The following is a 57,671-nucleotide window of genomic DNA, read 5'->3' as shown; positions in this document are numbered from 1 at the left end:
CGTTATTAACAACGAGAACGATATGAAGGCCAGAGTGTTCACCAATGATAGAGAGCTTATCTTGATATGGTTTTAATAATTCTACAACTTTTTCGAGTTTACGACGATAAATCTTTCTCATTCTATTTAAATGTCTTTCAAAATCTCCCTCCTTCAAGAACTGAGCTAGAATATGCTGGTCAATTCTTGAGACGGAACATGAATGGTAGAACGGCAATTTCTCTTTATATTGCTGTAAAAGAGGCTTTGGCAGCACCATATAACTAATTCTGATTGATGGCATTAATGATTTTGAAAATGCACCTAAATAAATCACTTTTTCATGAATGTCCATGCTTTGTAAGGAGGGAATTGACTTTCCGCTATAGCGAAATTCACTATCATAGTCATCTTCGATAATATAACGATCTTTCTCAGCTGCAGCCCACTTTAACAGCTTAGTTCGACGGTTTACCGATAATACAGTTCCATATGGAAAGTGGTGGGAAGGAGCTACATAGACAACATTGATGTTTTTATGATTTATTGTTTCTACTTTTGCTCCTTCCTCATCTACTTCAAGAGAATGCACTTCATTTGGAAAGCCCTTTAGTATCTGCAAAATCAAATGGTAACCTGGATCCTCCACACCATAAACCATTTTTTTATCAAATAGAAGAAAGAGCTGTTGCAATAAAATTTCGATACCTGCCCCAACAATTATTTGTTCTGGTGAACATTGTACCCCCCTGGCTTGATACAAATAGTGAGCGATTTCTTGCCGCAATTCCATCTCCCCTTGTAACTCGCCGAGCAGTAGCAAAGAATGATTTTCTTTGGTGATTGTATTTTTTGCGTATTTTCTCCATACGGAAAATGGGAAATTTTCAGTGTCAATTATGCTTGGATGGAAATTGTATTTTATATATTCCTGACTTATTTTTGTATTTTCCTGTAAGGAATGGTTTGTTTGCATATATTCTAAGTCTTCATGCGTCATGACAAAATATCCTTTACGCGGGTAAGCCTCGACATATCCTTCTGCCGTCAATTGCTGATAGGCTGTTTCTACCGTATTTTGACTAATTTTTAAAAAATCAGCTAATTTCCGCTTTGATGGCAGTTTTGTTCCGTATTGTATGCGTCCTTCTATTATTTCTTTTTTAATATATAGATATAATTGGTCATACAATGGTATTTCAATAGATCTATTTAAGTGACATGATAACATTTCCATTTTTATCAAACCTCCGTAATGCTGGGCTGGTTATATTTTATAAAACTGACACTTTCAATACGGTCAATTGCTCTTTATACTAATCAATAGATTCAAAAAATTCAATAGTTTATGAAACGGAATGAGACAGATAACATTTCTAATTATAACTGACCCTATTAAAACATATTAAACTGACACTTTCCAGAAGGTCAATAAATTTTTATACTAATCAATAGATTCATGAAATACAATAGTTAAATGAGATGGAGTGTGAAATATGGAAAAATTATTAGGAACTGAAACTGTAAAAAGAGGCATGGCTCAAATGCAAAAAGGCGGCGTTATTATGGACGTTGTCAATGCAGAGCAAGCAAGAGTAGCAGAAGCGGCAGGTGCCGTTGCTGTAATGGCATTAGAAAGAGTGCCTTCTGATATCCGCGCTGCCGGCGGGGTTGCAAGAATGGCGGACCCTCGTATTGTTGAAGAAGTAATGAATGCAGTATCAATCCCAGTAATGGCTAAAGCTCGTATTGGTCATATTGTGGAGGCAAGAGTATTAGAGGCTATGGGTGTAGACTACATTGACGAAAGTGAAGTATTAACGCCTGCAGACGAAGAGTTCCATTTATTGAAGAGTGATTTCACTGTACCGTTTGTTTGTGGCTGCCGTGATCTTGGAGAAGCTGCACGCCGTATTGGCGAGGGTGCAGCAATGCTGCGTACTAAAGGTGAGCCTGGTACAGGTAATATTGTGGAAGCGGTTCGACATATGCGTAAAGTAAATGCGCAGGTTCGCAAAATTTCTGTGATGAGTAATGATGAATTAATGACAGAAGCAAAAGTTCTTGGTGCGTCTTTTGAAATTTTAAAGCAAATTAAAGAACTAGGAAAGCTGCCAGTTGTTAACTTTGCTGCTGGCGGTATTGCTACTCCTGCTGATGCTGCATTAATGATGGAGCTTGGTGCTGATGGAGTGTTTGTTGGTTCAGGTATCTTTAAATCCGAAAATCCTGAAAAATTTGCAAGTGCAATTGTTCAAGCTACAACTTATTACACTGATTACGATTTAATTGGGAAGCTTTCTAAAGAGCTAGGAGCTGCAATGAAAGGAATTGATATTTCCAAGCTGTCTCTTGAAGACAGAATGCAGGAGCGTGGCTGGTAATATGACAACAATCGGGGTTTTAGGACTGCAGGGTGCCGTTGCCGAGCATGTAAAACAAATTGAAACCTTGGGATTAAAGGCTGTTGTCGTAAAGAAACCAGAGCAGCTTGAACAAATTAATGGACTAATTCTCCCTGGCGGTGAGAGCACAGCTATGCGAAATCTTATCGACCGTTACAATTTTTTCGATCCATTAAAAGAATTCTATACGGCCGGAAAACCCATTTTTGGAACTTGTGCTGGAATGGTATTAGTTGCGAAGAAACTTGTTGGTTCAGAGGAATCCCACCTGCAAATCATGGATATTACTGTAAAAAGAAATGCGTTTGGCCGGCAAGTTGCTAGCTTTGAAGCAAATCTTAATATAGCTGGTATTGACGATCCTTATAAGGCTGTTTTTATTCGTGCACCATTTATTGAAAGTACCGGTGAAAATGTAGAGGTTTTAGCAAAATATGATGAGAGAATTGTTGCGGCAAGAGAAGGGAATGTTCTTGCTTGTGCTTTCCATCCAGAGTTAACTTCTGATACTCGTTTTCTTCAAATATTCGTTAATATGGTAGAGAGTCAGAAGCAAAAAGAAGTACAAATTGGATAAATTAAAGAGGACTCATTTCTTGAAAAACCGCTGACAGAGCGGGAACGTGAAATGTGTTAAGAATGGTAAAAAAAAAGACATTGCCAAGATGGCATTGTCTTTTTTTACGATTATTTTTTCAAATCTTCAATAGAATCGATTTCCATATAAGCGGGAACGACTAGCCCAATTTTTGTCCCTTCCATATTCGGACCTAAGTCTTCGAATTTGCCATCGAATTTTTCATTGTAATCAGCATGTGTGACAGGCAGCCAGGCAGCGACACTTGCGTCTAGGCTTCCGTCAGCAACACCAGCCCATAGTGGGCCTGCTTCGATTTGTCGAAGTGTGACTTCGTATCCGAGGTCTGTTAACACGGTTGAGATTACGTTAGTACTAGCAATTTCACTGTCCCAAGCTACATAACCAAGTGTAATTTTGTCACCATCTACCTTATCTACGCCTTCAGTCCATTCGCTCACTTTATCAGCATTTGCTTCAACCCAAGCTTTAGCAGCCTTTTCCGGATCTTCACCATCTGTTACTTTTACCATTACGTCAGCCATTTCTTCTGAAGTCCAATTGAATTGGTCAAGAAACTTGTAGGCTGCTGGGTGATCATCAGCAAGCCCTAGACGTGCAATTGTATGAATATTCTCTTCGCCACCGTAAACACCTTTAGGATCCTCTAAATATTTTAAATCAAATTTAGAGAATTTCCAATGTGGAGTCCAGCCAGTGATAACGATTGGCTCTTCCTTGGCATAGGCTTTTTTTAATGCAGCAGTCATTGCGGCACCTGAACCTTCAACGACATCCCAGTCATTTAGCTCATATTCCTTAACAGCAGCTTCTGTTGCTTTCATGATTCCAGCACCTGGATCAATCCCTATGATCTTGTAATCAACGCTGTCACCTACAGATTGATTAGAAGCTCCTTTTTCCGCCTTATCTCCGTTATTACCTGCCTCATCTGAACTGCAAGCCGCAAGTCCTAAAGCAAGGACTGGAATCATTAGTGCAGACATCCATTTTTTCTTCATTATAAATTTCCCCCTTGTTTTTTAATTCCTATATTTTGGGTAATCCGATCAAGGATTATGGCAATAACCACAATCGCTAGACCAGCCTCAAAACCTTTACCGATTTGAATTTGTGTAACAGCACGATACACATCAGCACCTAGTCCAGGTGCACCTACCATCGATGAGATGACTACCATTGATAACGCAAGCATAATGCTTTGGTTAATCCCTGCCATAATCGTAGGCATGGCAAGCGGGAGCTGAACTTTGATGAGGCGCTGACTTGTCGTAGAGCCGAAGCTTTCAGTTGCTTCAATAATATCAGCAGGGACTTGTTGAATGCCGAGTATCGTTAATCTTATCGTTGGCGGCATTGCGAATATAACGGATGCAACAACACCTGGAACGACACCAATATTAAAGAAGAAAATAGCCGGAATTAAATAGACGAAAGCAGGCATTGTTTGCATAAAATCTAAAATGGGCGTAACAATCTTTTTCACCCGTTTACTCTGAGAAGCCCATATTCCCGCAGGAACCCCTATTAGAACGGATAGAAACACGGCTGCCAATACTAACGCAAGTGTTTCAAGCATCGGTTCCCAGTAGCCTAAATTATAGATGAGGAACAAGCCAATAATAGTAAACAGTGCCATTCCTTTTGATGATAGCTTCCAGGCAATTAATGCTAATAGAATCATAAATAGATAGAATGGAATAAAACTTAAGCCTGCAACTAGGCCGTCAACAACACTTTCAAGGACTGTAGAAATACTATCGAAAGCAACTTCAAAGGTAATTGTCAGCCAATCAACAAATTGATCCATCCATTTTGCAATCGGCAGTTTTGGCATTACGCTTTCCATTTGATCACCCCTTTATCAGTTTGACTTACAGCCGCTTCCTCTTTTGCTTTTTCAAAATCATTGATTACGTCATTATTTCCCGCTAGGGCGCCAATTACTGCACCACGGACAAGTATTCCTTGAAGCCGGTCATTTTCATCTACAACAGCAACTGGAATCGATGCAGTCGATACTTTATCAAACAAGTTTGTTAACAATGTGTCTCCTGCAACCTTCTGCACCTTTTTATCGAGGATGTTAAACAAGGTTTTTCCATGCTCGGCAGCTGATTTTGCATCGGCTGCATGAATCACTCCAAGGAGAGATTTTTTCTTATCTACTGCGTATATACTAGAAATGCCAAGCTCCCTCATCATTTGCAAGGCAACTCGAGGGCCTTTGTCGATTTGTACGGTTTCCGCTCTTTTCATAACATGGTTTGCAGTCAATACTTTAGACAAGTCAACATCTTCGACAAATCGTTCAACATACTTGTTTGAAGGATTCATTAATATTTCTTCAGGGGTGCCAATTTGAACAATTTCCCCGTCTTTCATTAACGCAATGCGATCGCCGATTCTAAGGGCCTCATCTAAATCATGGGTAATAAATACAATCGTTTTTTCCATTTTTGATTGAAGCTCTGTTAATTCATCTTGCATGTCCTTTCGAATTAATGGATCCAATGCGCTAAAGGCTTCGTCCATTAATAAAATATCCGGATCGTTTGCGAGCGCTCTTGCTAACCCGACCCGCTGCTGCATTCCCCCACTTAACTGATCAGGAAATTGGTTTTCATATCCTTCAAGATTTACAAGTTTTAAGGCATTTAATGCCTTTTGTTTCCTTTGCTCCTTATTTACCCCTTGAATTTCTAAACCGTACTCCGTATTTTCGAGCACAGTCCGATGGGGTAATAAGGCAAATTTCTGAAAAACCATACTGATTTTTTTTCGGCGAACTTCCCTTAGCTCGTCTTTTTTCATTTTCGTTATATCTTTTCCGTCAATCAATACTTCGCCAACAGATGGTTCAATAAGCCGGTTAAGCATACGAACTAATGTAGATTTACCGCTTCCTGAAAGTCCCATAATGACAAAGATTTCTCCGGTATACACATGAAAACTTGCCTTGTTTACACCTACTGTTGCACCGGTCTTTTTTAGAATTTCACCTTTGCTGTTTCCTTCATTTAGAAGCTGTAATGCTTTTTTTCCATTCCTTCCGAATATTTTTGTTACATTTCTCACGCTTAATTTTGCGTTATTATCACTCAAAACCATTCACCTCGTTTATATTCACGCCGAGCATTAAGACTTTTTAATTGTATAAGTTTTAGAAACTAAAGGGCAAAGCCGGTATTCTTTCATATTCATCCGTAAAGTTTGTACAGTAAAAACTGAACGTACTGTACTTAACGTTTCCTTACAATCCCTTTCATTTACTGCCATTTCCATAATCAAAAGCAGCTTTACTTTCAAAAAAAACATGTTAATCTATAAAATGATCAGCCAATTTTCAAAAATAAGGTTTTTCAAATACAGATTAAATAAATTTACATTTATGGATGTGAATGTTTACATGAATGGAAAAGAACAGCTTGAGCATGCGCGTGAGCGTGTTATTGAAACGATTGCTATGAATATGAACTTATACGGTGTTACCGATTCGGTTGGACGATTATATGGAATGTTGTATTTTCACGATCAGCCATTGACTCTAGATGAAATGAAAGAAGAACTCGGAATGAGCAAAACAAGTATGAGTACTTCTGTAAGAACGCTGCTTGAGCTTAAGATGGTAGAAAAGATTTGGAAAAAGGGAATTAGAAAGGATCTATATCAAGCGGAGGAAGATTGGTATCAAACCTTCACCGACTTTTTTACGATTAAATGGAGGGCAGGAATTTCAATGAATGTGTCAGCCATGAAAAAATCATTAAGAGAGCTTGAGTCATTAGTTAACTCTGAGGAAACAGATGAGGAAATTCGTATGGCTGCCAGAATTGATATGGAGAAATTGAAGGATGCACTTCGCTATTATGAATGGCTAAATCGACTAGTTGACAGTTTTGATTCCGGGAAGATTTTTGATTTTATTCCTAAGGATGAAGAGAAATAAACAGAGAATGCAGAGGGTGACTCTTTAACTTTGAGTCATCCTTGTTTTTGTGGAGATAACCAATTGTAGTGATTTGCTCAGGACATGCTTTTTTTTGTGCAGAATAAATGCAAGCCGCGAAATATATTAAATTTTGTCTAAATCTGTCTATTAACTAGGATTATCTTTTATTTTCTCCCGATTCTAGTTTTTTTTGATTTTGACAAAAAAAAATAAACGTGAATCAAACACAATATGTAGTAGTGCAAGAAATATTTTTACTACTATATATAGATTTATTTATTGATTTTAGATTTTTGATATGATACCTTAAGTGTATTAATAAAAACAACTAGAATCTGCCAAATCCTAGTTTCATATTAAAAAATTGAATATCATATTTTGAAGGAGTTGTAAAAATGTCTGTAGCATTAGGACAAAAAATGAGTTTAAATATTGATCGTTTAAACCAGGACATTCGATTATTTCCTCAAGTTCATCCTATCACCTCTGATATGAAAATGACCCACAAAGGGGTCTCCCGTTTAGTTATGCTTGATAGGTATACATTTAAGGATACGGAAAAAATCACCTTAACTAATGGGGACTTTGTCGTACTCACCATCAAAGAAGATCCAAAATTCCCTGCCAGAGGGCTCGGTTACATTGTAGATATTGATTGGGAAAACAAAGCTGCAACAGTTCTAGTGGAAGAAGACTATCGAGGGGTGCTTGATGACCCAGAAGAAGTAAAAACAGGACTCATCAAGAAATCTCTAGATGTCATTGAAAAACCGCTAGAGCTTTTTTATGAGCAAATTGCGAAACGTAACGCAACTGGCTTAGCTTCTGTTGAGGCAACAGAAGAAAAAAGGCAAGAATGGTTCGAAAAGTTCTATCAAGAGCTTTCTAGCTTGAATTTTATTCCAGCTGGCCGTGTTCTTTACGGAGCGGGAGCGGATACGGATGTAACGTATTTTAACTGTTACGTTATGCCGTTTGTCGCTGATTCCCGTGAAGGCATTTCCGAGCACCGCAAGCAGGTGATGGAAATCATGAGCCGAGGAGGCGGGGTTGGAACGAATGGTTCAACATTAAGACCACGCAATACACTGGCAAAGGGCGTGAATGGTAAATCATCTGGGTCAGTATCTTGGCTGGATGATATTGCTAAACTGACGCATCTTGTAGAGCAAGGTGGGTCGCGACGCGGTGCGCAAATGATTATGCTGGCGGATTGGCATCCTGACATTATTGAATTTATCATTTCAAAAATGCAAAACCCAAGAATCTTAAGATTCCTTCTTGAAACGACAAATGATGAAATGATCAAAAAATATGCGAAAGAAAAACTGAAATTTACTCCTTTCACTGAGCAAGAGATTGCTATGTACCAAGGAATAATTAATTATAAAAATATTCCTGGATATGGTGGATTCAGCGAGAAAATTATTCATGATGCAGAAGATAAGCTTGAAATGGGCGGTAATTATTCTGTTCATAATTCTGAATTCCTTACAGGAGCCAACATTTCTGTATGTTTAACAAAGGAATTCATGGATGCGGTTGAGAATGATGCTGAATATGAACTTCGCTTCCCAGATGTAGAAGCTTATGATAAAGAGGAAATGAGCATTTATAATGAAGAATGGCATAAAGTTGGAGATGTTCGTGAATGGGAAAAGCTTGGTCATAAGGTACGAGTTTACCGCAAAATCAAAGCGAAAGAGCTTTGGAACTTAATTAATATTTGCGCTACTTACTCAGCAGAGCCAGGAATTTTCTTCATCGACAATGCTAACGACATGACGAATGCTAAAGCGTATGGGCAGAAGGTAGTAGCAACAAACCCATGCGGAGAGCAGCCTCTCGCACCGTATAGTGTTTGTAATTTAGCCGCTGTCAATTTAGCTGAAATGGCGGATAAAGACAATAAAACAGTTAATTTTGAAAAGTTAAAGCGAACAGTCGAAGTTGGAGTCAGAATGCAGGATAATGTCATTAATGCCACGCCATACTTCTTAGAAGACAATAAAAAGCAAGCCCTTGGCGAGCGCCGTGTTGGTCTTGGTGTAATGGGTCTTCATGACTTATTAATTTATTGTGAGACTGAATATGGTTCTGAAAAAGGCAATGAGCTTGTCGATAAAGTATTCGAAACAATTGCGACAACAGCATACCGTGCTTCTGTAGATCTCGCAAAAGAAAAGGGAAGCTTCCCATTCTTAACTGCTGAAACAGAAAATGAAACAAATAGATTGCGAAAAGCCTTTACTGAGACAGGATTCATGCAGAAAATGCCTGAGGATATCCGAGAAGCTATCCTTGAAAATGGTATTCGTAATTCTCATTTGCTAACCGTTGCTCCTACGGGTAAAAATGTTGCCCCCTACATTTGTAAAAACGTAGCGTAAACTTGGCTATATGCGGGAAACCCTGGCGTATCTTTTGCTACCTCGCCTTGCCAGCGAACAATTAGGTAAAAATGCAAAAGTGTTGACTCAATTGTCTACCAGGCAATCCGCAGGGAAGTCGTGGCTGACCCCTCAACGACTACATGCCGAGCAACCATTTCAAATGGTTGATGATATAGTCTGACCCATATGGCGACATATGGAGCAGGTAATAATAATCCTGCCCTCTAGAAATAGAGAGTAACAATTGTGAGCACAGGAACAATGGTTGGTGTATCAACAGGACTTGAACCTTACTTCTCATTCTCTTACTTCAGAAGCGGTCGTCTCGGAAAATTCATTGAAGTAAAAGCTGATATCGTTCAAGAGTATTTAGATAAAAACAGTCAAGCAGATCCAAATAATCTGCCAGATTGGTTTATAGCAGCGATGGATTTAGCACCTGAAGCACATGCGGATGTGCAATGTATTATCCAACGCTGGATTGATAGCTCTATTAGTAAAACCGTTAATGCACCAAAAGGCTACAGCGTAGAGCAGGTTGAAAAAGTGTATGAGCGCCTGTATCGCGGTGGAGCAAAAGGTGGAACTGTATACGTTGATGGTTCTCGTGATTCACAGGTTCTAACGTTGAAGGCTGAAGAAAACAGCTTTGAAGAAACGAGCTTCGGGAAAAAAGAAAAAACGAAGCAGCATGTTGTGCTTGTTGACACCATCAATGATCTTCGTTCAACAAACGTCATTGGCTCAGAAGTAGGAAACACTTGCCCAGTATGCCGTAAAGGTAATGTAGAAGAAATCGGTGGATGTAATACTTGTACGAACTGCAATGCCCAATTAAAGTGCGGTTTATAATAATAAATTAATGCAAAAAAAGGATAAAAACTTATCTTAATGGGTTCCGGCCCAAAGGGGATAAGCCTTATATGGAATCAATTTCGGGGGTACAAATCGCATCAGATTTAGTACCTCCTTTTTTATGTCCTTTTTCAATTAACAGTGGCAATTGAAGAAATTAATGCGGACAATAAATCCGTTATTTTCATGAATAACGGCACGGGTGTCCTTTCATTTTTGATAGACAACTTGGTAGGCATTGTTTTATTATTTTCTCAACTGTCTGAAGCTTAATCCAATTTTTGCTTATTAATTGCTGGTATTTGAAAAATACATTTTGTCCCCCGTACTAATTTCATAAGCCATCGATTAAAAATGTATTAATACATCGACAGGGGTGGCTGCCATGTATATAGATGGTGTTTTTTCAGGAGGAGGCATTAAAGGTTTTGCGCTAATCGGTGCCTATGAAGAAATCGAAAAGAGGGGTTTCCGTTATAAAAGATTGGCAGGTACAAGTGCCGGATCTATCATAGCGTCTTTAATTGCGGCTAATTATTCAAGTAAAGAGATTTACGAAATGCTTGATGAATTACAACTGGAAAAATTTCTTGATCCACGAAAGACGTATCTTCCTTTTGCCGTTACAAAATGGATTTTTCTTTTTTGGCGTCTAGGCTTATATAAAGGCGATGAGCTTGAGAAATGGTTAGCTGAAAAGCTTGCGGCCAAGGGAGTAAGGAAGTTTTCGGATCTTCCTCCACAAGCGTTGCGTGTCATAGCGTCAGATTTAACGAATGGTCAACTTATCGTATTGCCTGATGACTTAATTAAGTATGAGATTGACCCGGGGTCATTTTCTGTTGCAAAAGCGATCCGCATGAGCTGCAGCCTTCCATATTTTTTCGAACCAGTAAAGCTATATGCTAAACGTAACGCAAATATCATCGTGGATGGCGGCGTATTAAGCAATTTTCCAATGTGGTTATTTGATAAAGATAATGTCAGAAAAGTTCGGCCAGTGTTAGGTGTGCAATTAAGCCATAGTATTAGTGAACATCCCCAGCATAAAATCCGAAATGCGATTCAAATGTTTGAAGCTTTATTTGAGACAATGAAAGAGGCTCATGACTCTCGATATATTTCTAGAAAACATGCTAGTAATATTATTTTTATCCCGACAGAAGGAGTATTAACGACTGAATTTCATTTAACCTCTGAGAAAAAGCAACAACTTGTTGATTTAGGTAAAAAATGTACAAAGCAATTCTTCTCACAATGGAGTTATTAGAAAAAAAAAGATCGAGCCAGTTAAAGCGAAGCTCGATCTTTCTTTTTGCCTTTTTTTCCTTCAATAACAGTTAAATGTGTTGAAGATTTTTTTCTAGTCCTTTTAATGGAAGTTAAAGAACCGGAGTTTGCCTTGCGGCTGCTAACCTTTCCAGCATCGGGCTTATGAAAACGTTTCTTTGATTTCTTTGCTGCTCGAACAAATGCTCGCTGCTCTTGTTTCTTAGGGCTAGCTCTATTAAAACGTTGAAAGATGTAATACACGATAGCACCAACTAATAAAATGACAGCTATTCTCCGCAAAAAACCGGCAGGATTTGTAATCATGCTGGATGTTATTCCTAAAACAGCTAGGAGAACGAGACCAGAGATAACCAATAGTGTAATCCGATTTTTCAAGAAAGCCACCTCCCTATGAGCATGATGAGCATTTTTCCATTCTTTTAAACTTACGAAAATTAAAAAATTAAACGATTTCTTCTGTTTTTAATTGTGCTTCTGAAGCCTTTTCTTTTTCTAATAATTTTTCAAACGATAAAATCGCTACCTCTACTTGATCGTCTTTTGGCTCCTTTGTTGTGAGAAGCTGCAGCCAAAGACCTGGAATTCCCAAATATTTCAATACTGGGACATTTCTGACTTTGTTCGTCAATTGCAGAACCTCGAATGAAATGCCGAGTACTACAGGAATAAGAGCAAGACGGTTGAGGACACGTACATATAATGGTTCAGTTGGTACGAGTAAATATACAAAAACCCCAATAATAACTGTGAATAATATGAAGCTGCTTCCACAGCGGTAATGCAGTCTTGATTGGGCTTGAACATTTTCAACTGTTAGCTCTTTTCCGTTTTCAAAAGCATTAATTACTTTATGCTCTGCACCATGGTATTGAAACACCCTTTTGATGATAGGGGTTAATGACACAAAGTATATATAGGCAAGCAGTAACAGCAGTTTAAAAAAGCCTTCTACTAGGATTTGGGCAAAATGTCCGGGGAAAATAGGCTTAGTCAACTCTGCTAAGAAAACAGGAACAAGAGTAAAGATAAACTTTCCGAAAAGAAAGGAAAGAACACCAACCGCGGCTACACCTAGCCACATAGTTAATTTAGAGCCTTCTTGTTCATTCAATTTTTCATCATCGCTTGGATCCAAATCATATCTTTCAGTTGAAAAGTTTAAATGCTTGGAGCCATTTGCGCTTGCCTCAATAATGGCAACAATCCCTCGAAGAAATGGGATTTTTTTGATTAATTGTAAGGAAGAATTCGATTTGCGGGGAAGCTCGAAATATTCTATAGAGTCGTCTTTGCGACGGACAGCAGTGACATAATGATGCTTTCCACCAAACATGACTCCTTCTACAACTGCTTGACCTCCGTATACAGGCTTTTGATTTTTTGACATGTGTAATTGCACCAACCTAATTTGGACTCGGAATTTAACAGCTAAATAAACAAGGGTGCATTTCAAAATCACCTTATTAGTTCAAAACATAAAGTATGCTTGAAAAACCTTGTTCAAAATGTGAATACGTCTAAAGCTGTATGTACCTATCTTTATTCTACTAGAAATCCAAAAAAACCTCTAGGAATGACTAAATATTTGATCTTAAATAATTTAACTTTTTTAGGAAGATATATTTAATTAAGCAGGGAGCCTTAATTCATTTTGACATGCAAGTGAATAATGGCATAGGGACATAATATAAATGGAGGTGGAAAATATGGCAGAAGATAAACAAACTGATCAAAATCAAAGTGAAAAGCCGATGTCTTTCTTGACGATGGTTATATTAACAGGACTAATTGGAGGGATACTTTGGAGCGGGATTGGTTATTTTGTTCACTTTATTAATTTAACAGAAATACACCCGAAGGTCATATTAGATCCATGGACAATTGGAGATTGGAAGGATAGCTGGCTCGGAACAGTCATTTCCCTTCTGATAATAGGTGTGATCTCTATTGTAGCAGCACTTATCTATTATGCCCTGCTAAGAAGGATGCCTAGTATTTGGGTAGGGGTTTTTTATGGAATTGTTCTTTTTCTGCTAGTTTTTTTTGTGCTAAATCCTATTTTTCCTGGGATAAGCCCTTTCCATGAACTTAAGAGGAATACGATTATTACATCTATATGTTTATATGTATTATATGGTGTATTTGTCGGATATTCGATATCTTATGAAGAGGGCGAAGTGAAATATAAAGAAAGCAGGGAAAATGAGGCGAAATCCTAATGGCTATCATCCTATATGAAAAGGTGAATGATTAAACGAATTTGGTTTTTCATGGTAGTTAAAATAAATTCAATTGTGATAGAATGTTCTTGGTGAATTATTCAGCTGTACATTTACTATTAGAAAATAGGGATATTCAGCTTACTTAGGGGGAGAAGAAAAAATGGAAAAGCTTCAGAAACTTCGATCGGTTCTCGAACGATTAGGCATTGATGGTATGCTGATCACAAGTGAGTATAATCGCCGATATATGACAAACTTTACCGGTTCTGCAGGTGTAGTCCTGATCAGTGGGGAAAATGCACAATTCATTACTGATTTCCGTTATATTGAGCAGGCTTCTGCGGAATGTGAAGGCTATGAAATTGTAAAACATGCAGGCTCCATCCCTGATGAGGTAGCTGAACAAGCAAAGAAACTAGGCATTAAAAAGCTTGGCTTTGAACAGGACCATTTAACTTTTTCTGCTTACAAAGCATATGAAAAGGCAGTAGATGCAGAATTAGTACCTGTATCTGGCGAAATTGAAAAGTTACGCTTGATTAAGAGTGAGGCAGAGATTAAGATATTAAAGGCAGCAGCTGATATAGCGGATGCTGCATATAAACATATTCTTGAATTCATTCGTCCCGGTATAACGGAGCTTGATGTGTCGAATGAATTAGAGTTCTTTATGAGAAAAGCTGGCGCTGCTTCATCTTCTTTTGATATTATCGTTGCTTCCGGCTACCGATCTGCACTTCCGCATGGACGAGCTAGTGACAAAGTAATTGAAAAAGGCGATTTCGTTACATTAGATTTTGGTGCTTATTATAATGGATATATTTCAGATATCACTCGAACTCTAGCAGTTGGAGAGCCTGAGGCCAAGCTTAAAGAGATTTATGATATTGTTCTTCAAGCACAATTACGAGGTATGAATGGCATTAAGCCTGGAATGAGCGGAAAAGAAGCTGATGCTCTTACACGCGATTATATTACTGAAAAGGGTTACGGGGAAAACTTCGGTCACTCCACTGGCCATGGGATTGGACTGGAAGTTCATGAAGGACCAACACTTTCCTTTAAATCAGATGTTATTCTAGAACCTGGTATGGTCGTAACTGTGGAGCCGGGCATATATATCCCTGGACTTGGCGGAGTTCGGATTGAAGACGATACGGTTATTACAAAAGACCATAATGAATCGCTCACTCATTCAACAAAAGAACTAATCATTTTATAATGTAAATAGCTTTAAAGTACGCCCTTTTTGGCGAATGAGCTAGCAAAGACATGTTAGACAATTAGGAGGATTTTTTAATGATTTCTGTTAATGATTTTCGTACAGGCTTAACGATCGAGGTAGATAACGGAATTTGGCGTGTAATGGATTTCCAACACGTAAAACCAGGGAAAGGTGCAGCTTTCGTACGTTCAAAACTGCGTAATCTTCGTAATGGAAATGTTCAGGAAAAAACGTTCCGTGCGGGTGAAAAAGTTGCAAAAGCACAAATTGATAATAGAAAAATGCAATACCTATATGCTAATGGGGACCAGCATGTTTTTATGGACAATGAATCATATGATCAAATTGAATTACCGGCATCTGCCATTGAGTATGAATTGAAATTTCTTAAAGAAAACATGGAAGTTCATATTTTGATGTATAATACTGAAACTTTAGGAGTGGAGCTTCCAAATACAGTTGAGTTGGAAGTAATCGAGACAGAGCCAGGTATTAAAGGGGATACAGCTTCTGGCGGTTCTAAGCCGGCGAAGCTTGAAACGGGCCTTATCGTTCAAGTGCCTTTCTTCATCAACCAGGGTGATAAATTAATTATCAATACTGATGAAGGCTCATACGTATCTAGGGCGTAAATAAATGAATCTGAAAGGGGTCATTCCTATTAATGGCCCTATGCTGTAAATGATTTCCACTTGAAGTTTTCGTCCATATTACGTATTATAAGTATATAGAAGCTGCGTTGTACGCTTGTATATGAAGTTTCAACCTTTATATTTTTTAAGGGAGTTCAATACCATTACTTGAAAAACATGCCTCCAATGAGAGGACGTTTGGGCAGTAATTGCGGACACCCACCTGGAGGAGCAGGTATGAAACTCCATATAAATCGGCGGCAAAGGCGGCTATACATATGGATACTTAAGCAATAACCACTCGGTTATTGCTTTTTTATGTTTATGGAAGGTAAGAATATTCAGCTAAAATCTCACTGCTCATTTCTAATGTGCCTGGCTGAATTGCCGTGGCAACTTCACTTTTAACGAAAGCGGCTGTATGAATCGGAAAAGGTTCTCCGCGCTGCAGCCCCATTTCCGTTATTAAAATAGGGGTATTATTCAGTTGAACTCCTAAGGTTTTTGCAATCGCTTCAGCCTTTTGAAAAGAATTGATAACAGCAATAGCTAATGCCTGTTGTTCATATTGGATTGGATTACTTACAGAAAATTTAATGCCTGTGATAATATTGGCTCCATTTTTTACTGCCGTATCAACGACTAATCCCGCCTTCTCTATATCACCAATCGTAATAAGCAGGAGATGTTCTACTCTGTAACCCCTGAAGGTTTGTTTACCTTCTATATAATCATATTGTGGAAAAATGGAATAATTCACCGTTCGTATTTGCTCATCGTGAATGCCTATTGAATTTATGGCGGTTTTTATGTTACCTATTGTGGCAGCATTATCGTTTTGAGCTTTCTCTAATTGAACATCTTCTGTCGAAACACCTAATGTGATTTCTGCTCGATTTGGCGCCGCAGTTACCTTTCCTATGCCGGAAACTCTGATGATATTTTTCTTTCTTCCACCGGCAGGAGGTGTTCTAAAGGATGGCTGTTGATAATACATCATTTTCCCTCGCTTTCCGTATATTGGGATTTGTAAATGTATACGGCTATAGGAAATAGAACATTCGAACAATATTTTTTACTCACCATTCATATCCCATTAATTCAGCAATTTTCTTAGGGATATCCGTATTATCTAGCACACCATTAAAAACCTCTGCACCCTTTCCAAATGCAAATAGCGGGACTGGATTGGCGGTATGACCTCCTGTGGAACTTATGGACCGTATGGATGAGTCAACGATTCCCGCATGGTAATGTTTAGCTATTATACTTCCTAATACCCAAGCTGCCTGATGCTGAGGGTAAACAACTCCTTGTACATTCCTTACCCTATCATTCAACTGAGTAATTTCATTAGCAGTTAATTCGATATTTGCATATTTTTTTACCGTGTTTTGAACACTATTCGGTTCAAACTCCAATGAATTAGTTTTTCTGATAAACTTACTAACCATATATTCAGGTGTGGCCTTCACTTCTTTAAGCCCTTCAATGTTTAGCGGTTCTGTCGCAGAAATTCCCATTGTTTCATGGTCAGCAACAACGAGGACGAGTGTGTTTCCTTCCTTTCTTGCCCAATTCACGGCATATTTCACAGCATCGTCAAATTCAATGACTTCCTTCCAGACACTTGTTAAATCTGCTGCATGTGAGGCATGATCAATGCGTGCTCCTTCAGACATTAGAAAAAAACCCTTTTCTTCTTTAGCTAAAAATTCAATCGCTTTTTCAGTCATTTCTTTTAAGCTTGGTTCTTGGCTGGTTAAAAATTTTCGATCTAATTTAAAACTCATATAAGAAGGATTGAATAAACCAAGCATTCTCATGCCTTTCGCTGCTAATAATTCATCACGATTAGAAACAAAAGTATACCCTTCATGAATAGCCTCTTTTATCAAATCCCTTCCATTTTGGTGGTCTGCCCGAAAGAAATCAGCCCCTCCACCTAACAAAACATCTACTTCATTTTTAAGCTGCTGGTGAGCAATCTCATCTTGGCCAGTCCAACGGTTTTTGACACTGGCAGTAAACGCTGCTGGTGTTGCATCTGTAACTGTATTAGTAGAGATCACACCTGTTTTCTTTCCATGATTCTTAAATACATCAAGAATACTGTCAGATTCATGCCCATTTGCTGTTACACCGATCATTCCATTATTTGTCTTTTTCCCAATAGCTAAAGCGGTTCCCCCGGCAGCCGAATCAGTAACGGCATTATTATATGAAGACGTATGGACAAGAGAAACAAATGGAAGGGATTCAAGAAAAAGCCGACCCTCTTTCCCATATTCCATTTGTCTGGCAACCTCAATTTGCCCTATCCCCATCCCATCCCCAATTAAGAAAATGACATTTTTGGGGGCGGAATCTATTTCCCTGACTATAGGATGCTCACTTCTTCCTGCATAACTATTAGAGTGAAAACTCAGTCCGATCACGATAATAGTTAGAAAAAGGCTAAATATATTTTTTCTCATTATTCTTTTGTCTCCTTTTGGATCATTTCTTTTATTTTTTGTGAAATCAGCACTTAATACTCAGATAAAAAGATTAAATAAAGTACAACACATTAAATCAAAGTCATAATGTTTCAACGCAGGCATACATTTTAAATAGAAACATGCTAGTCCAAATAGAAAAGCGGAGAGCACCCGCTAAGTAGGAACACAGACTAAAAACGCCACGTCCTGTGGCAACGTCTGCATGACCCGTATCCTGCGGGCCTCAAGCATAAGACAAGCCAGCGAGAAGGTTGTCCTTTAACCTTCTTGATGGATTGGCTTATGACTTCGAGCCGATGGTGCTCGAAGCTAGACAGGAAAAGTGGAGAGCACCCGACTAGGAAAAGCCATATAGGAGGATCAACGCATTGGAAACGATTCTAGCTTTTTTACCGAAAAATATTTCAGAAAAAATGATGCATATTTCCCCTCCACAATTAAATGAATTGGAAGAGATACGTGTACGAATTAATCGCCCGCTTGAATTAACGATTAAAGGAAAACCACAATTTCTACCCTATGTTGTAAAGCAAGAGGATGCTCTGAATTTGTTAAACAAGATTAGCCATTTTTCTATTTATACCCTTGAGGAAGAATTACGCAGGGGTTATATCACGATTGAGGGCGGACATCGTGTCGGTTTAGCAGGAAAAGTCATCCTAGAGAATGGAAGTGTAAAGGCTATAAGAGATATTTCTTCCTTTAATATCCGTATTGCCAGAGAACAAATTGGGATAGCAGATAAATTGATTACGAACTTGCTAGAAAATGGCTCTTGGCTTCATACGATGATCATTGGACCGCCGCAAACGGGAAAAACAACATTGCTTCGTGATATTGCAAGAATCATTTCAAGCGGCGACAAAAATAATCGGTTTGCAGCCTACAAGGTTGGAATTATTGATGAGCGATCTGAAATTGCAGGAAGCGTGAATGGCATTCCTCAAATGACATTCGGTCCGCGAATTGACGTTTTGGATGCTTGCCCAAAAGTGGAGGGCATGATGATGATGATTCGTTCAATGAGTCCTGAAGTACTCATTGTTGATGAAATCGGGAGAAAAGAAGATGCAGAAGCGATCATGGAGGCTGTGAATGCAGGAATTAAACTCATCATGACAACACACGGAAACTCCTTAGAAGAAATACGAAAGAGGCCCACGATGAAGCCTGTCCTAGAAATGGGAATATTTCAGCGGTTTATTGAGTTAAATAGGAAAAATGGCCCTGGAACTGTAGCTGGCTTAAGGGATGGGAATGGAAAAGGGATTATAAATGAAGTGAGAGTGACCTAAATGATGAAATTAATTGGTGCCGTCTTTATTATCGTTGCCACGACATGGGCTGGTTTTGAAGCATCTAGGCATCTGCATGAACGGCCTCGCCAGCTTAGGCAGTTGAAATCAGCCTTACAGTCATTAGAAGCTGAAATTATGTATGGGCATACTCCATTGCATGAAGCGGCAAGGAGGCTCTCGGTTCAATCGGCAAAGCCATTATCCTGGTTCTTTGAAAATTTCGCAATAAAACTAACAAATACTGAAACAACGGTAAGGGATGCATGGGAGCAAAGCCTAAAGGAAATTTGGAAGATGACCGCTTTGAAACAAGGCGAGTTTGAAATAATGAAACAATTTGGAGAAACATTAGGCCGCCATGATCGAAAGTCGCAGCAAAAGCAAATCATGCTGACATTATCTCACTTAGAACGAGAAGAGAACGATGCCTACGACAAACAAGCCAAATATGAAAAGATGGTGAAAAGTCTAGGATTTCTATCAGGATTGTTATTAATCATTTTATTAATGTAAATGACGGAAACACTTACTTGGAGCGAAGCATGCTGCTTGATTTTCATAGGAGGGAAAAGGATGGGCCTTGAGGTTGATATTATTTTCAAAATTGCGGGTGTCGGAATTGTTGTCGCTTTTCTGCATACCATTCTCGATCAAGTTGGAAAAAAGGAATATGCCCAGTGGGTGACACTGTTTGGATTTATTTATATTTTGTTCATGGTTGCCTCCATTGTAGATGACCTATTTCAGAAAATTAAATCGGTGTTTTTATTTCAGGGCTAAGGGAGGTCTTTGCCATTGAAATTATGCAAATAGTCGGAGTCGCACTTGTAGCAACCTTTCTTGCATTAATTGTAAAGGAACAAAAGCCAAACTTTGCTTTTTTGCTCATTGTATTTGTTGGCTGTGCGATTTTTCTTTTTTTAGTCGATCAAATTTATGCCATTATTCACATGATTGAAAGAATTGCAGTCAATGCAAAAGTGAACATGATCTATATTGAAACGATCTTAAAAATTATTGGCATCGCTTATATTGCTGAATTTGCGGCTCAAATTACGAAGGATGCAGGACAAGGAGCAATTGCTTCAAAAATTGAACTAGGGGGAAAAATTCTTATCCTGGCAATGGCAATTCCGATATTAACTGTCATGATTGAAACGATTATTAAAATGATACCTAGCTAAATAGATGTGCGGCATTTTTCTTAAATGAGGTGTAACGGATGGAGCAACGGCTGCAGAAAATATTATTTCTCAATCTACTATTCTTCTTTTTACTAATACCAAGTGTACAAGCCTCTCCGCAAACAGAAGAAGTAAATAAAACAGTAAGTCCGCAAGCGCTTGTTAATGCTCAGTTGGATTCTCTCAATATAGATGAATTAAAAAGCTTTTGGGAAAAAATCAGCAGTGAGTATGGAGGTTTTTTGCCTGAAAGCCAAAAAGGAAGTCTATATGAATTTCTAAAAGGAGAGAAGAAATTTTCCTTTAAAGACTGGTCATCAGGGTTCTTGAAATTTATCTTCCATGAATTTATTGTCAATGGAAAACTATTAGGATCACTAATATTACTAACAATATTCAGTATGTTTCTGCAATCTCTGCAAAACTCCTTTGAAAAGAGCACAGTCAGCAAGGCTGCTTATGCAATCGTATTTATGGTTCTAATCATCTTGGCATTAAACAGTTTCCATATAGCCATTAGCTATACTCAGGAAGCAATTGATACGATGATTTCCTTTATACTTGCGCTTATTCCTTTATTGCTCGCTTTAATCGCCTCGTCAGGGGGGCTTGTATCCGCTGCATTTTTCCATCCAGTCATTCTATTTTTAATGAATATGAGCGGTTTATTAATTCAATATGTTGTATTGCCTTTAATGTTTCTATCGGCATTGCTCAGTATTGTCAGTGTCATGTCTGATCACTACAAGGTGACTCAGCTCGCAAATTTATTGCGAAATTGGAGTATTGCCCTGCTTGGTCTGTTTTTAACAGTATTCTTAGGAGTTATTTCGGTTCAAGGAGCTTCTGCTGCTGTAACAGATGGTGTGGCAATTAGGACGGCTAAATTTATTACCGGCAATTTCATACCGGTGATCGGCAGAATGTTTACAGATGCTACAGATACTGTCATTAGTGCCTCTGTCTTACTAAAAAATACAGTAGGAATTGCTGGAGTAGCCATCCTAATTCTAATTGCGGCATTTCCCGCAATCAAAATTCTCATGATTGCGTTTATATATAAATTTGCGGCTGCTATTTTACAGCCTTTAGGCGGCGGGCCTATTATCTCCTGCCTTGACATTATTAGTAAAAGTGTCATCTATGTTTTTGCTGCACTAGCTGTTGTTTCCCTCATGTTCTTTTTAAGTATCACTGTAATCATTGCAGCTGGAAACTTGACGATGATGGTCAGGTAGGGGGTAAGCGAAATGGATTTTATTAAAGAATGGATTACAAATATTATTTTATTTGTCCTATTAGCCACAGTGATCGATATGCTGCTTCCAAATTCAAATCTGCAAAAGTATACAAAAATGGTGACAGGGCTTTTACTGATTGCCGTTATATTAACACCAGTATTAAAGCTCATTTCAAATGATTTCGAAAAAGTGCTTGCTTCTGTACCAGCAATAGAAGGTCCGGGAGAAAAAAACTTAGAAAATTCAATTGAAATGAAGAAAAGAGAAATACAAGCCTGGCAAGATGCATATATTCTAGAAGACATGGCTGTCCAATTAGAAAAGCTAGTGGAAGAGGAGCTGATGGCACAGTATCAATTAGAAATTTCAAGAATTGATGTTGAAGTTAATGAAAAAGCCGATAACACTTTCCCGGAAAACCTTCAAAAAGTAACAGTGCGTTTGAAGGCTAAAGACGAAAAAAAGGAAGCTGTTGAAGTTGTTAAAAAAGTCGAAATCAATGCGCGGGAATCTCTTCCTTCGAACAGTCCAAACAGCGGAACTGAAAAAATCACCTCTCTATTAGCGGAAAAATGGAATGTGAATGAAGAAAAAATTGAAGTTCGGGTAGAAGGAGGGAAGTTAAAAAAGGATGGATAAAGATAAAGGGCCTTTTACATTATTGAAAAAATGGCTTTCTAAAGACGATCAGCCTGATAAAAAGCCTGGGAAGTATCAATATTTGCTTCTTGTCCTCCTCTTTGGGGCAGCCATTATGCTAATTAGCAATATGTTCTTTAATGATAAGTCTTCAAATGCAAACATACCTGTCATGAATAATCAGCAGGAAGCGAATGAGGAAGAGGATGTACCAGCATTTGGCCAAAAGAAGAAGGCAGGCAATGACACGATTGCTGCTTATGAAAGGGCATATGAAGCCCAGTTGAAGGAAGCACTCGATGCCATCATTGGTGTAGAGGATGCGACAGTAGTTGTTAACGTTGATGCGACTGAAGCGAAGATCCTCGAGAAGAACAGAACTAGCAAGACTCAAGTTACAGACGAAACCGATCGTGAAGGCGGAAAGAGAAATGTCGAGGATATTTCAAATGAAGAGCAGCTAGTCATTACAAGAAGAGGAGAAGAAGAGGTTCCAATTGTAATAGAAACAAAGAAACCTAAAATTAGAGGGGTTCTGGTCGTTGCAAAAGGGGCTGATAATATACAAGTAAAAAAATGGATTATAGAAGCAGTAACGCGTGTCTTGGATGTACCTAGCCACAGGGTTGCGGTAATGCCAAAAAAAACTAAGGGGGATTCATGATGTTATTAAAAAAACAAACAGTCTGGTTATTAACGATGCTGAGCTTAGTCGTAGTCTTGTCGGTGTATTATATTACCTCACCTGAGCAAAATGGTCAGAATTTGGCCAATTCGCCTGAAAAAGCTGAGCAGTCAAATGAACCAGCAGCAACAGAGAATTTAGACGATAGCGAAGTCATTACCTATGCATCTGGTGATGAAATGTTTGAAGCTTTACGCCTAAAGCTTAATGATGAGCGCAGTAAAATGATTGAAGAGTTATCAGCTAAGATGGCCAATACCCAGCTTCCTGCTGAGGAAATCAGCGCCGCAAAAGATCAGATTGACCAGCTGGATGCCCTTGCTAAAAAAGAAGAAATGCTTGAAATGTTAATTCGCTCAATGGATTACGAAGATGTACTAGTGCGTGCAGAGGGGAAAAATGTCCGTGTGACTGTAAAAGCGAAAGAACTTTCCCGTTCAGCTGCAAACGACATTATTCGTGAAGTAAATAACGAAATTGGCGGTCTTCAAGCAGTTACAGTTGAGTTTAAAGCTCCAAAGTAAATAAATTTGATAGATTCAAAAATAGCGGAACCCATGGGGCGCCGCTATTTTTCCTGTAGCTTAATTAACTCTTCCATTGATTTATTTGCATTTGCTGCAGCATGAACCAAATGCTCATGGTGTTGTGTCTGTAAACCGACTGTTGCGGAAAGCTCTTGTAAAGCTGAACAAGTTTGTTCAATCACAGAACTAAATTCGTTAACAGACTTACTGATGGACTTAGAAGATTCATTAATATCTTTCGTAAGGGAATCATAATTTGAAATATCATCTTTTAGATGACTAAACTTTTGATATACATCTAGAAATGCGACATGTGTTTCATCTGAAAGTGTAAGATTACTGCTGACTTTATTTCCTGCTAATTGAACATTATTTTTCGCTTCATCTGTATTCATCATAATTCTATTAAGATTGTCTGTTATTTGTTTTGCTGTTTTTCCAGTTATATCTGCTAGTTTCCTTACTTCCTCAGCTACGACAGCGAAGCCCTTTCCACTTTCCCCAGCCCTTGCAGCTTCTATCGATGCATTGAGTGCCAATAGATTCGTTTGCTCTGCTATTGCACGAATGCTGGCTGAAAAATGGGAAGTTTCATTCACAAGGTTTGCTAGTGAAGAAATTTCATTATACACTTTATGCATCTCATTATAGGAGTGCTCTAAATCTTTTCTTAGATGATGAACGAGAGAACGTCCCTTTTCTGTGATCTGCTCAGCTTCAATAGAATCATTATGGAGTTTTTCTATAAGCATACTTGCACGATCTGTTAGACCATTAGCACGCTCAAGAGAATGGGTAATGTCAAGGACAGTATCAGTTTGGAATTGAATGCCAGAGGAAATTTCTGCAATAGAATGGCTCATCTCTACTGCTGCCTCATAATTTTCCCGACTCATTTGTTTCACATTTTCAATCATGGAAAAGAGGTCTGTTGAACTGTTTTGAACTGTCTTTTTTATTTTAAAATTATTTTCTAATAATAATTGGGTCTCAATTTGTGCCGAAACTATATGTTCCGATAGTTTATTAGATAAGGTTAGTTGGAAAAAAAGCAGAATAGTTACAAGAAAATAGAGTAAATAAATGGTTACATAATTTTTCATTTCAAGTAGCAGTTGACCGTGATGTAAAAAAGTGAAAACCGTTATCACCGCCAAGCCTAGAACAAAAGCAAGCAAAAGGATAGTTCGCTGCATATAAATAGCGGCCGTGGCAACAACTAAATAAATTAAAAAATAGGCTGTCGGGGATACACTATTTTCCATTATGACAAATATTACGATTGAAACTATTAGAATAGCTAAATATGGAATGAGGGATATTCCTTTTTTAAAATAATGCATGATAGAAACGATTCCGACTCCTGCTCCACCTGCAATAATAATGGAAAGAATGACTGCCAAATCCTTCTTCATCACAATATCGACAATGGCAGCAAGAACGACACATACTAAGGCTGCTTTGATAATTAAGGAATTTTTTCGAATCAAATCTTCTCTTTTTATCTCATGTATCGAACTCATTTTCTAATCTACCCCTCTATTCCTAGTTCATTTGAATTATTATTTCGCTATTTTATTTGAAATTCCTCTGAGGAAATTCACGAATTTTTAACATATCGCTAGAAAATGTGGAAAAAATTCGTTGAGAAAAGGGTAATTGGGCATAATTATTATTCATAGTCGTAATACATTATTGAATTTGAATAAGATTTTATCGTATGATATTAGTAGTTAGTCATAAATTATTCTACGGGTTCATTATTCATCAGGTGAATTAGCCAGGAATATATGAACTCAAGTGAAAACAAGGGGTGCCCAATATGTTAAAAGTACAAGAAATTCGTGAGCTTATTAAGCTTGTCGATCAGTCAAATATTGATGAATTTGTATATGAGCATGAAGGATCGAAAATAAAAATGAAAAAGAATACGGCTGAAGCAGTTGTTGTTCAGCCAGCGAAGATTGCAGTTCAGGAAGTTCAAGTTCCACAGCCAGTACAAACTGCTGCTGTTCAACAGGTTCCAGTTGAAACTGCTGTTCAAGAACCTTTTAAGGAAGCAGAGGCTAATACGAAGAACCTACATAAAATTGTTTCTCCAATGGTTGGAACATTCTATCAATCCTCATCACCAGATTCAGATCCATATGTAAAGGCGGGTTCTAAGGTTTCTAGTGACTCGATTGTTTGTATCGTAGAAGCAATGAAGCTATTCAATGAAATCGAAGCTGAAGTCAATGGGGAAATTGTTGAAGTTCTAGTGAAAGATGGCCAATTAGTAGAATACGGCCAGCCATTATTTTTAGTAAAAGCAGAATAAGGAGCGGTAACAGGATGATTAAAAAACTGCTAATTGCAAACAGAGGAGAAATCGCTGTTCGAATCATTCGTGCATGCCGCGAAATGGAGATTGAAACGGTCGCCGTTTTTTCTGAGGCTGACAAGGATGCGCTTCATGTCCAGCTTGCTGATGAAGCCTATTGCATTGGGCCGACAGCGTCTAAAGATAGCTATTTAAATTTCACCAATATCATTAGTGTCGCAAAGTTAACAGATTGTGATGCAATTCATCCAGGGTATGGTTTCCTAGCGGAAAACGCAGATTTTGCTGAGCTATGCCGTGAATGCAATATTATTTTCGTAGGTCCAACGCCTGAGGCCATTACGAAAATGGGAACGAAGGATATTGCAAGAGAGACAATGAAGGAAGCAGGTGTTCCAATTGTCCCAGGTTCGAATGGAATTATTAAGGATATTGAGGAAGCTAGAGAGCTTGCTAACAAGATTGAATATCCGGTTATTATTAAAGCAACAGCAGGCGGCGGCGGAAAAGGAATACGTGTAGCCCGTAATGAGCAAGAGCTTGTAAAAGGAATTACTATAACCCAGCAGGAAGCTTTAACGGCTTTCGGCAATCCAGGCGTGTATTTAGAGAAGTACATTGAGGATTTCCGCCATGTTGAAATTCAAGTTCTAGCTGATACATTCGGAAATACAGTTCATCTTGGAGAAAGAGATTGCTCGATTCAAAGACGACTGCAAAAGCTATTAGAAGAAACACCTTCCCCAGCATTAGATGGGGAAACACGTGAAGAAATGGGAAATGCTGCAGTAAAAGCAGCAAAAGCAGTTGATTATACAGGCGCTGGCACGATAGAATTTATTTATGATTACCGAAATCGTAAATTTTACTTTATGGAAATGAATACTCGGATTCAGGTTGAGCATCCAGTTACTGAAATGGTAACTGGGGTTGACTTGATTAAGGAACAGATTAAAGTTGCGTCAGGTGAAAAGCTGAATTTTACGCAACAAGATGTTACTTTTAGCGGGTGGTCAATTGAATGCCGAATTAATGCTGAAAATCCAGAGAAGAACTTTATGCCATCAGCAGGGAGAATTAATATGTATCTTCCTCCAGGCGGTTTAGGAGTTCGTGTTGATTCCGCTGCATATCCGGGGTATATGATTCCTCCTTATTATGACTCTATGATTGCAAAGGTAATCACCTATGGGGCAACAAGGGACGAAGCCATTGCCCGAATGAAAAGAGCGTTAAGCGAATTTGTTATTGAAGGTGTGCACACGACTATTCCGTTCCATTTAAAGCTTCTTAGTCATGAAAAATTTGTGGATGGTCAATTTAACACTAAATTCTTAGAAATGTATAATGTTATGCAGAAAGAAGACTAATTGGAGGTGCTGAGGTGAACGAGAATATTCTGGAAATGAGTCATGAGAATAGTGGATTAGGCAAAATTGAAATTGCTCCGGAAGTAATTGAAGTCATTGCTGGTATCGCTGCGTCAGAAGTAGAAGGAGTGGCGCAAATGCGCGGCAACTTCGCTACAGGCGTTGTAGAACGATTAGGAAAGAAAAATCATGGCAAAGGTGTAAAGGTTGAGCTTTCTGAGGACGGTATTAAGGTAGATGTATATTGTTCTATGGTATTCGGCATCTCTATTCCAAATGTTGCCCAGAAAATTCAAGACAATATTCGGCAGGCATTATTGAATATGACTGCACTAGAAGCACAAGAAGTAAATGTCCATGTTGTTGGAATCGTTTTTGAAAATCAAAAACAAGCAGTGGAATATGAGCAGGAAATGTAATTGAATATGAAAAGGCCAAAGACGCCAAATTTGTCTTTGGCTTTTTTACTTGAATCTTCTTTACATAGTTTAAATTTATTCTGTTTTCTGCTAGAGTAATGGTGGGTATAGGTATTGGCTTAACGGGGGAAAAATTTTTTCTTACTCAGTGCTTATTGGACATACTTGTGCTATGATTTAAAATGTATTTTTTAGAGAAGTAAATGGCATAAATGATAATAGCCCATGTAAGTATAAGAAAATTGAGCGTTAACTGAATCTTTCCCTGTTAAAGGAGTTAATAATAGATGAAACGAAGAACAGCAAGAGAAAAAGCATTACAAGCCATTTTTCAAATTGATGTAAGCGAAGTAGATCCAGCCTTAGCCATTGAACACGTTTTAGAGGATTCACCAAGCAATGAATTTCTCAATCAGCTTGTCAATGGAGTTGTAGAAAACAAAGTAACAATTGATGAAACAATTAAGAAAAATTTAGAAAATTGGACATTAGAAAGATTGGGAACTGTAGATCGAAATCTTTTAAGACTATCCGTTTATGAGCTATTATTTTGCACAGATACACCACAAAATGTCGTTATTGACGAGGGAATTGAAATTGCAAAATTATATGGGGATGACCAGTCGAGCAAGTTTATAAATGGAGTTCTTTCCAAGATTAAACAGCAGCTTTGATGATTCAGCAGGTTCCTTTATTAATGATTAGGGGGAAGATGACATGACTGTGAATTTGATTGATGGAAAAGAAATAGCTAGACAAAAAAAATCCTTTATTGCTGAAGAAGTAGAAAAATTAAAAAATGAAGGCATTACTCCGGGACTTGCGGTGATTTTAGTCGGCAATAATCCAGCATCCAGAACATATGTCACGAGTAAAGAGAAAACGTGTAAGGATCTTGGAATGCATTCTGAGTTAATTGAGCTGCCTGAAGGGGTAAGTGAAGAAGAGGTCCTTGGGAAAGTAATAGAACTTAATGAGAACCCAAATATTCATGGGATTCTAGTCCAATTGCCTTTGCCTAAACATATTGATGAAGTGAAAGTAATTGAAACAATTTCTCCAGATAAAGATGTTGACGGTTTTCACCCTGTTAATATTGGAAGAATGATGACAGGCCAGGATGCGTTTCTACCATGTACCCCATATGGTGTAATGGAAATGCTTGATTTTATTAATGCAGATATTTCGGGCAAGCATGTAGTTGTCGTTGGTCGCAGTAATATTGTGGGAAAACCGGCAGGCCAGCTGTTCCTAAATAAACATGCAACGGTTACATATTGTCATTCCAAAACAACAGATTTGAAAGAATTTACTAGACAAGCAGATATTCTTGTGGCAGCTGTTGGGAAGGTGAATTTCATAACGAAGGAGCATGTGAAAGAAGGTGCGATCGTTATTGATGTTGGAATTAACCGTAATAATGAAGGTAAGCTGTGCGGAGACGTGGACTTCGATGAAGTGAAAGAAGTAGCAAGCTATATTACACCTGTACCAGGCGGTGTAGGTCCAATGACGATTACGATGCTTATGTCCAATACATTAAAGGCCGCTAAGTCCATTCAGCAAAAATTGCAAAGTAAAAATTAATAAATTGTCTAGCTTCTGCCCTTTTCAAATGATGCTTTAGTCCTCTTACACTGCACGCTTTTTACGTGACGGTTTGAGAAACTAAATCTATAATGAAAGGGCAGTTTTGTTGTGGTAACAACTCTAAAGGAGACTATTATGAAAGACCAACGCTATTTATCGGTGAATGCTCTTACTAAATATATAAAAAGAAAATTTGATGCTGATCCGCATTTGCAGAATGTCCTTGTAAAAGGGGAAATCTCGAATTATAAACAGCATTCCAGCGGACATATGTATTTTACATTAAAGGATGAGAAAGCCCGCGTTCTTGCTGTCATGTTTTCAAGCAATAATCGGGGAATGAAATTTTCGCCTGAAAATGGGATGAAGGTTCTTATTAGAGGCGATCTCACCGTTTATGAGCCAAGTGGTCAGTATCAAATCTATATTAAAGAAATGCATCCTGACGGAGTTGGCGATTTATATTTAGCTTTTGAACAGTTAAAAGAACGGCTTGACAAGGAAGGAATTTTTTCACCTCAAAATAAAAAGCCTATCCCGAAATTTCCAAAGACAGTCGGTATTATTACTTCCCCAACTGGAGCTGCAATCCGTGATATTTTGACCACGATTAAGAGGCGTTATCCAGTGGTAAATATCTTAATATTCCCTGCACTTGTACAAGGTTTACAGGCTGCACCATCTATTGTGAAGCAAATACAATTTGCCAATCAATTAAATGAGGCAGATGTGCTTATTATTGGGCGTGGCGGGGGTTCGATTGAAGAGCTTTGGGCTTTTAATGAGGAAGAGGTGGCAAAAGCCATTTTTCATTCGCAAATTCCCATCATTTCGGCTGTTGGTCATGAAACTGATTTTACTATTGCTGATTTTGTAGCTGATTTACGTGCTCCTACGCCAACAGGTGCTGCTGAAATGGCCGTCCCCCATATTGAGGATTTGACAGAAAGAGTTCTAAATCGAGAGTCGCGCTTACTAAGGGCACTTAAGGAACATATGACACTAAAAAGCGAGAGACTTTCAAGAATTCAAAAATCATATGCTTTTCGTTACCCGCAGAAATTGTATGAACAAAAGCTTGAGCAGGTAGACAGATTAGCAGAGCAGCTAGAGAAAGGTTCTAAAAAGATTTTTGATCAAAAAATTGACGAATGGCAGAAAATGCAGAAACGAATACAGCGAAAGCCTTTGAACGATTTAATACTAGCCTCTAAAGAACAACAGGAAAAAATGCAAAAACAGCTAAACAAAGTCATGCTCAATATTTTAGCCGCTAAAGAAAAAGACTTTTCACATAAAATTGCTACTTTAGAAGCATTAAGTCCATTAAAAATTATGGATAGAGGCTATAGTCTTGTATATACAAAGCAAGAAAACTTAATTAAATCCGTTAAACAAATTAAGGAAAATGACCAAGTAAAAATAAAGGTACCTGATGGAATCATTAATTGCCTTGTTACGGAAATAGAGGAGTGAATACGTTGTCTTCAGAACAAAAATTAACATTTGAAGAGGCTATGGAGAAATTAGAAGTGATTGTAGAAAAGCTGGAAGAAGGGGACGTCCCTCTTGAAGAGGCCATCAATATTTATAAGCAAGGTATGGAGCTATCTAAGCTTTGTCATGATAAGCTGAAAAGTGTAGAATCACAGCTCACTCAAATTTTGACAGAGGATGGCCGAAAAGAAAATTTCGTCATCTCCGAGGAGGAGTAATTTTGCAGCAGTCATCCTTTTCTTTATTTGCAAAAAATCAAAAAATCTTGTTAGAAAATATGTTTAAGGAAAGTGTCAGCAAACTGAATGCACCTTCCGTTATAAAAGAATCGATGCTTTATTCATTAGAAGCCGGAGGGAAGCGAATAAGACCGCTTCTATTATTCGCTACTCTCGAAGCATTTGGAGAAGACACACGAAAAGGTCTTCAAACTGCTGCAGCAATAGAAATGATTCATACGTACTCGCTCATTCATGATGATCTTCCGAGCATGGATAATGATGATTTAAGGCGGGGAAAGCCAACAAATCACAAGGTGTTTGGTGATGCTTTTGCGATTTTGGCAGGTGATGCCTTATTAACATACAGCTTCCAATTAATTACTGAAACCCCTTCAGAATTTACGGATGCAGAAACGAAGCTTAATCTCATTAGAGAAATGTCAATAGCAGCTGGAGCTGAAGGAATGGTCGGCGGACAAGTTGCTGATATAAGCGGAGAGGACAAGGCCTTAAACTTAAATGAATTAGAGTATATTCATGTTCACAAAACGGGTAAACTGTTGCAATACAGTGTAGTGGCAGGTGCTATTCTTGCAGGGGCAGACAAGGAAACATTGAAAACACTTGCTGAGTTTGCTTACCATCTTGGAATCGCCTTTCAAATACGTGACGACATCCTTGATCTAGAAGGAACGGAAGAAGTAATTGGAAAGCCTGTTGGCAGTGATGCTTCTAAACATAAGAGTACCTATCCATCATTGCTTACATTGGATGGCGCAAAAGAAGCTCTGCACCATCATATCCAGCAAGCAAAGTCCAAGCTTTCAGTAACAGGTCTGAATACAAAGCTGCTTGAGGAAATTACTGAACTAATAGAAACGCGAAATCATTAAACACTATATGATAAAGCATTAGGCAATATCTCTAATTGGCAAATTACTACACTACCTTGAGGATTTCATTCATACTGTTATAATAAACCATATATAAGGTTAAGTTTTATGAACATCTAAGAGATATGTGCATGATAAAGAAATGAAAGCGAGTGATCCTCTGTATGGATCTAATGAAAATTAAAGACCCTTCTTTTTTAAAAGGGTTATCAAATAAAGAACTAGAGGCAGTAAGTCAAGATATACGCCAATTTCTAATTGAAAAGTTGTCTTATACCGGGGGCCATATTGGACCTAATTTAGGCGTTGTCGAATTAACGATTGCTTTGCATAAATGCTTTGACAGCCCGAAGGACAAAATTATTTGGGATGTAGGCCATCAATCATATGTTCACAAAATCCTAACTGGCCGTGCCGATCAATTCGATACATTGAGGCAATATAAGGGCTTATGCGGATTTCCAAAAATGGCTGAGAGTGAACATGATGTATGGGAAACTGGGCATAGTTCAACCTCATTATCTGCTGCAATGGGAATGGCGATTGCCAGGGATTTGAAAAAAGAAAAATCCTTCGTAATACCTGTTATTGGTGATGGTGCCTTAACGGGCGGAATGGCTTTAGAGGCATTAAACCATATTGGCCATGAAAAAAAGAATATGATTGTCATTTTAAATGATAATGAAATGTCCATTGCTCCAAATGTAGGGGCACTGCACAATGTTCTTGGAAGACTTCGTACAGCTGGAAAATACCAGTGGGCAAAGGATGAACTCGAACTTCTCCTGAAAAAAATCCCTGCAGTAGGAGGCAAGCTTGCTTCAACAGCTGAAAGATTAAAGGATAGCCTTAAATATCTTTTTGTATCAGGGATGTTTTTTGAGGAGATGGGCTTCACCTATCTTGGACCAGTAGATGGTCATAATTTTGAAAGCTTATTTGAAAATTTAAGCTATGCTAAGAAAACTGAGGGACCCGTCCTGTTGCATGTTATTACAAAAAAAGGAAAGGGTTATTCCCCTGCTGAACGTGATACAACTGGAACATGGCATGGTACAGGACCATACAAAATTGAAACAGGGGATTTTGTGAAACCGGTTAATACGCCGCCAGCATGGAGCTCGCTTGTAAGTGAAACGGTTCGAAAATTAGCAAGAGAAGATGACCGGATTGTTGCCATTACTCCAGCTATGCCGGTAGGCTCTAGATTAGAAGGGTTTGCAAGTGAATTCCCTGAACGGATGTATGATGTTGGAATTGCAGAACAGCATGCTGCAACTGTCGCTGCTGGCTTAGCAACACAGAAAATGAAGCCGTTTCTTGCTATTTATTCAACATTTCTTCAACGTGCCTATGATCAGGTTGTGCATGATATTTGCCGGCAGAATTTAAATGTCTTTATTGGAATTGACCGTGCTGGCTTAGTTGGTGCTGATGGTGAAACACATCAAGGTGTTTTTGATATTGCCTTTTTGAGACATGTGCCAAATCTTGTTTTGATGATGCCTAAGGATGAAAATGAAGGCCAGCATATGGTTTATACTGCTGTAAACTACGATGATGGCCCGATAGCTTTGAGATTTCCACGCGGAAATGGATTGGGTGTACCAATGGATACAAGCTTTCACAAAATTCCGATTGGGACTTGGGAAGTGCTTAAGAATGGTACAGATGCTGCCATTCTCACATTCGGTACAACGATTCCAATGGCATTAAAAGCAGCTGCTATTCTAGAGAAACAAGGCCAATCTATAAAGGTAATCAATGCAAGATTTATTAAACCTTTAGATGAAAAAATGCTTCTCGAATTATTTAAAGATCATATGCCGATTTTAACGATTGAAGAGGCAGTTCTTCAAGGCGGTTTTGGGAGTACGGTACTTGAATTTGCCCATGAAAACGGCTTTCATCATATAGAAATTGACCGGATGGGTATTCCAGACCGTTTCATCGAGCATGGCAGCGTTGATAAGCTATTAGAAGAAATCGGAATGACTACGGGTGATGTAGTCGATCGAATAAATAATCTTGCAAGAAAGAAACAGAAAAGGGCTTAAGGAATGAAAGCAAAGAAGGAACGCTTAGATATTTTATTAGTTGAAAGAGGCTTAGCTGAGACGAGGGAGAAGGCAAAACGAACGATAATGGCTGGACTTGTATTTAGTAATGAAACTCGTCTCGACAAGCCGGGAGAAAAGGTTAGCAGCGATATTCCGCTAAGAGTAAAGGGAAAAGTCATGCCGTATGTTAGCAGAGGCGGGCTAAAGCTTGAAAAAGCATTAAAAATATTTGATCTTGAAGTGAAGGACAAAATTCTTCTTGATATCGGTGCATCAACTGGCGGATTTACTGATTGTGCTTTACAAAATGGGGCGAAAATGTCTTATGCCCTTGATGTCGGATATAATCAGCTCGCTTGGAAGTTAAGACAGGATGAACGTGTTGTTGTTATGGAGCGAACTAATTTCCGTTATGTAACACCAGCCGATCTTCAAGAAGGAATGCCAACCTTCGCTTCCATTGATGTTTCATTTATCTCTTTAAAGCTTATCCTTCCTGTATTAAAGACCCTATTAGTTTCAGGCAGTGATGTAGTGGCGCTCGTTAAGCCTCAGTTTGAGGCAGGACGCGAACAGGTTGGAAAAAAAGGGATTGTACGTGATGCCAAGGTCCATGTACAGGTTTTAGAATCAATGATTTCTTTTGCCCTAAATCTGGGATTCGATGTAAAAAATCTATCGTTTTCTCCTATAACTGGCGGTGATGGGAATATTGAATTCCTGCTGCACCTTTATTGGACAAGTCAGAAGGAAATCGGTGAAAATATTTTAAATTTTGAAGCTCAGGCAGTAGTGAATGAAGCCCATACAGAACTTAAGACAAAGCAAAATGAAGAGGATTAGGCTGCTGCTTATTCCTCTTCATTTTATTTATGTATGTCTAAACGACTAATAATATCATGAAAAACAAAGAAAAATTGTACTTTATAGGGAAAATCAGCTAACATATAATTAGATTTTATTCTTTTATTTACAACTATTTTGAAGTTTGTTATAAAATTTAGGCGCATAGCGTTTTTCATAATTGGGGTGAGTATATGACAAAGGGTCAACGTCATATTAAAATTCGGGAGATTATTGCAAATAATGATATTGAGACACAGGATGATCTTGTAGATGAGTTAAAAAATGCCGGATACAATGTAACACAAGCAACAGTATCACGAGATATTAAAGAACTTCATCTTGTAAAAGTTCCTCTGCAAGATGGCAGATATAAATATAGCCTTCCTGCTGATCAGCGATTCAATCCTTTACAAAAATTAAGACGTAACCTAATGGATGCATTTGTCCGGATAGATTCAGCAGGAAACCTGCTCGTAATGAAAACCCTGCCTGGAAATGCGATGGCGATAGGGGCGCTTATTGATAATTTGGATTGGGAAGAGATAATGGGGACTATTTGCGGCGATGATACGTGCTTAATTATTTGCAGAACACCTGAGCAAACTGAAGCTATCACAAATCGTTTTCTAGAAATGCTGTAATGGGGATGATTTCATTTGTTAACTGAATTATCAATTAGAAACTTTGCTATTATTGAAGCCCTTTCGATCTCATTTGACAAGGGCTTAACTGTATTAAGCGGAGAAACAGGTGCTGGTAAGTCAATTATCATTGATGCGATACACTTACTCGTTGGAGGAAGAGGATCAGCTGAATTTGTAAGGCATGGAGAGGAAAAGGCAGAAATAGAAGGTCTTTTTCAGTTTGAAGATCCCAATCATCCTATTTGCAAAAAGGCTTATGAATTTGGCATTGAGCTTGAAGATGGAATGATTGTACTTAGAAGAGATATTTCGAAATCAGGAAAAAGTGTATGCAGAATCAATGGCAAGCTTGTCACAATTTCGATTTTAAGGGAAATTGGAAGTACATTGATTGATATTCATGGGCAGCATGAGCATCAGGAATTGATGGACGAAATAAAGCATATCAGTCTTCTTGACCAATTTGGCGGCAGGAAGATAAGCTCTGCACTTTTAGAATACCAGCAAGTTTATCATAAGTATGAGCAAAAATTAAAATCATTAAAAACATTAAGTGAAAATGATCAGCAGATGGCCCATCGGCTAGATTTAATACAGTTTCAATATGATGAAATTCTTAAAGCGAATTTAAAGTTAAATGAAGATGAAGAGCTTTTCGAAGAGCGCAAAAAGCTTAGTAACTTCGAACGGATTTATGATTCCTTACAGGCAGGATATGCTGGTCTTCAAGGGGAACAAAGAGGACTCGATTGGATTGGTCTTGTTATGGGGCATGTTGAAGATGCTGCGGAAGTTGATCCTGCCTATAAGGAACTTGCTGAATCTGTGTCGAATAGCTTTTATCAGCTTGAGGATGTCATGAGAAGTCTTCGGAATGAGCTTGATTTTCTGGAATACGACCCTAGAAGACTTGCCGAAATCGAAGACCGGCTTAATGAGATTCAACAATTAAAACGAAAGTACGGGAAGACAATTGTTGAAATTCTTGAATATGCCTCAAAAATTGAAGAAGAAATAGAAACATTGCAAAATAAAGAAACACATATCGGAAAGTTAGAAAATGAAATTTCCTCATTGCGAAAGGATCTTACAGTTGAAGCAGAAGAATTATCAAATTTAAGGAAAAACACGGCTAAAACTTTAATAAAATTAATACATAAAGAATTAAAAGAGCTTTATATGGACAAGACTGTATTTGAAGTGAAATTTGAAGCAGATATGGAGAACTTCACAAAAAGTGGATTTGATAAAGTTGAATTTTACTTATCGACTAATCCAGGGGAACCATCAAAACCCCTCTCCAAAATTGCATCAGGTGGAGAATTATCTAGAATTATGCTTGCGTTAAAAAGTATTTTTTCAAAGCATCAAGGGGTTACTTCTATTATTTTCGATGAAGTGGATACGGGAGTGAGTGGCAGGGTTGCACAAGCGATTGCAGAAAAGATTCACCATGTTGCCATTAATTCGCAAGTGTTGTGCATCTCCCATTTACCGCAAGTAGCTGCAATGGCAGATACTCATTTGTATATCGCAAAAAATATTAAAGATGGCCGGACGAAAACAACGGTTAAAGCTTTAAATGAAGCAGAAAAAATTAAAGAAATTGGCCGGATGATATCAGGAGTCGAAATTACCGATTTAACGAAAGAGCATGCTAAAGAGCTTCTTCAGCTTGCAAACAAAATTAAGGTGTAGAAGAAAAAATACATGAAAAGCTATCCAAAGCAGGATAGCTTTTTTTATCGCCATATCAGTTATAAATGCGCGCTTTACAGGCAAAATTATAGATGTAGCCATTTGACGTTGTGGATTAGAAGCGAGGAGAGTGAAAGTTTTGATAACAGAAGTTTTAAGAAAAATAATTGGTGGAATTCTCCTTGTTTCATTAATTGCAATTGGATTTTCCAAACCCATTCAAAAATATTTAGAAATTCCAACTTCAATCACTCTTTTTGAGGGCCAGCATATTGATCTGGCTAAAACAGAAATGGTAACGGCAACTATGTCTACAGATTCAAGTATTGCACTTAAACAGGACAATCATTCAGTTTCCCTAAAAGCAAAAAAACGCGGGGAAAATGAAATGTTTTTAGAATTAGCAGGTTTTCCGATTAAAAAGGTCGATGTAAATGTACTAAAGGATTTTAAAGTGATTCCAGGTGGACAGTCTATCGGTGTCAAACTAAATACCGTTGGTGTCTTAGTAGTGGGACACCATCAAATAAATACAGTAAACGGAAAATCCTCTCCTGGAGAAATAGCAGGAATCAAAGTGGGAGACATCATCACTAAAATAAACGGCAAAAATATTGAAAAAATGTCTGATGTTGCCCCTTTTGTCCAGCAAGCAGGGAAATCCGGTAAGCCCCTTACGATAGGTGTGAATAGAGAAAATAATCATTTTACAACTGAATTAACCCCCTTAAAAGAAAAAGGAGAGGGTTCCTTTAAGCTTGGATTATATATTCGCGACTCAGCTGCTGGAATCGGAACAATGACGTTTTATCATCCAGAATCTAGGAAATATGGAGCTTTAGGCCATGTTATTTCCGATATGGATACGAAAAAACCAATTGTTGTTGATGATGGTCAAATTGTTCGCTCCACAGTCACCTCTATTGAGAAAGGGAGCAATGGCAATCCTGGAGAAAAACTAGCTCGTTTTTCAGAGGATAAAGAAGTAATCGGAAATATTGTCAGAAATAGTCCTTTTGGAATCTTTGGGGAACTTAATCAGGACATAAAGAATGGCATCTTGGATAAGCCGATGCCGATTGCATTATCTCATCAAGTAAAGGAAGGTCCGGCAAAAATATTAACAGTTGTTGAAAATGATGAGGTAAATTTATTTGATATTGAAATTGTCAGCACGATTCCGCAAAAATTCCCTGCGACAAAAGGAATGGTTATAAAAGTAACGGATCCAAAGCTTTTAGCAAAAACGGGAGGAATTGTTCAAGGAATGAGCGGAAGTCCCATCATCCAAAATGATAAAGTGATTGGGGCAGTAACACATGTTTTTGTAAATGATCCGACGAGCGGATATGGTGTTCATATTGAGTGGATGCTAAATGAAGCAGAAATTGATATATATGAGAAACAAAAAGAAAAAGCATCATAATCTAAAGACGGGGATCCCCCGTCTCTTTTTTAGCCTAAAAAAGCATTTAATCGAAAATAATTACATATGCTATAATAGATATAAAGATTTTTCGACAAAAGTTTGTTGAAATTCTAATCAATTATCGAAAACGGTCGAATAATAAAGAAAACAAAAGAAAACTAATGATTTTCACCTATTTTTGAGAATTTTTAAAAAAACTAAAGGATTTTCAGTTGCATTGTCGAATTTCTCATTTAGAATAAGAATAGATAATTAAGAGACCATTATGGATCGAGGAGGAAAGAATACGTGAAGAAAATTAAGGTTTGTGTTGTCGATGACAATAGAGAGCTTGTCGGACTTTTAGAAGAATATATATCAACTCAAGAAGATATGGAAGTTGTGGGTGTCGGTCATAATGGACAGGAATGCCTGGACATTTTAGAGCATGAAGATCCTGATGTTCTTATTTTAGATATTATTATGCCTCATTTAGATGGTTTAGCGGTTCTTGGAAAGATGCGAGAAATGAAAAAGGCTAACTTGCCAAATGTGATTATGCTTACTGCTTTCGGACAGGAGGACGTGACAAAGAAAGCAGTAGATTTAGGGGCTTCCTATTTTATTCTGAAGCCATTTGATATGGAGAATCTGGCTAGCCATATACGTCAAGTAAGTGGAAAAGCAAATCCAGTCATTAGAAAGCCTTCATCGACAGCTTATCGATCAACAATTGAAGCAAAACCGAAAAATCTTGATGCGAGCATTACGAGTATTATTCATGAAATAGGTGTGCCGGCACATATTAAAGGTTATATGTATCTTCGTGAAGCGATTTCCATGGTCTATAATGATATTGAGCTTCTCGGTTCAATAACAAAGGTTCTTTACCCAGATATTGCGAAAAAATACAATACGACAGCAAGCCGAGTTGAACGGGCTATTCGTCATGCCATTGAAGTAGCATGGAGCAGGGGGAATATAGATTCAATATCTTCCCTATTTGGTTACACTGTTTCTATGTCTAAAGCAAAGCCAACCAATTCAGAGTTCATTGCGATGGTAGCAGATAAATTAAGGCTGGAGCATAAGGCTTCCTGAAAGAGTTAGGAATTTTAGTAAATTGAAAAAGCGTTCTCTTTCTGGAGAGCGCTTTTCTAATGGGGAGTAATGATCATGACATTAATTTTTGCTCATAGAGGATATTCCGCCTTGTATCCTGAAAACACGATGAAGGCATTTAGGGAAGCAGAAAAAGCAGGTGCAGACGGGATCGAACTGGATGTTCAGCTAACGAGGGACGGCGAAATAGTTGTTATCCATGATGAAAAAGTAGATCGGACAACAAATGGAAAAGGCTATGTAAAAGATTATACATATAGAGATTTAAGAAAACTTGACGCAAGCAGTCAGAAAAAAAGGCTTTTTTCGCAAATGGAGCCAATTCCGTCTTTAATTGAAGTTTTAGAATGGATGAAGACAAATCACATCATTTGTAATATTGAACTGAAAAATGGGGTTTTTCCATATGAAGGGATGGAAGAAAAGGTCATTAGCCTTATTCGTGCATATGATTTAGCAGATCGTGTCATCCTTTCATCATTCAATCACTACAGCATTGTTTATTGCTACCACCTAGCCCCGGAGATAGAAACAGCACCATTGTTTTCTGAAGGCCTCTATATGCCTTGGATTTATGCAGAATCCATTGGTTCCAAAAGTATCCATCCTAAATATACAATCGCCAAATCAGAGCTTATAAAGGCATCAGAAGAGTATGGCATTGCGGTTAGGCCTTATACTGTTAATAAGGAAAAAGAAATGCACCGATTATTTTCTGTTGACTGTTCAGCTTTTATTACGGATGATCCTGTTCTAGCAAAGATTATTAGAAAAATGTATGAATAAAAAAGAGGACGACTTTGAGTCATCCTCTTTCATTTTTCCTTTGGAAACGCGGCTGTACCTTATTTTTCTTTCGATCGCGATGAAGAATAAATCCAGCAATAAAGCCAAGTCCGACTAGGAAGAAAAGCAGCCCTGCTAGAAATTGCACCCATAAATATGGAAAAGGATTTTGTGAAATTCCAAAAACCATGTCTCTCATTAATTTTATTCCATAGGCAGCGAATAGGCCGGGAATGAGCATAATTATTAAAGCGATTATTCTAACCATCTGAAAAATCCCTTCGTTTCATAAATACTACATAATACACCGTTCATAAAAATAATAAATCAATAGGGAAATTTGTCAAGCTATTCAGCCTTAAGATACCCTGATGCAAATAAGTGCGACTGTTTTTATTTGGCTTGGCCGACTTTCTAGGATAAAATAAAATTGCATGAAATAACTTGCAATAACTGGCTGGAGTTAATGAAATAAATTTCAATCTAGAGGGTGGTCGCATACGATGCAAACCGTAATGATTGTAGGTGCGGGAAAAGGCGGATCAGCAATCTTAAAAATTATGAAAGAAACGGCGATGTTAAAAGTAATAGCTGTTGTGGACCACAATATTCATGCACCTGGACTCATAATTGCGAAAGAAGAAGGAATACCCACTGGCACTGACTGGCGGAAGTTTATTTTGCAGGATATTGATATAATCGTTGAAGTGACAGGCAATAAAGATGTGTTTATTGGACTAAGAGAAGCGAAAAGAAAAGATTCAGTTCTTATACCAGGCAGTGTTGCTGCCTTGATTGCAAATCTAATTGAAGAAAAAGAAGATTTAATAACAAGTATAGAAAACGAAAAGTATAAGCATGATCTCATTTTCAATTCTACTGGTGATGGCATGATTGTCATTAATAAACATTGTGAAATTATTTTTTTTAATAAAAGTGCCGAAAGAATGACAGGAACAAATAGGAAGGAAGCCATCGGAAAGCATATTCTTGAGGTGATTTCTAACAGTGAATTACCAAGAGTATTAGAAACAAGACGTACATATGCTAATCAAGAGTTAGTCCTAAATAATGGTGTGAAAATTATTACGACAAGAATCCCGATGGTTGGGGAGAATAATGAGCTTATAGGCGCCTTTGCGGTGTTCAAGGATATTACCGAAGTGATGAACCTTGCCGAGGAAATCACAAATTTAAAAGAAATCCAAACGATGCTTCAGGCTATTATTCATTCAAGTGACGAAGCCATTTCTGTTGTAGATGAAAATGGCCGAGGATTATTAATAAATCCAGCCTATTCTAGAATCACTGGTCTCAGAGAGGATGAGGTTATTGGGAAACCGGCAACCGCAGATATTTCTGAGGGTGAGAGTGTACATATGAAGGTCCTTCAAACACGAAGAGCAGTTAGAGGGGTTGCGATGCGAGTCGGACCTAATAAGAAAGAGGTTATCGTTAATGTAGCTCCTGTCATAGTCGATGGGAAATTAAAAGGCAGTGTTGGTGTCATTCATGATGTCTCAGAAATCAAAACATTAAATAGAGAATTAAATCATGCACGGCAAATCATTCGAAATCTTGAAGCGAAATATTCATTTGATGATATTATTGGCAAATCTGAAGAGATGACCATTGCGATTGAGCAGGCTCGGCTTGGGGCAAAAACTCCTGCAACTGTATTATTAAGAGGGGAATCTGGCACAGGGAAAGAATTGTTTGCTCACGCTATTCATAATGGAAGTGATCGTAAATACAATAAATTCATTCGGGTTAATTGTGCAGCTCTTTCTGAAACTTTATTAGAAAGTGAGCTATTCGGATATGAAGAAGGCGCATTTTCAGGAGCGAAAAGGGGAGGAAAGAGAGGTCTTTTTGAAGAGGCCAACAATGGCAGTATCTTCTTAGATGAAATCGGTGAGTTATCAGCGAATACACAGGCTAAACTACTAAGGGTTTTACAGGAAAAAGAGATTACTCGTGTAGGTGGAACAAAGCCTATACAAATCAATGTTAGAGTGATTGCTGCGACAAATGTAAATTTAGAAAAAGGAATTGCAAATGGAACTTTTAGGGAAGACTTATATTATCGTTTGAATCGAATGCCCATTCATATACCGCCGCTGAGAAAAAGAAAGGAAGATATTCCGTTGCTTTGTAATCGTTTGATCCAGAAAATCAATCAGGAATATGGACGGAATGTAGAAAAAATAACTCAATCGGCATTGCATAAATTAATGTTGTATGATTGGCCTGGAAATGTAAGAGAGCTAGATAATATTCTCGGAAGAGCTATTATTTTCATGAGTTATAATGAAAATGTTTTGGATGAAGCTCATGTCCCGGAATTAATAAAAATAAACGAAAAAACCCAAAACGAAATTAAACGAGATGAAACAATTCCAAATCTCACATTAAATCAGCTGCTCGAACAGTATGAGAAAGAGCTAATATTGCAAACCTTAAAAAAATCTGCCGGAAACAAAACCATTACCGCTAAATCCCTCGGTTTATCAGTAAGAAATTTATACTATAAGCTTGAGAAGTATGGGATTGCAAATAATAGCGTGCAATAATTTTCATGATGTGCAATTTTTTTCATACTTAATAAACCGTAAATAAAGCGTTTTCATAATGATTTCGTTTGGCACAATTCTTGCAGAATAATAAAATGGCTGTTGCAGTCATTGTGTTAATTTCAATTTGAACTAGCTAGTCTAGGTCAAATTGCAATAAACAAGCATTATTCGCTTTGGAGTAAAGGGGTTGAGAACTAGATGGATTTGGATTCGCTTATAGAGAGAGCAACCCAATTTCAAATGAAAACAGTAGCCGTTGCTGCAGCAGAGGATCATGAAGTGATCGAGGCAGTTTCTGAAGCAGTTAAACGAAATTTAGCAAATTTTTTATTGTACGGTGATAAGGAACAAATTTTAAAAATCGTCAATAAGCATGAAAACCTTGCCTCAAGTAAAAATATCCAAATCATTCATACGTTATCAAATGGATTAGCAGCAGAAAATGCTGTAAAGGCTGTAAAATTAAATGAAGCGGATGTTTTAATGAAGGGAAATGTGCCAACTGCAACTATTTTAAAAGCCGTCTTGAATAAAGAGTATGGATTAAGGACTGGAAGTGTCTTATCTCACGTAGCTGTATTTGAAGTTCCAAGCTATGACAAATTTATTATAATTACCGATGCTGCCATGAATATTTCCCCCGATTTAGATCAGAAGGCACAGATTCTTAAAAATGCGATCGGAATAGCGCGGAGCATTGGGATTAACAAACCGCTTGTTGCACCGATTGCAGCAGTGGAAGTGATAAATCCGGCTATGCAGGCTACTCTTGATGCAGCAGCCTTAACCTTAATGAACAAGCGAGGGCAGCTGACAGATTGTATTGTTGATGGACCATTAGCTTTAGATAATGCCATTTCTATATCTGCTGCCGAACATAAAGGAATAAAGAGCGATGTAGCTGGAAGAGCGGATATATTATTAGTTCCAACGATTGAGGTTGGGAATGCACTTTATAAATCATTGATTTATTTCGCCAAAGCAAAGGTTGGTGCTGTTATAGCAGGTGCAAAGGCGCCAATTGTCTTAACATCCAGGGCAGATACAGCCGAAAGCAAGCTTTATTCCTTAGCATTGGCTATATGCTCGGCCAATTAAATATAAATCTCAAACTAGAACTTAACGAATGTTTATCGTACTTAAAAAAAAGCAAACTATCTTAGGAGGAATTTCAAATGGAAATTTTCAAATATCTAGAAAAATATGATTACGAGCAAGTAGTATTCTGCCAGGACAAAACATCAGGCTTAAAGGCCATTATCGCGATCCATGATACAACATTAGGACCAGCTTTAGGCGGAACGCGTATGTGGACATATGCATCAGAAGAAGCTGCTATTGAAGATGCATTGCGTCTTGCAAAAGGAATGACTTATAAAAATGCTGCGGCTGGACTTAACCTTGGTGGAGGAAAAACTGTCATCATCGGTGATCCTAAGAAGGATAAAAACGAAGAAATGTTCCGTGCCTTTGGCCGTTATATCCAAGGGTTAAATGGCCGCTATATCACTGCTGAAGATGTCGGTACGACTGTAGCAGATATGGATCTTATTCATGAAGAAACTGATTATGTAACTGGAATTTCACCTGCATTTGGTTCATCAGGCAACCCTTCACCTGTAACAGCTTATGGGGTTTACGTTGGAATGAAGGCTGCGGCGAAAGAAGCGTTCGGAACAGATTCATTAGAAGGAAAAGTAATCGCAATACAAGGTGTTGGAAATGTTGCGTACAGCCTATGCAAGCATCTTCATGAAGAAGGTGCTCAATTAATCGTAACAGATATAAATAAAGAAGCTGTTCAGCGTGCAGTGAATGATTTCGGTGCAAAGGCAGTTGACCCAAATGAAATTTACGGAGTCGAATGTGATATTTATGCGCCTTGTGCACTTGGTGCAACAGTGAATGATGAAACCATTCCACAATTAAAAGCAAAGGTCATTGCTGGCTCTGCAAATAATCAATTAAAAGAAGAGCGTCATGGAGATATCCTTCATGAAATGGGAATTGTTTACGCTCCAGACTATGTTATTAATGCTGGCGGAGTCATTAACGTTGCAGATGAATTATACGGCTACAATGCAGAGCGGGCATTGAAAAAGGTTGAAGGACTTTACCAAAGCATTGAAAAGGTTATTGAAATTTCAAAACGAGATCAAATTCCTACCTATAAAGCTGCTGACCGTATGGTAGAAGAAAGAATTGAAAGAATGCGCAATTCTAGGAGCCAATTCCTGCAAAATGGCCACCATATTTTAAGCCGTCGTAAATAGGTGCGTTAAAATATTTAATAATAGACTGAAGAATAGCGGATTATACTTTGCTCACCGGATTAAATTTTAGTTCGGTGAGCATAATCGCTTTTCACACGGAGGTTTCAAAGTGCAAGAACAAGAACATCGAATTCTCGTTATCAACCCTGGATCTACCTCTACGAAAATCGGAGTTTTCGATAATGACTTATCTATCTTGGAAAAAACAATACGCCATGATACAGATGAAATAAATGCTTTCGAAAATATTATTGACCAGTACGAATTCCGTAAAAATGTAATCCTCGAGACATTGGATAAAGAAGGATTTAATATTTCTAAGCTTAGTGCAGTTTGCGGAAGAGGAGGCTTATTAAGACCAATTGAGGGTGGAACCTATTCTGTCAATGAGGCTATGCTAAAGGATTTGAGAGAAGGCTATGCAGGTCAGCATGCTTCTAATCTTGGAGGCATAATTGCTTATGAAATTGCTGCCGCATTAAATATTCCATCCTATATTGTTGACCCGGTTGTCGTTGATGAATTAGCTCCAATTGCGCGTATTTCCGGTTTTTCATTAATTGAAAGAAAAAGTATCTTTCATGCATTGAACCAAAAAGCCGTCGCGAGAAGAGCAGCGAAAGAAATCGGGAAAAAATATGAAGATCTAAATTTAATCGTTACTCATATGGGCGGAGGAATTACAGTCGGTGCTCATCAAAAAGGAAAAGTAATCGATGTCAACAATGGTTTACATGGGGAAGGACCATTTAGTCCTGAACGTGCAGGAACTGTTCCAGTTGGGGATTTAGTTTCTCTATGTTATTCCGGTTCCTATTATCGTGAAGAGATCATGAAAAAAATAGTCGGTCATGGTGGACTTGTTGGTTATTTAGGTACAAATGACGCGGTTAAAGTTGAACAAATGATTAAAAACGGGGATGAAAACGCAAAGCTCATATATTCCGCAATGGCCTATCAAGTAGCGAAAGAAATCGGTGCAGCCAGCACGGTGTTAAGCGGAAAGGTCGATGCCATTGTTATAACCGGCGGAATTGCGTTCGGAAAAGATTTTGTGAAAGAAATAAGTGATCGAATTAATTGGATTGCAGATGTTATCGTCCATCCTGGAGAAAACGAGCTGCAGGCTTTAGCAGAAGGTGCGCTTCGTATACTTCGTGGAGAGGAAGCAGAAAAGGAATATCCAGGAATGCAAACAAGAGCTGCAGTTCATTAGAATATGGTTGAATAGCAAATGCACATTTTGTTCTAAGTGCTAGCCCTATTCAAATAGGAGGAATAAACGTGGCAGAAGAATATGATTTAGTCATTTTAGGCGGGGGCACCGGCGGTTATGTTGCAGCGATCCGTGCTTCCCAATTAGGTTTAAAAACAGCTCTAGTTGAAAAAGGAAAACTTGGCGGAACATGCTTGCATAAAGGATGCATACCAAGTAAAGCACTGCTTAGGAGTGCAGAGGTGTACGCAACAACGAAGCGAAGTGAAGAGTTCGGTATTTCCGCAAGTAATATTGAAGTCAATTTCAGTAAAGTCCAAGAAAGAAAAAATAAAATTGTTGACCAGCTTCATAAAGGGGTTCAGCATTTGATGAAGCAAGGCAAAATTGACATTTATGAAGGAACTGGCCGTATTTTAGGTCCATCGATTTTTTCTCCTATGCCGGGAACCATTTCAGTTGAAATGAATAATGGGGACGAGAACGCCATGCTTATTCCTAAAAATGTAATTGTGGCAACAGGCTCCCGTCCAAGAACTTTACCAGGTCTTGAAATTGGCGGAAATGTCATGACTTCTGATGAAGCACTTATGATGGAAGAGATTCCAAGCTCAATCATCATTGTTGGAGGTGGAGTAATCGGAATCGAATGGGCATCCATGCTCTCTGATTTCGGGGCAGAAGTTACGGTTGTCGAATATGCGGACAGAATCATTCCTACAGAAGATAAAGAAGTATCAAGAGAAATGCAGAGATTAATGAAGAAAAAAGGTGTAAAAATCGTTATAGGTGCAAAAGTGCTTCCTGAAACTCTCAAACAAGCTGAAAGCAATGTTGCCATTTCAGCTGAAGTGAAAGGTGAGCAAAGGGAATTTACTGCTGAAAAGCTACTCGTTTCCGTTGGCCGCCAAGCAAATATTGAAGGAATTGGGCTTGAAAATACAGATATTCAAGTAGAGAAGGGCTTTATTGCAACGAATGAATTTTTCCAAACGAAAGAATCCCATATTTATGCAATTGGTGATGTGATTGGCGGACTTCAGCTTGCACATGTTGCTTCACATGAAGGAATTGTAGCCGTTGAGCATATAGCTAACGAAAATCCTCAACCGATAAATTACAGCCTTGTTTCTAAATGCATCTACAGCTCACCAGAAGCAGCAAGTGTCGGTTATACAGAAGAAGAAGCAAAAGAAATGGGCTTTAAGGTAAAAACAGGAAAGTTCTCCTTCCGGGCAATAGGGAAAGCATTAGTTTTTGGTGAAGCTGATGGGTTCGTAAAAATTATTGCAGATGAGGATACAAATGATATATTAGGTGTTCATATGATTGGGCCGCATGTAACGGATATGATTTCTGAAGCAGGTCTAGCTCGTGTCCTAGATGCTACCCCTTGGGAAGTAGCACATACGATCCACCCTCATCCAACATTATCAGAAGCAATCGGCGAGGCTGCTCTCGCAGTCGATGGAAAGGCCATTCACGGCTAAGCTGAATTATTATTTTTCATAAAGCAAACAAGGGCTTTTCAGCTCTTGATCCATACTTATTTAGGAGGTATTGAAATGGTTGAAAACCGTCATAAAGAGTTAGGTTTAAGTGATGAAACGGTATTAAATATGTATGAAACCATGCTTTTAGCCCGTCGCATTGATGAGCGGATGTGGCTATTAAACCGTGCTGGTAAAATTCCCTTCGTAATTTCATGCCAAGGTCAAGAAGCAGCACAGGTTGGAGCAGCTTTTGCACTTGATAAGGAAAAGGATTATGTTCTTCCATACTACCGGGATATGGGTGTTGTTCTTACATTCGGGATGACTCCAACAGATTTAATGCTTTCCGCTTTTGCAAAAGCGGAAGATCCAAACTCAGGCGGGCGACAAATGCCTGGACACTTTGGCCAAAAGAAAAATCGTATTGTTACGGGTTCTTCGCCTGTTACTACTCAAGTTCCTCATGCTGTAGGTGTCGCATTGGCAGGAAGAATGGAAGGAAAAGATTTAGTAACATTCGTGACATTTGGTGAAGGGTCCTCAAACCAGGGAGACTTCCATGAAGGTGCTAACTTTGCGGGAGTGCATAAGCTTCCAGTAATTTTCATGTGTGAAAATAATAAATACGCGATATCAGTTCCAATTGAAAAGCAATTAGCTTGCGAAAATGTATCTGATCGTGCGATTGGTTATGGTATGCCTGGAGTTACGGTTGATGGCAATGATCCGCTTGCCGTATATAAAGCTGTTAAGGAAGCAGCTGACAGAGGAAGAAGAGGAGAAGGGCCAACCCTTGTCGAGACAGTTTCTTATCGTTTAACACCACACTCTTCTGATGATGATGACCGCAGCTATCGTTCACCTGATGAAGTGGCCAAAGCGAAGGAAAAGGATTCAATCATAACCTTTGGTGCTTATCTGAAGGAATTAGGAATTATGAATGATGCCAAAGAGAAAGAAATAAATGATCGTGTTATGGGTCAAGTTAATGAAGCGACTGATTATGCAGAAAATGCACCGTATGCAGAACCGGACCATGCACTGAAATATGTTTATGCTGAATAGTAGGGGGGAACTATAATGGCTGTAATTTCTTATATTGATGCTGTTACAATGGCAATCCGTGAAGAAATGGAGAGAGATCCGAAGGTTTTTGTTTTAGGGGAAGACGTAGGCAAAAAAGGCGGCGTATTTAAAGCAACTCAAGGCTTATATGACCAATTTGGAGAGGATCGTGTCATTGATACACCGCTTGCCGAATCTGCTATTGCCGGAGTTGGAATTGGAGCGGCTATGTACGGAATGCGTCCGATAGCAGAAATGCAATTCGCTGACTTTATTATGCCCGCTGTCAACCAAATTATTTCTGAGGCGGCAAGAATTCGTTACCGCTCCAATAATGATTGGAGCTGTCCTATCGTTATTCGTGCACCTTATGGCGGAGGCGTTCATGGCGCTTTATATCATTCACAATCTGTTGAAGCCATATTTGCCAACCAGCCCGGCCTAAAAATAGTCATGCCTTCTACACCTTATGATGTGAAGGGATTATTAAAAGCAGCAATCCGTGATGAAGATCCCGTTCTTTTCTTTGAACATAAACGTGCATACCGTTTAATTAAAGGAGAAGTTCCAGATGATGATTATGTGCTGCCAATTGGGAAAGCTGATGTAAAGCGTGAAGGTGAAGATATTACTGTCATTACTTACGGATTATGTGTTCATTTCGCTCTTCAGGCAGCAGAAAGATTAGCAAAAGACGGCATCTCTGCGCACATTCTAGATTTAAGAACCGTCTATCCGCTCGATAAAGAAGCGATTATTGAAGCAGCTTCAAAAACAGGTAAAGTTTTATTATTAACAGAGGATAACAAAGAAGGAAGCATCATGAGTGAAGTTTCAGCTATTATCGCTGAAAATTGCCTCTTTGAGCTTGATGCACCGATTAAGCGTCTTGCTGGCCCTGATGTTCCTGCTATGCCATATGCTCCAACGATGGAAAAATTCTTCATGGTCAATCCAGATAAAGTTGAAAAAGCAATGAGAGAACTAGCTGAATTTTAATAGGAAAGCGCATGCGTCCAGTTTAGACGCAGATGCTAAAAATTATAGAATACAGCTAAAGTTCTGAAGCTAGAAGGAGGGCAAATTCATTGGCAATTGAACAAATTAAGATGCCTCAATTAGGTGAAAGTGTTACTGAAGGCACAATAAGTAAATGGTTAGTTTCTGTTGGAGATAAAGTAAATAAATATGACCCGCTTGCAGAAGTAATGACTGATAAAGTAAATGCAGAAGTTCCATCTTCTTTTACCGGAACAATTAAAGAATTAATTGCAGAAGAAGGTGTTGCCTATGCAGTAGGTGATGTGATTCTGACTATTGAAACAGAAGGCGGCGGTACTGCTGATGCTCCAGTTACCCCACAAGCTGAAGCTGCAGCACCTGCTGATAAGGCCGGCAACATTCCGGCTGCATCGGCTGTACCTGCTCCGTCGGCAGCTGAGGGGAACAAAGCTCGCTACTCCCCTGCTGTATTGAAGCTCTCTCAAGAGCATGGCATTGATTTAAGCCTTGTAACAGGTACAGGTGCTGGCGGCCGGATTACTCGCAAAGACTTAACGAAGATTATTGAGTCAGGTAATATTCCACAAGCTAGTCAGCCTGCACAAACAGAAACTGCATCACCGCAACCAGTTGCTTCGCAAGCTGCGACACAAACTGCAGTAACTGAAAAACAAACTGCATCGGCTCCGAATGTCCCGGTTCTACCAGGGGATATAGAAATCCCTGTATCTGGTGTACGTAAGGCAATCGCAGCTAATATGCTTCGCAGCAAGCATGAAGCTCCACATGCATGGACAATGATTGAAGTCGATGTAACAAATTTAGTCGAATATCGTAATTCAATTAAGAATGAATTTAAGAAAAAAGAAGGCTTTAACCTGACATTCTTTGCTTTCTTTGTGAAAGCTGTTGCGCAAGCCTTGAAAGAATATCCACAAATTAATTCCATGTGGGCTGGCGACAAAATCATCCAAAAGAAAGATATTAATCTTTCTATCGCCGTTGCTACAGAAGATGCATTGTTTGTACCTGTTATTAAACATGCAGATGAGAAAACAATCAAAGGCATTGCACGTGAAATTAATGAGCTTGCAGCAAAGGTAAGGGCTGGAAAGCTGACTTCAGCAGAAATGTCTGGAGGAACGTTTACCGTTAACAATACAGGTTCATTTGGTTCTATTCAGTCTAATGGAATTATTAATTATCCACAGGCAGCTATTCTTCAGGTTGAATCCATTGTTAAACGCCCGGTTGTAATGAACAACGGAATGATCGCCGTTCGTGATATGGTTAACCTTTGTATGTCACTAGACCATCGTGTATTAGATGGACTTGTTTGCGGACGCTTTCTGCAGCGTGTGAAAGAAATTCTTGAAAATACATCAAAAGAAAATACATCCGTCTATTAATAAGCGGGAATGATTTCTAGGGGCTGCCAAGTAAGTTGGCGGCCCCTTTTTAAGACTAGTGGCAATTGCTTGTTTATTTTATGTGTAATAAAATATATATAAGCATACGGAGGGAGGGGAAGCTGTCGTTAAGACAGTGATGATGACAATAAAAAAGATGATGAATGAATCATTTGATACGTTTTCCCTTAGTGATTGGGAGCAAAAAGCCGAGGAAGCCTTAAAAGGGAAACCTGTAAATTCCTTAAACACAAATACGTATGAAAATATTAAATTAAAGCCTCTCTATACAAAAGAGGATTTTGATAACGAAAAAGCCTCTCAACTTCCTGGTCAGCCTGACTACAGAAGGGGTTTCAATTCGCTTGGCTATCTTTCACAGGAATGGAAGGTTGCACAGAAAATAATAGTAGTGCAAGAGGGGGAAAGCCTTAGGGAAGCCCTTCTTACATCGTTAGAAAAAGGCCAATCCGCCATTGCGATTAATGCCGATAAAGTTACCATTGAAGAATTTATGAGTTTAATAGAGGGCTTGTATTCTAAATTTCCTTTTTCAATTGAAATAAATGAAAAACAAATAGAATTTCTCGCAGAACTGTCGAAATTGTCTAATTGTGAAAAGATTTCAGGCTATATTGCTATGGATCCTTTAGCGGTAACGGCTTTAAATGGCACAGCAGTTAAAAAAGCTTCATACGACAAATTTGCTAATATAATCCAATCAACTAATAGCAGCATGCCAAATCTTCGCACTATCCTTGTTAACTCAAGTGTCTACAATCATGCAGGCGCCAATGCTATTCAAGAACTTGCTTTGGCATTATCAACAGGGGTTCACCATGTACAGGAGCTGCATAACCAAGGACTAAAGCTTGATACAATCTTTAGTAAAATGGTTTTTAAATTTTCCATTGGTGCAAACTTTTTCATGGAAATAGCAAAGCTTCGTGCTGCAAGACTTCTTTGGAATAAGGTAACGGAAGCATACGGGCTTAATTCTCAAGTTCACAGCATGGTCATTACTGCCGAAACGGCTGCCTTTACGAAAACCGTTTTTGACCCATATGTAAATATTCTAAGAGCAGGGAATGAAGCATTTGCAGCAGTCCTTGGAGGAATTCAATATCTCCATGTTAGTCCATTTAATGAACCGGAAGGAAGGTCAACACCTTTTTCTGAACGAATTGCACGCAATACTCAATTAATCTTAAAACATGAAGCTCATTTAGAGAAAGTGATCGATCCAGCTGGGGGCTCCTGGTATATTGAAAGATTAACAGAAGAGCTTGCCGAAAAAGCTTGGGCATTATTTCAGGAAATAGAAGATCAAGATGGAATTGAGAAATGTTTGGCGTCTGGCTGGGTAAAAGCTCAAATTGCTGAAGTCCTGGCTAAAAGAAGCGAAGATATTTTCACAAGAAAGAAAAGTGTAATTGGAACGAATGTTTACGCAAACCTAAGTGACTCTCCGCTACAGTTAAATGAAAGCGCTAACGCTAATCAAGTGGGCATTCCTCAAGTCCGATTATCAGAGCCATTTGAACAACTGCGCAAACTGGCGGAAAGAATAGGGAAAGCAGGGAACAAGCCGGCAGCTGGATTAATTTGTTTAGGGGAGTTAAAGGCCCACAAAGCAAGAAAGGATTTTATAATTGGTTTCCTTGCCCCAGGCGGGGTTTACGCATACGAAAGTTCGAATATAGTTGAGTTAGAACAAGCTGTGCAATTCGTGATAAAGTCTAATCTAAAACACTATGTTATTTGCGGAACGGACAAACAGTATGACGAATCGGGGATTGAAATTATTAGCTTAATAAAAGAAAAGCGGCCCGATGTGAAGCTTTATCTTGCCGGACTTCCGGCTGCAGATAAACAGGAGCAATATAGGCTAGCCGGGGTCGATCAATTTATTCACCTTCGCAGTAATTGTTTTGAAATCCTATCTTCTCTGTTAAGCGAAATGGAGGTGGCAAGCAATGAATAAAAAGCCAGATTTTAAAAGCATTCCTCTTTTTGACGGGCAGAAGCCATCTAAGGAAGAGTGGATTAAGAAAGCAGAAGCGGAAATTAACGCTTCGATTGATGATCTTCTTTTTGAAACGAATGAACAGATAGCTATAAAACCTCTGTATACAGAGGATGATCTTAAAGGCTTGCAGCATATGGATGGTGCACCTGGTTTGCCTCCATATACCCGTGGGCCTTATCCGACCATGTATGTAAACCGTCCATGGACAGTCCGTCAATATGCTGGATTTTCAACAGCTGAGGAAAGTAATGCTTTTTACCGAAGAAACCTGGCAATGGGGCAAAAGGGGCTATCAGTTGCTTTCGACCTTGCTACACATCGAGGCTATGATTCTGATCATCCGAGAGTTGTTGGAGATGTTGGAAAAGCTGGAGTAGCGATAGATTCTATCCTAGATATGAAAACGCTTTTCGAAGGAATCCCTTTAGATCAAATGTCTGTATCCATGACAATGAATGGTGCAGTTCTTCCGATCATGGCTTTCTATATTGTAACGGCAGAAGAGCAAGGTGTCAGCCAGGACAAATTATCAGGCACAATTCAAAATGATATATTAAAAGAATATATGGTAAGAAATACGTATATTTATCCCCCGGAAATGTCAATGAAAATTATTGCTGATATTTTCCAATATACGTCTAAATATATGCCAAAGTTTAATAGCATCAGTATTTCCGGCTATCATATGCAGGAGGCGGGAGCACCGGCAGATATTGAGCTAGCTTATACACTTGCTGATGGCCTGGAGTATGTTAGAACGGGATTAAAGGCTGGAATAGATGTCGATTCTTTTGCTCCAAGACTATCGTTTTTCTGGGCAATCGGCATGAATTACTTTATGGAAGTCGCCAAAATGCGTGCAGCCCGGTTTATTTGGGCAAAGATGATGAAAACCTTTGAGCCGAAAAACGCAAAATCGATGGCGCTTAGAACTCACTCTCAGACTTCGGGCTGGAGTTTAACCGAGCAGGATCCATTTAATAACGTAACGAGAACATTAATTGAAGCACATGCTGCGGCAATGGGGCACACACAGTCACTTCATACAAATGCTTTAGATGAAGCCATTGCATTACCAACCGATTTTTCCGCACGGATTGCAAGAAATACACAGCTTTATCTGCAGGAGGAAACGGGGATAACAAATGTAATTGATCCATGGGCAGGTTCTTATTATGTTGAAGCCCTAACAGATGAACTAATCAAACGGGCTTGGGAGCATATTGAAGAAATTGAAAATCTCGGCGGAATGGCAAAGGCTATTGAAACAGGACTGCCAAAAATGAAAATTGAAGAAGCGGCTGCACGCAGGCAAGCACAGATTGACTCTGGGAAAGAAACGATTATCGGTGTAAATAAATACCGGCTTGAACAAGAAGAGCCCATTGAGATTTTGGATATTGACAATACCGCAGTCCGCTTAAAGCAAATCGAAAAACTAGAAAATTTAAAGTCTGCTCGTGATGAGGAGAAGGTCATTCAGGCACTTGAAGCGATAACGCAGGCTGCTGAAACAGAGAATGGCAATTTGCTGGAGCTAGCTGTTCAAGCGGCAAGAGGTCGGGCAACACTTGGTGAAATTTCCTATGCGATCGAAAAGGTGGCTAACCGTCATAAAGCGATCATTCGATCAATTAGCGGTGTATATAGTTCTGCATTTTCTAATGAAGAAGAAATTGCAGAAGTGAAGACGATGACGGACGACTTCCTGGAAAATGAAGGAAGAAGACCACGAATTCTCATAGCCAAAATGGGACAGGACGGACATGATCGTGGAGCAAAAGTCATTGCAACAGCATTTGCGGATTTAGGCTTTGATGTAGATATTGGCCCATTATTCCAGACACCTGATGAAACAGCAAAACAGGCAGTTGAAAATGATGTTCATGTTATCGGTATTAGTTCATTGGCTGCAGGCCATAAAACACTACTTCCTCAGTTGATTGATGAGCTTAAAAAGCTTGGCAGGGAAGATATTCTAGTCGTCATTGGCGGGGTTATTCCAGCTCAAGACTATCAATACTTATATGAACAAGGTGCAGCAGCTATATTTGGACCCGGTACAGTTATTCCTGTGGCAGCGCAAAAAGTCATTCGTGAGATTTATAGCCGGCTAGGGTACGAGGAAGTAGCAAATGGATAAGGAGAAAAAACCTGAATGGTTTGATGGCGCAAACCCTGACAGCTTTACAAGTGTAGTAAAGAAGGGGGTAGAATTGCCGCAGGAGGGCTATGGATTTACAAAGAATACTAGATTTAAAAAGAAGAATAAGCTTGAACTTAATAATGATGAATTAGCCGCTGGCATTCTTGAAGGAAGCCGCTCCATACTTGCACGTGCCATAACTTTAATTGAAAGTAATGCGGAGCACCATTTTCGTAAAGCTCAGGAGCTTTTGCAACAGCTCCTCCCGTATTCGGGGAGAGCTCTTCGAATTGGGATAACCGGTGTTCCAGGGGCAGGAAAAAGTACCTTTATTGAAGCTTTCGGATCTTATTTATGTGATTTAGGCTTGAAGGTGGCGGTTCTTGCCATCGATCCGAGCTCAAAAATCAGCGGAGGAAGCATTCTTGGTGATAAAACAAGAATGGAGCACCTCTCTCGGAATCCAAGAGCCTATATTCGCCCTTCCCCATCTGCCGGCAAGCTCGGGGGTGTTCACAGAAAAACGAGAGAAACGATGCTGATTTGTGAGGCGGCTGGCTTTGATGTCATCCTTATTGAAACGGTTGGTGTTGGACAAAGCGAAGTGATTGTCAGAGATATGGTCGACTTTTTTATGCTTTTGACATTAACTGGGGCAGGGGATGAGCTTCAGGGGATGAAAAAAGGAATTATGGAGCTGGCAGATGCAGTTGTCGTTAATAAAGCAGATGGACATAATAAAAAGCTCGCATTAAAAACAAAATCTGAATATAGCCGAATCCTCCATTTTCTGCAGCCCGCAACAAAAGGATGGGAAACAAAAGCGTTTACTTGTTCGGCCAAATACAATGAAGGAATGGAGGAAATCTGGGATTCAATTAAAACCTTTGAACGGCATACGAAAGAATCAGGAGTTTTTGCTGAACGCAGAAGAGTGCAGACAAAGGAATGGATTTATTCTATGATCATAGATCAGCTGCAATTCAGCTTTTTCTATCATCAGGATGTCAAGCAGCTGCTGCCAAAGATGGAAAACGAAGTCATTGCTGGGAATCGCACTGTCACTTCGGCAGTGGGAGAATTATTTGAGGCATACATGAAAAATTTGTAAATGGAAGCTGTCCATCGTGCAGTTGCATTGAAAAGTATGTTTAATTATTGGTATGATGTAAGTATGGCATACTTTTGAAATAAGGAGGAACAATTTATATGAATATGGATTTTAATTTATTTATGACGGATGTCGTTAATCAAGCACGTAAAGAAATCGTGGCTGCTGGCTATGAAGAGCTAAAAACACCAGACGAGGTGGGAGAAGCTCTGAAAAAATCAGGAACTACTCTAGTAATGGTTAATTCTGTTTGCGGCTGTGCCGGTGGAATTGCACGACCTGCAGCAGCACACTCCGTTCACTATGATAAGCGCCCTGATCATTTAGTTTCAGTATTTGCCGGACAGGATAAAGAGGCCACTGCGGCTGCACGAGAGTATTTTACAGGATATCCGCCATCATCACCTTCTTTCGCATTACTAAAAGATGGAAAACTAGTTACAATGATTGAACGTCATGAAATCGAAGGACACGAACCAATGGCTGTCGTTCAGAAACTGCAAAATGCTTTTGAACAATATTGTGAAGACCTGTAAAAGTCCCTTTTTAGGGGCTTTTTCTTTTGTTTGTTCATATTATTAAAATCCAATATTTTTTATATTTATGCAACGAAATATTAATAGGCTGCTATTTATTTTCAAAAGAATATTTGTCAGAATAGTGAAATAGTATAGATCAAAAAAATATATTGCATAATTATTAACATGTGTTAAAATACATTTAGTTGAATAAATATTAATTTTTAAAAGAGTACTTGAAAATTAATAGACAATCAACGATAATATATTTCAATAATAATAATTTTCAGAAACATATAGGAGGAAATGAATATGAAAAAAATAGTT

General features: G+C 38.6%; 52 protein-coding genes, 1 other RNA gene and 2 pseudogenes (1 of these 55 cut by a window edge). 45 read left to right on the top strand and 10 right to left on the bottom strand.

Going from position 1 to position 57,671, the window contains the following annotated elements; genetic code table 11:
- Nucleotides 1–1,216, bottom strand: the 5' portion of a protein-coding gene (locus V7122_RS16705) for a PLP-dependent aminotransferase family protein (protein WP_335487181.1). Its footprint begins 185 nt before the window's first position; the window shows 1,216 of its 1,401 coding nt (coding positions 1–1,216); its start codon is at nucleotides 1,214–1,216; its stop codon lies off the left edge, out of view.
- A 259-nt stretch (nucleotides 1,217–1,475) separates the two neighbouring features.
- On the opposite strand from V7122_RS16705, the gene pdxS reads away from it, so the two are divergent.
- Both pdxS and pdxT read left to right on the top strand, forming a co-directional pair.
- A complete protein-coding gene (pdxS, locus tag V7122_RS16700; RefSeq protein ID WP_335344091.1) occupies nucleotides 1,476–2,363 on the top strand; it encodes a pyridoxal 5'-phosphate synthase lyase subunit PdxS in 888 nt (295 codons plus the stop codon).
- Nucleotide 2,364: 1 nt separating this feature from the next.
- Nucleotides 2,365–2,961 (top strand): pyridoxal 5'-phosphate synthase glutaminase subunit PdxT, encoded by a 597-nt coding sequence (pdxT, locus tag V7122_RS16695; RefSeq protein ID WP_335527718.1) that lies wholly within the window; start codon nucleotides 2,365–2,367, stop codon nucleotides 2,959–2,961.
- A gap of 110 nt (nucleotides 2,962–3,071) precedes the next feature.
- On the opposite strand, the gene V7122_RS16690 is transcribed toward pdxT, so the two are convergent.
- From V7122_RS16690 to V7122_RS16680, 3 genes are read right to left on the bottom strand one after another with little or no spacing between them, the layout of a single operon-like run.
- A complete protein-coding gene (locus V7122_RS16690; protein ID WP_335527650.1) occupies nucleotides 3,072–3,983 on the bottom strand; it encodes a glycine betaine ABC transporter substrate-binding protein in 912 nt (303 codons plus the stop codon).
- Entirely contained in the window at nucleotides 3,983–4,831 is an 849-nt protein-coding gene (locus V7122_RS16685; protein WP_335527647.1) for an ABC transporter permease, read from the bottom strand. Before V7122_RS16685 ends, V7122_RS16690 begins: the two co-directional genes overlap by 1 nt.
- Nucleotides 4,819–6,093, bottom strand: coding sequence for a quaternary amine ABC transporter ATP-binding protein (locus V7122_RS16680; protein WP_335527644.1), 1,275 nt, complete (start codon nucleotides 6,091–6,093; stop codon nucleotides 4,819–4,821). The genes V7122_RS16685 and V7122_RS16680 overlap by 13 nt, the downstream gene beginning before the upstream one ends.
- Before the next feature lie 298 nt (nucleotides 6,094–6,391).
- On the opposite strand from V7122_RS16680, the gene V7122_RS16675 reads away from it, so the two are divergent.
- The 4 genes and pseudogenes from V7122_RS16675 (at nucleotide 6,392) to V7122_RS16660 (ending at nucleotide 11,452) form a co-directional block, all read left to right on the top strand.
- Nucleotides 6,392–6,931, top strand: a complete 540-nt coding sequence (locus tag V7122_RS16675) for a GbsR/MarR family transcriptional regulator (protein ID WP_335344096.1) — start codon at nucleotides 6,392–6,394, stop codon at nucleotides 6,929–6,931.
- Nucleotides 6,932–7,329: 398 nt separating this feature from the next.
- Nucleotides 7,330–9,285: pseudogene (locus V7122_RS16670) on the top strand (vitamin B12-dependent ribonucleotide reductase); the annotation flags it as partial.
- Between the two features lie 291 nt (nucleotides 9,286–9,576).
- Nucleotides 9,577–10,179, top strand: a pseudogene (locus V7122_RS16665) (hypothetical protein); the annotation flags it as partial.
- A 388-nt stretch (nucleotides 10,180–10,567) separates the two neighbouring features.
- The gene (locus V7122_RS16660) at nucleotides 10,568–11,452 is read left to right on the top strand and encodes a patatin-like phospholipase family protein (RefSeq protein ID WP_335353465.1); all 885 of its coding nucleotides are present in this window, start codon (nucleotides 10,568–10,570) and stop codon (nucleotides 11,450–11,452) included.
- 20 nt (nucleotides 11,453–11,472) lie between these two features.
- On the opposite strand, the gene V7122_RS16655 is transcribed toward V7122_RS16660, so the two are convergent.
- Nucleotides 11,473–11,859, bottom strand: coding sequence for an SA1362 family protein (locus tag V7122_RS16655; RefSeq protein ID WP_335487161.1), 387 nt, complete (start codon nucleotides 11,857–11,859; stop codon nucleotides 11,473–11,475).
- 58 nt (nucleotides 11,860–11,917) lie between these two features.
- On the bottom strand, nucleotides 11,918–12,862 hold the full coding sequence (locus tag V7122_RS16650; protein ID WP_335344099.1) for a DUF1385 domain-containing protein: 945 nt from the start codon (nucleotides 12,860–12,862) through the stop codon (nucleotides 11,918–11,920).
- 319 nt (nucleotides 12,863–13,181) lie between these two features.
- Here V7122_RS16650 and V7122_RS16645 point away from each other — a divergent pair, with 319 nt between their 5' ends.
- From V7122_RS16645 to ssrS, 4 genes are all read left to right on the top strand, one after another.
- The gene (locus V7122_RS16645; protein WP_335344100.1) at nucleotides 13,182–13,694 is read left to right on the top strand and encodes a YqhR family membrane protein; all 513 of its coding nucleotides are present in this window, start codon (nucleotides 13,182–13,184) and stop codon (nucleotides 13,692–13,694) included.
- A 163-nt stretch (nucleotides 13,695–13,857) separates the two neighbouring features.
- Entirely contained in the window at nucleotides 13,858–14,919 is a 1,062-nt protein-coding gene (locus tag V7122_RS16640; protein ID WP_335353467.1) for a M24 family metallopeptidase, read from the top strand.
- Nucleotides 14,920–14,996: 77 nt separating this feature from the next.
- Nucleotides 14,997–15,554, top strand: coding sequence for an elongation factor P (gene efp / locus V7122_RS16635; RefSeq protein WP_335344102.1), 558 nt, complete (start codon nucleotides 14,997–14,999; stop codon nucleotides 15,552–15,554).
- Between the two features lie 96 nt (nucleotides 15,555–15,650).
- Nucleotides 15,651–15,831, top strand: a non-coding RNA gene (ssrS, locus tag V7122_RS16630) — 6S RNA.
- 45 nt (nucleotides 15,832–15,876) lie between these two features.
- On the opposite strand, the gene V7122_RS16625 is transcribed toward ssrS, so the two are convergent.
- Nucleotides 15,877–16,551, bottom strand: a complete 675-nt coding sequence (locus V7122_RS16625) for an SIMPL domain-containing protein (RefSeq protein WP_335527639.1) — start codon at nucleotides 16,549–16,551, stop codon at nucleotides 15,877–15,879.
- 82 nt (nucleotides 16,552–16,633) lie between these two features.
- A complete protein-coding gene (locus V7122_RS16620) occupies nucleotides 16,634–18,031 on the bottom strand; it encodes an alkaline phosphatase (RefSeq protein ID WP_335527637.1) in 1,398 nt (465 codons plus the stop codon).
- 392 nt (nucleotides 18,032–18,423) lie between these two features.
- Here V7122_RS16620 and spoIIIAA point away from each other — a divergent pair, with 392 nt between their 5' ends.
- Genes spoIIIAA through V7122_RS16580 form a run of 8 tightly spaced genes read left to right on the top strand, consistent with a single transcriptional unit; the run spans nucleotide 18,424 to nucleotide 23,626 of the window.
- Nucleotides 18,424–19,350, top strand: a complete 927-nt coding sequence (spoIIIAA, locus tag V7122_RS16615) for a stage III sporulation protein AA (protein ID WP_335354266.1) — start codon at nucleotides 18,424–18,426, stop codon at nucleotides 19,348–19,350.
- Nucleotides 19,351–19,866 carry a stage III sporulation protein SpoIIIAB gene (gene spoIIIAB / locus V7122_RS16610; protein WP_335354267.1) on the top strand — a complete coding sequence of 172 codons (516 nt, stop codon included), beginning with the start codon at nucleotides 19,351–19,353 and terminating at the stop codon, nucleotides 19,864–19,866. It abuts the gene before it with no gap.
- A gap of 60 nt (nucleotides 19,867–19,926) precedes the next feature.
- Entirely contained in the window at nucleotides 19,927–20,133 is a 207-nt protein-coding gene (gene spoIIIAC / locus V7122_RS16605; protein ID WP_009794945.1) for a stage III sporulation protein AC, read from the top strand.
- Between the two features lie 23 nt (nucleotides 20,134–20,156).
- The gene (gene spoIIIAD, locus V7122_RS16600; protein WP_335344107.1) at nucleotides 20,157–20,537 is read left to right on the top strand and encodes a stage III sporulation protein AD; all 381 of its coding nucleotides are present in this window, start codon (nucleotides 20,157–20,159) and stop codon (nucleotides 20,535–20,537) included.
- Nucleotides 20,538–20,575: 38 nt separating this feature from the next.
- Nucleotides 20,576–21,775 (top strand): stage III sporulation protein AE, encoded by a 1,200-nt coding sequence (gene spoIIIAE / locus V7122_RS16595; protein WP_335354268.1) that lies wholly within the window; start codon nucleotides 20,576–20,578, stop codon nucleotides 21,773–21,775.
- Between the two features lie 12 nt (nucleotides 21,776–21,787).
- Nucleotides 21,788–22,417 carry a stage III sporulation protein AF gene (gene spoIIIAF / locus V7122_RS16590; RefSeq protein WP_335487144.1) on the top strand — a complete coding sequence of 210 codons (630 nt, stop codon included), beginning with the start codon at nucleotides 21,788–21,790 and terminating at the stop codon, nucleotides 22,415–22,417.
- Nucleotides 22,410–23,081, top strand: coding sequence for a stage III sporulation protein AG (gene spoIIIAG / locus V7122_RS16585; RefSeq protein ID WP_335354270.1), 672 nt, complete (start codon nucleotides 22,410–22,412; stop codon nucleotides 23,079–23,081). The genes spoIIIAF and spoIIIAG overlap by 8 nt, the downstream gene beginning before the upstream one ends.
- Nucleotides 23,081–23,626: a SpoIIIAH-like family protein gene (locus tag V7122_RS16580; RefSeq protein ID WP_335527635.1), complete on the top strand. Its 546-nt coding sequence runs from the start codon at nucleotides 23,081–23,083 to the stop codon at nucleotides 23,624–23,626. Before spoIIIAG ends, V7122_RS16580 begins: the two co-directional genes overlap by 1 nt.
- A 44-nt stretch (nucleotides 23,627–23,670) precedes the next feature.
- On the opposite strand, the gene V7122_RS25795 is transcribed toward V7122_RS16580, so the two are convergent.
- A complete protein-coding gene (locus tag V7122_RS25795; protein ID WP_438824792.1) occupies nucleotides 23,671–24,270 on the bottom strand; it encodes a methyl-accepting chemotaxis protein in 600 nt (199 codons plus the stop codon).
- A 1,181-nt stretch (nucleotides 24,271–25,451) separates the two neighbouring features.
- Here V7122_RS25795 and accB point away from each other — a divergent pair.
- From accB to V7122_RS16500, 15 genes are all read left to right on the top strand, one after another.
- Nucleotides 25,452–25,949, top strand: coding sequence for an acetyl-CoA carboxylase biotin carboxyl carrier protein (gene accB / locus V7122_RS16570; RefSeq protein ID WP_335354273.1), 498 nt, complete (start codon nucleotides 25,452–25,454; stop codon nucleotides 25,947–25,949).
- 14 nt (nucleotides 25,950–25,963) lie between these two features.
- On the top strand, nucleotides 25,964–27,322 hold the full coding sequence (gene accC, locus V7122_RS16565) for an acetyl-CoA carboxylase biotin carboxylase subunit (protein ID WP_335354274.1): 1,359 nt from the start codon (nucleotides 25,964–25,966) through the stop codon (nucleotides 27,320–27,322).
- Between the two features lie 35 nt (nucleotides 27,323–27,357).
- Nucleotides 27,358–27,741: an Asp23/Gls24 family envelope stress response protein gene (locus V7122_RS16560; RefSeq protein WP_335344137.1), complete on the top strand. Its 384-nt coding sequence runs from the start codon at nucleotides 27,358–27,360 to the stop codon at nucleotides 27,739–27,741.
- 287 nt (nucleotides 27,742–28,028) lie between these two features.
- Nucleotides 28,029–28,415, top strand: coding sequence for a transcription antitermination factor NusB (nusB, locus tag V7122_RS16555; RefSeq protein ID WP_335354275.1), 387 nt, complete (start codon nucleotides 28,029–28,031; stop codon nucleotides 28,413–28,415).
- Nucleotides 28,416–28,458: 43 nt separating this feature from the next.
- Nucleotides 28,459–29,328, top strand: a complete 870-nt coding sequence (gene folD, locus V7122_RS16550; RefSeq protein ID WP_335354276.1) for a bifunctional methylenetetrahydrofolate dehydrogenase/methenyltetrahydrofolate cyclohydrolase FolD — start codon at nucleotides 28,459–28,461, stop codon at nucleotides 29,326–29,328.
- A gap of 138 nt (nucleotides 29,329–29,466) precedes the next feature.
- Nucleotides 29,467–30,807 (top strand): exodeoxyribonuclease VII large subunit, encoded by a 1,341-nt coding sequence (gene xseA / locus V7122_RS16545; protein ID WP_335527630.1) that lies wholly within the window; start codon nucleotides 29,467–29,469, stop codon nucleotides 30,805–30,807.
- Between the two features lie 5 nt (nucleotides 30,808–30,812).
- Nucleotides 30,813–31,046: an exodeoxyribonuclease VII small subunit gene (locus V7122_RS16540; RefSeq protein WP_066293716.1), complete on the top strand. Its 234-nt coding sequence runs from the start codon at nucleotides 30,813–30,815 to the stop codon at nucleotides 31,044–31,046.
- Nucleotides 31,047–31,048: 2 nt separating this feature from the next.
- On the top strand, nucleotides 31,049–31,942 hold the full coding sequence (locus V7122_RS16535; protein WP_438824078.1) for a polyprenyl synthetase family protein: 894 nt from the start codon (nucleotides 31,049–31,051) through the stop codon (nucleotides 31,940–31,942).
- 164 nt (nucleotides 31,943–32,106) lie between these two features.
- Nucleotides 32,107–33,999 carry a 1-deoxy-D-xylulose-5-phosphate synthase gene (gene dxs / locus V7122_RS16530; RefSeq protein ID WP_335354277.1) on the top strand — a complete coding sequence of 631 codons (1,893 nt, stop codon included), beginning with the start codon at nucleotides 32,107–32,109 and terminating at the stop codon, nucleotides 33,997–33,999.
- A gap of 3 nt (nucleotides 34,000–34,002) precedes the next feature.
- On the top strand, nucleotides 34,003–34,845 hold the full coding sequence (locus V7122_RS16525) for a TlyA family RNA methyltransferase (RefSeq protein WP_335527626.1): 843 nt from the start codon (nucleotides 34,003–34,005) through the stop codon (nucleotides 34,843–34,845).
- A 194-nt stretch (nucleotides 34,846–35,039) separates the two neighbouring features.
- Nucleotides 35,040–35,489 carry a transcriptional regulator AhrC/ArgR gene (gene ahrC, locus V7122_RS16520; RefSeq protein WP_335344120.1) on the top strand — a complete coding sequence of 150 codons (450 nt, stop codon included), beginning with the start codon at nucleotides 35,040–35,042 and terminating at the stop codon, nucleotides 35,487–35,489.
- Nucleotides 35,490–35,504: 15 nt separating this feature from the next.
- On the top strand, nucleotides 35,505–37,190 hold the full coding sequence (gene recN, locus V7122_RS16515) for a DNA repair protein RecN (RefSeq protein ID WP_335527624.1): 1,686 nt from the start codon (nucleotides 35,505–35,507) through the stop codon (nucleotides 37,188–37,190).
- Between the two features lie 139 nt (nucleotides 37,191–37,329).
- On the top strand, nucleotides 37,330–38,616 hold the full coding sequence (gene spoIVB / locus V7122_RS16510; RefSeq protein WP_335487118.1) for a SpoIVB peptidase: 1,287 nt from the start codon (nucleotides 37,330–37,332) through the stop codon (nucleotides 38,614–38,616).
- 291 nt (nucleotides 38,617–38,907) lie between these two features.
- The gene (gene spo0A / locus V7122_RS16505) at nucleotides 38,908–39,699 is read left to right on the top strand and encodes a sporulation transcription factor Spo0A (protein WP_335354278.1); all 792 of its coding nucleotides are present in this window, start codon (nucleotides 38,908–38,910) and stop codon (nucleotides 39,697–39,699) included.
- Between the two features lie 75 nt (nucleotides 39,700–39,774).
- Nucleotides 39,775–40,506, top strand: a complete 732-nt coding sequence (locus V7122_RS16500; RefSeq protein WP_335527620.1) for a glycerophosphodiester phosphodiesterase — start codon at nucleotides 39,775–39,777, stop codon at nucleotides 40,504–40,506.
- A gap of 19 nt (nucleotides 40,507–40,525) precedes the next feature.
- On the opposite strand, the gene V7122_RS16495 is transcribed toward V7122_RS16500, so the two are convergent.
- On the bottom strand, nucleotides 40,526–40,774 hold the full coding sequence (locus V7122_RS16495; protein WP_335527617.1) for a DUF2627 domain-containing protein: 249 nt from the start codon (nucleotides 40,772–40,774) through the stop codon (nucleotides 40,526–40,528).
- A gap of 235 nt (nucleotides 40,775–41,009) precedes the next feature.
- Here V7122_RS16495 and V7122_RS16490 point away from each other — a divergent pair, with 235 nt between their 5' ends.
- The 12 genes from V7122_RS16490 to V7122_RS16435 all read left to right on the top strand — a co-directional run bounded on the left by V7122_RS16490 (nucleotide 41,010) and on the right by V7122_RS16435 (nucleotide 57,362).
- Nucleotides 41,010–43,079 (top strand): sigma 54-interacting transcriptional regulator, encoded by a 2,070-nt coding sequence (locus V7122_RS16490; RefSeq protein WP_335527614.1) that lies wholly within the window; start codon nucleotides 41,010–41,012, stop codon nucleotides 43,077–43,079.
- A gap of 201 nt (nucleotides 43,080–43,280) precedes the next feature.
- A complete protein-coding gene (gene yqiS, locus V7122_RS16485; RefSeq protein ID WP_335344127.1) occupies nucleotides 43,281–44,180 on the top strand; it encodes a phosphate butyryltransferase in 900 nt (299 codons plus the stop codon).
- Nucleotides 44,181–44,257: 77 nt separating this feature from the next.
- The gene (gene bcd, locus V7122_RS16480; RefSeq protein ID WP_335527610.1) at nucleotides 44,258–45,355 is read left to right on the top strand and encodes a branched-chain amino acid dehydrogenase; all 1,098 of its coding nucleotides are present in this window, start codon (nucleotides 44,258–44,260) and stop codon (nucleotides 45,353–45,355) included.
- Between the two features lie 109 nt (nucleotides 45,356–45,464).
- The gene (buk, locus tag V7122_RS16475) at nucleotides 45,465–46,571 is read left to right on the top strand and encodes a butyrate kinase (RefSeq protein WP_335527607.1); all 1,107 of its coding nucleotides are present in this window, start codon (nucleotides 45,465–45,467) and stop codon (nucleotides 46,569–46,571) included.
- Nucleotides 46,572–46,639: 68 nt separating this feature from the next.
- Nucleotides 46,640–48,061, top strand: a complete 1,422-nt coding sequence (lpdA, locus tag V7122_RS16470; protein ID WP_335527604.1) for a dihydrolipoyl dehydrogenase — start codon at nucleotides 46,640–46,642, stop codon at nucleotides 48,059–48,061.
- Nucleotides 48,062–48,136: 75 nt separating this feature from the next.
- Nucleotides 48,137–49,129, top strand: a complete 993-nt coding sequence (locus V7122_RS16465) for a thiamine pyrophosphate-dependent dehydrogenase E1 component subunit alpha (protein ID WP_335344131.1) — start codon at nucleotides 48,137–48,139, stop codon at nucleotides 49,127–49,129.
- A gap of 15 nt (nucleotides 49,130–49,144) precedes the next feature.
- Nucleotides 49,145–50,128 carry an alpha-ketoacid dehydrogenase subunit beta gene (locus V7122_RS16460; RefSeq protein WP_335344132.1) on the top strand — a complete coding sequence of 328 codons (984 nt, stop codon included), beginning with the start codon at nucleotides 49,145–49,147 and terminating at the stop codon, nucleotides 50,126–50,128.
- Between the two features lie 89 nt (nucleotides 50,129–50,217).
- A complete protein-coding gene (locus tag V7122_RS16455) occupies nucleotides 50,218–51,540 on the top strand; it encodes a dihydrolipoamide acetyltransferase family protein (RefSeq protein ID WP_335527601.1) in 1,323 nt (440 codons plus the stop codon).
- Nucleotides 51,541–51,682: 142 nt separating this feature from the next.
- Nucleotides 51,683–53,524, top strand: coding sequence for a methylmalonyl-CoA mutase family protein (locus V7122_RS16450; RefSeq protein WP_335527598.1), 1,842 nt, complete (start codon nucleotides 51,683–51,685; stop codon nucleotides 53,522–53,524).
- Nucleotides 53,517–55,712, top strand: a complete 2,196-nt coding sequence (scpA, locus tag V7122_RS16445; RefSeq protein ID WP_335527595.1) for a methylmalonyl-CoA mutase — start codon at nucleotides 53,517–53,519, stop codon at nucleotides 55,710–55,712. Before V7122_RS16450 ends, scpA begins: the two co-directional genes overlap by 8 nt.
- Nucleotides 55,705–56,826, top strand: a complete 1,122-nt coding sequence (gene meaB, locus V7122_RS16440; protein WP_335344135.1) for a methylmalonyl Co-A mutase-associated GTPase MeaB — start codon at nucleotides 55,705–55,707, stop codon at nucleotides 56,824–56,826. The genes scpA and meaB overlap by 8 nt, the downstream gene beginning before the upstream one ends.
- 98 nt (nucleotides 56,827–56,924) lie before the next feature.
- Nucleotides 56,925–57,362, top strand: a complete 438-nt coding sequence (locus V7122_RS16435) for a BrxA/BrxB family bacilliredoxin (protein WP_335487084.1) — start codon at nucleotides 56,925–56,927, stop codon at nucleotides 57,360–57,362.
- The last annotated feature ends 309 nt before the right edge of the window (nucleotides 57,363–57,671 follow it).

The organism is Bacillus sp. JJ1532 (assembly GCF_036965085.1).
Lineage (GTDB): Bacteria > Bacillota > Bacilli > Bacillales > Cytobacillaceae > Cytobacillus.
This window is presented reverse-complemented; position numbering and strand designations above follow the sequence as displayed.

Excerpts from the sequence above, each read along its gene's own strand:
- bcd (WP_335527610.1), top strand. The coding sequence starts at position 44,258 with ATGGAAATTTTCAAATATCTAGAAAAATATGATTACGAGCAAGTAGTA.
- accC (WP_335354274.1), top strand. The coding sequence starts at position 25,964 with ATGATTAAAAAACTGCTAATTGCAAACAGAGGAGAAATCGCTGTTCGA.
- spoIIIAF (WP_335487144.1), top strand. The coding sequence starts at position 21,788 with ATGGATTTTATTAAAGAATGGATTACAAATATTATTTTATTTGTCCTA.
- V7122_RS16580 (WP_335527635.1), top strand. The coding sequence starts at position 23,081 with ATGTTATTAAAAAAACAAACAGTCTGGTTATTAACGATGCTGAGCTTA.
- nusB (WP_335354275.1), top strand. The coding sequence starts at position 28,029 with ATGAAACGAAGAACAGCAAGAGAAAAAGCATTACAAGCCATTTTTCAA.
- spoIIIAD (WP_335344107.1), top strand. The coding sequence starts at position 20,157 with ATGCAAATAGTCGGAGTCGCACTTGTAGCAACCTTTCTTGCATTAATT.
- V7122_RS16625 (WP_335527639.1), bottom strand. The coding sequence starts at position 16,551 with ATGTATTATCAACAGCCATCCTTTAGAACACCTCCTGCCGGTGGAAGA.
- spoIIIAC (WP_009794945.1), top strand. The coding sequence starts at position 19,927 with ATGGGCCTTGAGGTTGATATTATTTTCAAAATTGCGGGTGTCGGAATT.
- V7122_RS16690 (WP_335527650.1), bottom strand. The coding sequence starts at position 3,983 with ATGAAGAAAAAATGGATGTCTGCACTAATGATTCCAGTCCTTGCTTTA.
- V7122_RS16460 (WP_335344132.1), top strand. The coding sequence starts at position 49,145 with ATGGCTGTAATTTCTTATATTGATGCTGTTACAATGGCAATCCGTGAA.
- V7122_RS16640 (WP_335353467.1), top strand. The coding sequence starts at position 13,858 with ATGGAAAAGCTTCAGAAACTTCGATCGGTTCTCGAACGATTAGGCATT.
- pdxS (WP_335344091.1), top strand. The coding sequence starts at position 1,476 with ATGGAAAAATTATTAGGAACTGAAACTGTAAAAAGAGGCATGGCTCAA.
- V7122_RS16560 (WP_335344137.1), top strand. The coding sequence starts at position 27,358 with ATGAGTCATGAGAATAGTGGATTAGGCAAAATTGAAATTGCTCCGGAA.
- V7122_RS16435 (WP_335487084.1), top strand. The coding sequence starts at position 56,925 with ATGAATATGGATTTTAATTTATTTATGACGGATGTCGTTAATCAAGCA.
- V7122_RS25795 (WP_438824792.1), bottom strand. The coding sequence starts at position 24,270 with ATGCATAAAGTGTATAATGAAATTTCTTCACTAGCAAACCTTGTGAAT.
- V7122_RS16660 (WP_335353465.1), top strand. The coding sequence starts at position 10,568 with ATGTATATAGATGGTGTTTTTTCAGGAGGAGGCATTAAAGGTTTTGCG.
- V7122_RS16465 (WP_335344131.1), top strand. The coding sequence starts at position 48,137 with ATGGTTGAAAACCGTCATAAAGAGTTAGGTTTAAGTGATGAAACGGTA.
- dxs (WP_335354277.1), top strand. The coding sequence starts at position 32,107 with ATGGATCTAATGAAAATTAAAGACCCTTCTTTTTTAAAAGGGTTATCA.
- V7122_RS16495 (WP_335527617.1), bottom strand. The coding sequence starts at position 40,774 with ATGGTTAGAATAATCGCTTTAATAATTATGCTCATTCCCGGCCTATTC.
- folD (WP_335354276.1), top strand. The coding sequence starts at position 28,459 with ATGACTGTGAATTTGATTGATGGAAAAGAAATAGCTAGACAAAAAAAA.
- V7122_RS16650 (WP_335344099.1), bottom strand. The coding sequence starts at position 12,862 with ATGTCAAAAAATCAAAAGCCTGTATACGGAGGTCAAGCAGTTGTAGAA.
- spoIIIAB (WP_335354267.1), top strand. The coding sequence starts at position 19,351 with ATGATGAAATTAATTGGTGCCGTCTTTATTATCGTTGCCACGACATGG.
- V7122_RS16500 (WP_335527620.1), top strand. The coding sequence starts at position 39,775 with ATGACATTAATTTTTGCTCATAGAGGATATTCCGCCTTGTATCCTGAA.
- spoIIIAG (WP_335354270.1), top strand. The coding sequence starts at position 22,410 with ATGGATAAAGATAAAGGGCCTTTTACATTATTGAAAAAATGGCTTTCT.
- ahrC (WP_335344120.1), top strand. The coding sequence starts at position 35,040 with ATGACAAAGGGTCAACGTCATATTAAAATTCGGGAGATTATTGCAAAT.
- V7122_RS16685 (WP_335527647.1), bottom strand. The coding sequence starts at position 4,831 with ATGGAAAGCGTAATGCCAAAACTGCCGATTGCAAAATGGATGGATCAA.
- V7122_RS16490 (WP_335527614.1), top strand. The coding sequence starts at position 41,010 with ATGCAAACCGTAATGATTGTAGGTGCGGGAAAAGGCGGATCAGCAATC.
- V7122_RS16645 (WP_335344100.1), top strand. The coding sequence starts at position 13,182 with ATGGCAGAAGATAAACAAACTGATCAAAATCAAAGTGAAAAGCCGATG.
- V7122_RS16525 (WP_335527626.1), top strand. The coding sequence starts at position 34,003 with ATGAAAGCAAAGAAGGAACGCTTAGATATTTTATTAGTTGAAAGAGGC.
- V7122_RS16675 (WP_335344096.1), top strand. The coding sequence starts at position 6,392 with ATGAATGGAAAAGAACAGCTTGAGCATGCGCGTGAGCGTGTTATTGAA.
- V7122_RS16620 (WP_335527637.1), bottom strand. The coding sequence starts at position 18,031 with ATGAGAAAAAATATATTTAGCCTTTTTCTAACTATTATCGTGATCGGA.
- yqiS (WP_335344127.1), top strand. The coding sequence starts at position 43,281 with ATGGATTTGGATTCGCTTATAGAGAGAGCAACCCAATTTCAAATGAAA.
- scpA (WP_335527595.1), top strand. The coding sequence starts at position 53,517 with ATGAATAAAAAGCCAGATTTTAAAAGCATTCCTCTTTTTGACGGGCAG.
- meaB (WP_335344135.1), top strand. The coding sequence starts at position 55,705 with ATGGATAAGGAGAAAAAACCTGAATGGTTTGATGGCGCAAACCCTGAC.
- pdxT (WP_335527718.1), top strand. The coding sequence starts at position 2,365 with ATGACAACAATCGGGGTTTTAGGACTGCAGGGTGCCGTTGCCGAGCAT.
- xseA (WP_335527630.1), top strand. The coding sequence starts at position 29,467 with ATGAAAGACCAACGCTATTTATCGGTGAATGCTCTTACTAAATATATA.
- spoIIIAE (WP_335354268.1), top strand. The coding sequence starts at position 20,576 with ATGGAGCAACGGCTGCAGAAAATATTATTTCTCAATCTACTATTCTTC.
- V7122_RS16450 (WP_335527598.1), top strand. The coding sequence starts at position 51,683 with ATGACAATAAAAAAGATGATGAATGAATCATTTGATACGTTTTCCCTT.
- V7122_RS16680 (WP_335527644.1), bottom strand. The coding sequence starts at position 6,093 with ATGGTTTTGAGTGATAATAACGCAAAATTAAGCGTGAGAAATGTAACA.
- accB (WP_335354273.1), top strand. The coding sequence starts at position 25,452 with ATGTTAAAAGTACAAGAAATTCGTGAGCTTATTAAGCTTGTCGATCAG.
- efp (WP_335344102.1), top strand. The coding sequence starts at position 14,997 with ATGATTTCTGTTAATGATTTTCGTACAGGCTTAACGATCGAGGTAGAT.